Source organism: Mesorhizobium sp. CA4 (genome assembly GCF_020165075.1).
Taxonomy (GTDB): Bacteria; Pseudomonadota; Alphaproteobacteria; order Rhizobiales; family Rhizobiaceae; genus Mesorhizobium.
Genome location: NZ_JAIUHK010000027.1, coordinates 1 through 54219, shown reverse-complemented (window position 1 = coordinate 54219; position 54219 = coordinate 1). Strand labels below are relative to the sequence as shown.

The following is a 54219-nucleotide window of genomic DNA, read 5'->3' as shown; positions in this document are numbered from 1 at the left end:
CTGGCAATGCTCGCCGGGGATCGAAAGGTCGACGGAGGGTTGGTCGACGGTCGCGGTCTTGTAGTTTAGGGCCCGCGCGAGGATGCGTGCTGTCGTCGTCTTGCCGACACCGCGCACGCCGGTCAGCATCCAGGCCTGGGCGATGCGGCCGGTGGCGAACGCGTTGGTCAACGTGCGGACCATCGGCTCCTGGCCGATCAGCTCGGAGAAATTCGAAGGGCGGTATTTGCGCGCCAGGACGCGATAGGCGCCGGCCTTGCCGGTCTCCAGGCTTTCCGTCCCCAAGTTTCCGACTTCGCTCATTCGCCGTCAAAAGCTCCCAGACCGCGACGGAAGGCGGCCGATTCCTGCGCATAGTCTCGCCCGCACGGCTTGGCGCCGTCAATGTCGCGGGAGAAAGGCGAAGAGGTGGGAGGCTGGAACAATGACCCGTTCCGGGCTCGTTAGGGCTGCTTCCTTCCGGACCTGACCCGGTTGGCGAGTGGATCGTCCACCACCAACCTCCCGGGCTCCATATCGGCAATTCGGCAGCGAAATGCAAGGGCCGAGCCGGAACCCGCAACCGCATCGAGGCGGAAAGTCCTTCAAATCGATAATAGCGGTCAATGAATCGCTTGCAGCCACCTTGCCGCCGCTCTAGCGTTCCGGGTTTGGAAAATGCTTACAACAAAAGTGAAGGAAATGCCCATGCTGCCTGGCCTTGAGGCCGGATTCACGCTGGACGCCCGGCTGGAGGCGGACAGCGAGCAGCTTATGTGGCTTGGCCTTTGCGAGCTCAGGCTGATGAACGACCGCCGCTGGCCATGGCTGATGCTGGTGCCGCAGCGGCCCGGCGTGGAAGAAATCCACGAAATGACGCCGCTCGACCAGACGATGCTGACCTTCGAGACCAATATGGTGGCGCAGGCGCTGAAGCGGGTGACCGGCTGCACCAAGATCAACACCGGCGCGCTCGGCAACGTCGTGCGCCAGCTGCATGTCCACGTTGTCGCCCGCTCAGAGGGCGACCCCGGCTGGCCGGGACCGGTCTGGGGCCACGGCATACGCGAGCCCTACCAGCGCTCCGACATCAGGCGGTTTGCCGAAACGATCAAGGCGGCGCTATAAGCTGAGCATTGTCCATTCAGCGCCCCTTGTGTCCCTCACCTGCCCGAGTCCCCATGAGCTTTCGCCTGTTTGACGCGCCCTTGCGCGAGCCGAGCCAATTCGTCGGTTTCGCCGGCAACCGGATCGACCGTCAGTCCGAGAACCGGGCCGACGATGCGGTCGAGAAGGCGCTGGCCGACCGGACCGCGCGGCTGATGCTGATGCATGCCGGCCGGCTCTACCTCAAACTCGACGGCGGCAAGTTCGACCCGTGGTTCAAGCCGGATGAAAGCCAGGCCTTCGAGGCTTCGCTCGGCCAAGCAGTGCTGCTCGGCCTTTCAGAGGAAGGCCCTGTGCTTGCGGTGCCCGCCAGCGTCGAGCCGGAAAAGCTGCCCGAAACGATCAAGGCGATCGACTACCGGTCGGTCTATATGCAGGGGCTGATCGACGAGGCCGCCGCCGGCGCGCTGGCGCAAGGGGCGGCGCTTCTTGCCTGGCACGCCAGCCACGCCTTCTGCTCGAAATGCGGCAACCGCTCGGAGATGCGCGCCGGCGGCTACCGGCGCCATTGCCCTTCCTGCAGCACCGACCACTTTCCGCGCACCGATCCGGTGGCGATCATGCTGACGGTGACGCGCGATAAATGCCTGCTGGGGCGCGGCAGGCATTTCGCGCCGGGCATGTATTCGGCGCTTGCCGGGTTTATCGAACCGGGCGAGACGATCGAGGCGGCGGTGCGGCGCGAGACGCTGGAAGAGGCCGGCATCCGGCTCGGCCGCGTCGTCTACCATGCCAGCCAGCCTTGGCCGTTCCCTTACTCGCTGATGATCGGCTGCTTCGGCGAGCCGCTCAACGAGAATATCCAGGCCGACCTCAACGAGCTGGAGGATTGCCGCTGGTTCTTCCGGGACGAGGTGCGCACCATGCTGGACAGGCAGCATGCCGACGGCCTGATTACACCGCCGAAAGGGGCAATCGCCCATCACCTCATCCGCGCCTGGGTCGATAGCGAATAGGAGCAGAAGAATGATCCGCCACACCGTCGTGTTCACCTTGAAACATCCGTTGCAGTCGCTGGAGACAAAGCGCTTCCTGCACGACGCGAAGAAAATCCTGACCGGGATCAAGGGCGTCACGCATTTCGAGCAGCTGCGGCAGGTGAGCCCGAAAAACGACTACCAGTTCGGCTTCTCGATGGAGTTCGCCGACCAGGCGGCCTACACGCGCTACAACGAACATCCCGACCATGTCGCCTTCGTGCGCGACCGCTGGGTGCCCGAGGTCGAGAAGTTTTTGGAGATCGACTACGTGCCGCTGAGCGCGGCAATCTAAGCGCAGTCGTGGTAAACAGGTTGAGCCGCCTGGCACACTCCTAGCACGGGGCACAATCAATCACGCACTTGCGATGGGTTGCCATCCGTTCGTCCAACCTTGCAATTTCTGCTCAAACGCATTAGATGTGGTTACGTAACCACATTTGGTGAAATTGATATGATCACCACGCTTTCGGGTCGCGAACTCAATCAGGATCTTGGCCGCGCAAAACGCGCTGCCAAGAACGGTCCGGTGATCATCACCGACAGAGGGCGGCCAGTGCATGTCCTCATGTCGTTCGATGAATATAAACGGCTCACCGGCAAAACGCGGTCGCTCGGTGACATGCTGGCTGCGCCGGAGGCAGGTGACTTTGACCTGCCGCTGCCGCCTCGCACGGAACGCGCCCAGCCGGTAGACCTTTCCTAATGCTGTTGCTCGATACCAATGTCGTATCCGAATTGCGAAAGGTATCGAGCGGTAGGGCGCATCCCAATGTCGTGCTCTGGAACGAAACCGTCGATCCTGCCGAAACCTTCATTTCGGCCGCCGTTCTGCACGAGCTGGAGATTGGCGTAAGACTGGTGGAACGCCATGATGCCGTTGCTGGCAAAGCATTGCGCAATTGGTTGGAAAATGCGGTTCTCACAACATTCTCCGGTCGAATCCTGCCGCTGGACGAGGCAGCCGCCGTTCAGGCGGCACAATGGCATGTGCCCAATCCCAAACCGATCAATAACGCCTATATCGCGGCCACGGCCTTCACCCGACGGATGACGCTGGTGACGCGCAACATTGGCGATTTCGAGGGAATGGGAGTAACGCTGGTAAATCCATGGGACGACCAAGCGTAGGCCTCAACTCATCGTTTCGTGCATGTCTTTGCCCCGACAGGGCGACACGCCTTAATCCGCTACCTTCCACTGCTCGCGCGAGGCGCTGGCCGGATAGACGCCGAGAATGCGCATTTCGCGCGAGAAGAAGCGCAGCTCGTCCAGCGCCAGCTTGACCAGCGGGTCGTCCGGGTGGCCTTCGATGTCGGCGTAGAACAGCGTCGCGGTGAAGGCGCCAAGCTGGTAGCTCTCCAACTTGGTCATGTTGATGCCGTTGGTGGCGAAGCCGCCCATCGCCTTATAGAGCGCAGCCGGCACGTTGCGGACACGGAAGATGAAGGTGGTCATCATCTTGGCGTCCGGCACGGGGCGCTCCACCCATTGCTTGTTCTTGGTCAGCACGACGAAGCGGGTGACGTTGGAGTCGGTGTCCTCGACATTCTTCTCGATGATGTCGAGCCCATAGAGCTCGGCGGCTAAAGCCGGCGCCAGCGCGGCCATGGTGCGGTCCCTGACCTCCGACACCATCTTGGCCGAACCCGCCGTGTCGCCGGCGACCACAGGCTTCCAGCCGTTCTTGCGGATATATTTGCGGCACTGGCCGAGCGCGTGGATGTGGCTGTGGACGGTCCTGATCTCTTCGCGCTTCACGCCCGGCAGCACCATGAGCTGAAAGTGGATCGGCAGGAAATATTCGCCGACGATGTGCAGCTTCGATTCCGGCAAGAGGTGGTGGATGTCGGCGACGCGGCCGGCGATGGTGTTCTCGATCGGAATCATGGCGAGGTCGGCCTTGCCGGTCTCGACCGCGTTGAAGGCATCCTCGAAGGTCGGGCACGGCAACGGCTCCATCGCGGGAAACATGTTGCGGCAGGCCGTGTCGGAATTGGCGCCGGGATCGCCCTGGAAGGAAATTCTGTTGGTCTTTTCAGGCATGCTCATGTCTCATTTTGAAAGGATTTGCCTGGCGCGTTCGAGATCGTGCGGCGTGTCGACGCCGAGCGGCAGCGATTTGACGATCTCGGCGTCGATGCGCATGCCGGCTTCCAGCGCGCGCAGCTGCTCCAGCCGCTCGCGCCGCTCGAGCGGCGACGGCTTGAGCGCCACGAAGCGTTCGAGCGCCGCACGGCGATAGGCATAGAGGCCGATGTGGTGATAGAGCGGCCCCTCGCCCCAGGGCGCGGTGGCGCGGGTGAAATAAAACGCCCTCAGCCGTGTCGACGATAGCGGCGAGCCGACGATCTTGACGACATTGGGATTGGTCTTCTCCTCGTCGCGCACGATCTCGACGCCGAGCGTGGCGATATCGACCGATTTGTCCTCGAACGGCCGCAGCGACGCGCCGATGATCTCGGGGTCGACGGTCGGCAGATCGCCCTGAACGTTGACGATCGTTTCTACCTGCTTTTCGGGGTCGAGGGCCGTCAGCGCCTCGAAGATGCGGTCGGAGCCCGATTCGTGATCCGCGCGGGTCATGACAGCCTCGAAGCCATGCGCCCGCACGGCCTGCGCGACGGCTTCGGTGTCGGTCGCCACCACCACGCGGCCAAGCCCGGCCTCGGCGGCGCGGCGGGCGACATGGACGATCATCGGCGCGCCCGCAATGTCGGCCAGCGGCTTGCCCGGCAGACGCGTCGAGGCCATGCGGGCGGGGATCAGGATCAACGTCGACATCGGATTTTTGGGCGGCCGAAAAAAGCGGATGGAAAGTGGCAAAAGGTCTCACTGGAAGCGCCCTTATAGGTGTTGCAACGCCAGAGCAAAAGACCTAGTTTCCGCCCGGTTTGACTGGCCTTTCAGGGCAGTTCGCGATACCGACGGACGGAGTGGACGGGACGGTCCGCCGGAAAAGGGAGCAAGGGGCGTATGGATTCCAACGAAGTCAACAAGCTGCTCGGCGGATTTCTGGGAACCTGCTTCATCGTCTTTTCAATAGGCCTCGTCTCGGACGGGCTGTTCGCCTCGCCGGCGCCCGAAAAGCCCGGCTTCGCCATCGAAACCCAGGAGCCGACCGAAGGCGGCCCGGCCGCGCCTGCCGCGGCTGAAAAGCCGATCGCCGACCTGCTTGCCACCGCCAATGCCGAAGCGGGCGCCGCCATCTTCAAGAAGTGCCAGGCCTGCCATTCGGGCGAAAAGGGCGGCCCGAACAAGGTCGGTCCGGATCTTTGGGACATCGTCGACCGCCCCGTCGCCGAGCATGAGGGCTTCGCCTATTCGGCCGGCATGAAGGATTTCTCCAAGGGCGGCCAGGAGCACTGGACCTATGAGAACCTCAACCACTTCATCACCGCGCCCAAGAAGTTCGTGAAGGGCACGGCGATGGGCTTTGCCGGCCTGCCGAAGGAAGAAGACCGCGCCAACGTGATCGCCTATCTGCGCACGCTGTCGGACAATCCGAAGCCGCTGCCGCAGCCGGGCGCTTCGGCCGAAGCCAAGCCCGCCGAAGGCGCCAAGCCGGCGGAAGGTGCCGCACCCGCGAAGCCCGCGGAAGGCGCCGCGCCGGCCAAGCCGGCCGAGGGAACCGCTCCGGCCAAGCCGGCCGAGGGAACCGCTCCGGCCAAGCCGGCCGCGCCCGCCCAATAAACAATTTGTCATAAAGACTTCCTTGGAAAAGCCGGGTTCGTCCCGGCTTTTCTGTTAGAAAGCTGCATGGACGGCGACAAAGGCGGCACTTGCGGTTTTCACCGGCGTCAAATGATCTAGATTGCGGGTGGCAGAGCAATTCCAGGAAAGCGGAACCGGGTTTTCCGTCCGGAATTGCGTCGAAACAAGCGATAGAGCGGCCGTCGTTCCCATGAAACGATGAATGCTCCAGGGCTCGCGACGAGGAGAACGCATGACGGTTGGCCGTTTCCGCACGCTTTTCGCATCGGCATTGGTGTTCGCCTTCGCCGCCAGCCTGCAGGCCGGCTTCGCCGATGAGTGGCGCACGACGTCGTCGCTGATCGGACCTTCAAAATACGGCGATAATTTTCAGCGCTACGACTACGTCAATCCGGATGCGCCGAAGGGCGGCACGCTGAACCGAGTTGTTATCGGTACTTTCGACAGCTTCAATCCTTACATCGTGCAGGGTTCCGTAGCCGCCGGCTTTGCGCAGTTTGGCGGCGGGCTGCTTTATGACACGCTGATGGAACAGGCGACGGACGAAGGCAGCGTCAGCCACCCTTTGGTCGCCGAAGCCTACAAATATCCGTCCGACTATTCCTCGGCGACCTACCGGCTCGATCCGCGCGCCAAATGGCATGACGGCCAGCCGATCACCGCCGACGACGTGGTCTGGTCGTTCCAAGTCCTCAAAGCGAACAGCCCGATGTACAACCGCTATTTCGAGAACGTGACCGACGCCGTCGCGATCTCGGACCGCGAGGTTGAGTTCCATTTCAGCCAGAAGGGCAACCGCGAGCTGCCCAAGATCCTCGGCGATCTCGTCGTCCTGCCGAAGCACTGGTGGGAGGGCACCGACGCCAGCGGCAAGAAGCGCGACATCACCCGGCCGACGCTGGAGCCGCCGCTGGGCTCCGCCGCCTACAAGATTGCGAGCTTCAAGGCCGGCTCTGAGATCGTCTGGCAGCGCGTGCCCGACTATTGGGCGGCCAAGCTGCCGGTGAAGATCGGCCGTGAGAATTTCGACACCCAGCGCTTCAGCTACTTCCTTGATGACAACGCCTCGTGGCAAGCGTTCACCAAGGGCGGCTTTGAGGACTTTCGCGCAGAGGCACGTGCCCAGCGCTGGGCGGTCGAGTACACATTCCCGGCTGTCAAAGCGGCGGATGTCATCAAGAAGGAGTTCCCTCTTACCTCTCCACAGCCGATGCAGGCTTACGTCATAAATACGAGACGGCCGCTTTTTCAAGACGTGCGGGTGCGTCAAGCTTTGACCTATGCCTACGATTTCGAGTCCATGAATCGGACGATCTTTTTCGGTGCCTATACGCGCACCGATAGCTATTTCGAAGGCGGCGACCTGGCTTCGCGCGGATTGCCGCAAGGCAAGGAACTGGAGATCTTACAGCAATACCGGGACAAGCTGCCCCCTGAGCTGTTCACCACTGAGTTCAAACTGCCGGTCTACGACACGCCGCAATCGGCACGTGAGAATTTGCGGAAAGCCTATGATCTCCTGAAGCAGGCAGGGTGGATCAACAAAGGAGGCAAGTTGGTCAATGCGCAGACGGGGACCCAATTCAAGATCGAGTTTCTTGGCAACGATCCTGTCGACGAGCGCGTAGCCGCTCCCTTCATGGACAACCTTCGACGTTTGGGTATCGACGCCACCCTGCGGATCGTCGATGACAGCCAATACACAAATCGCACCCGCGCCTTCGATTTCGACGTGCTGGCGCTGGCAAGCTTCCAGCAGTCGAACTCGCCTGGTAACGAGCAACGGGACTTCTGGAGCTCGAAGGCCGCAGATACCCCGGGGTCACGTAACCTTGCCGGCATCAAGAACCAGGTGGTCGACGCATTGGTCGACCGTGTCATCTTGGCAACCGACCGAGATGATCTTGTTGCCGCCACGCACGCTCTCGATCGAGTGCTGCTCTGGAACTATTATATGGTGCCGCAGTGGCATTTGGGAAAAGTGCGCGCCGCCTATTGGAACAAGTTCGGCTTCCCCGAAAAACAACCCAGCTATATCGGTGTTGATCTCGATTCCTGGTGGATCGATCCTGCGAGAGAAAAGGCGCTGGCCGCCAAATATAAGGGCGTTAATTGATGGGGCGGCGGACTTTGCTTCCTCGCCGCGACTTCCTGGCGCTCGGCGCCGCAGCCACGGCCGCCGCGTTGCTGCCCGGCCGAGCTTTTGCCGAGACCCCGACCGGCGTCAAATTGCATGGCCTGTCGGCCTTCGGCGACCTCAAATACAAGGCCGATTTCACGCATTTCGACTATGTCAATGTCGATGCGCCGCAAGGCGGCAGCTTCAACTTCTCGCCGCCCAATTGGGGTGCGAACCAGAGCCCGCAGACCTTCAACACACTGAATTCATTCGTCCCCAAGGGCGATTCCCCGCAACGCATGGAGATGTGCTTCGATTCCCTGATGGTACGGGCACTCGACGAGCCGGACGCGGTCTATGGATTGATCGCCGACGGTGTTACGATCTCCGACGACCGCAACGGCTTCACCTTCTCGCTGCGCCCGCAGGCGCGCTTCCATAACGGCACCCCGCTCACCGCCGACGATGTCGCCTTCACCTTCAAACTGCTGAAAGACAAAGGGCATCCGGACTACGCGCTGTCGCTGACGCATCTGGATGACGCGGTAGCGAAGGACACCCACACGGTAGAGCTCAAATTCTCCGGCAAGCAGTCGGCCCGCACCATCCTCAACGTGGTCGGATTTCCTATCCTTTCGAAGGCCTTCTTTACGGCCAACCCGTTCGATTCCTCGCAGCTCAACCCGCCGCTCGGCTCAAGCGCCTACAAGGTCGGGCGCCGGTCGGCCGGCGCCTGGATTGAATATGAGCGGGTGGCCGACTATTGGGGCAACGACCTGCCGGTCAATCGCGGCCTGAACAATTTCGGGCGCATCCGCATCGAGTTCTACCAGGATCGCACCGCAGGCTTCGAGGCCTTCAAAAAGGGCGAGATCCTCTACCGCGAGGAGTTCACCTCGCGCGTCTGGGCGACAGCCTACGATTTTCCGGCCTTCACCGCCGGCAAGGTCATCAAGCATGAGTTCCCGGCCGAGACGGTGCCTTCGATGCAGGCCACCGCGGTCAACCAGCGGCGTGAGCAGTTCAAGGATCCGCGCGTGCGGCAGGCGATCGCGCTCTGCTTCGACTTCGAATGGACACGGCGCAACTTTTTCTATGGTTCCTATGAGCGTTCGCAATCCTGCTTCGAGAAATCCGACTTCCGGGCCTCGGGCATGCCGACGCCGCAGGAGTTGGCGCTGCTTGAGCCGCTGCGCGACCAGTTGCCGCCGGAGACCTTCGGCGAGGCCGTGACGCAGCCGGCCTCGGACGGGTCCGGGCGGGACCGCAAGCAACTGAGCGCGGCGCTGAAGCTGCTCGCCGAGGCCGGCTGGAAACGCTCCGGCGATTTCGTGGTCGATGACAAGGGCGGGCGGCTGGCCGTCGAATTTCTGGTCGATGACGAGACCTTCGTGCAGGTCTATTCGCCCTGGGTCGCCAACATGAAGGCCATCGGCATCGACGCCTCGATCCGTCTGGTGGATTCAGCGCAGTATCAGCTCAGGCAATCGACATTCGATTTCGACCTGCTGTCGGCCGCCTTCAATTTCAGCGCCACGCCGACCCGCGACGATCTGGAGATTTTCTTCCATTCGCGCAGCGCCTCAGTATCGGGTTCGCGCAACCTGCCGGGCGTTGCAAGCCCGGCAATCGATGCGTTAATCGATGCCGTGGGCGCCGCCAAGGATCGTGAAAGCCTGACCACCGCCATGCGTGCGTTGGACCGGGCCTTGCGCGCGCGGCGCGATTGGATTCCAAGTTGGTATCTGGCGAATCACCGAAGCGCCTATTGGGACATGTTCGGTTTTCCGGAACAGAAACCCGATTTCGGCTTTCCGGTCGAGGCGCTGTGGTGGTTCGACAAGGGCAAGGCGGCAAAGATTGGCAAAGCCTGACATGATCCTTCGCGCGGGGCCCGTCGCCTGATGGGCGCCTATATCCTGCGCCGCATTCTTCTGATGATCCCGACGCTGTTCGGCATCATGGCGATCTCCTTCGCGGTCATCCAGTTCGCGCCGGGCGGCCCGGTCGAGCAGGTGATCGCCCGGCTGACCAATCAGGGCGGCAACGATCGCCTCGGCAGCGGCGGCGGCGATGCAGGCGCGACCAATTTCGACGTTGCCGGCGACGTCGGCTCGAAATATCGCGGCGCGCAGGGGCTCGATCCCGAATTCATCAAGAAACTAGAAAAGCAGTTCGGCTTCGACAAGCCGCCGCTCGAGCGGTTTGGCATGATGCTGTGGAACTATATCCGCTTCGATTTCGGCGACAGCTATTTCCGCGATATCTCGGTGCTGAACCTGATCCTGGAGAAGATGCCCGTCTCCATCTCCATCGGCCTGTGGATCACGCTTCTGTCCTACCTGATCTCGATCCCGCTCGGCATCCGCAAGGCGGTGAAGGACGGCTCGACCTTCGATGTATGGACGAGCGGCGTGGTCATCGTCGGCTATGCCATTCCCGGCTTCCTGTTCGGCATCCTGCTCATGGTGCTGTTCGCGGGCGGTTCGTTCTGGGACTGGTTTCCGCTGCGCGGCATCGTTTCGGACAATTGGGATCAGCTGTCCTGGCCCGCCAAGATCGCCGATTATTTCTGGCATATGACGCTGCCGCTGACGGCGCTCGTGCTCTCGGCTTTCGCCACGACCACCCTGCTCACCAAGAACTCCTTCCTTGAGGAAATCCGCAAGCAATATGTCGTGACGGCGCGCGCCAAAGGCCTGTCGGAGCGCAAGGTGCTCTACGGCCACGTCTTCCGCAATGCTATGCTGATCGTGATCGCCGGCTTTCCCGGCGCCTTCATCTCGGCCTTCTTCACCGGCTCGCTGCTGATCGAAAACATCTTCTCGCTCGACGGCCTCGGCCTGCTTGGCTTCAAGTCGGTGATCGATCGCGACTATCCGGTGGTGTTCGCCACGCTTTACATCTTCTCGCTGCTTGGCCTGTTCGTCGGCCTTTTGTCCGACCTGATCTACACCTGGGTCGATCCGCGCATCGACTTCGAGCGGAGAGACATCTGATGGGCGAGGCGGCGATCGAACGCGCGCCGACGCGGCCTCGCAGGCCATTTCTGTCGCCGCTCAACCAGCGGCGATTGCAGAATTTCAAGGCCAACCGGCGCGGCTACTGGTCGCTCTGGATCTTCCTGTTGCTGTTCGTGCTGTCGCTGTTCTCAGAGCTGATCGCCAACGACAAGCCGATCATCGCCTCCTACAAGGGCGAGATCCTGTTTCCGGTCCTGGTTGCCTATCCGGAGGAGAAGTTCGGCGGTTTCTATGCCGTCACCGACTATCGCGATCCGGTGATCCAGGACGAGATCAACTCCAATGGCTGGATGATCTGGCCGCCGGTCCGTTACTCCTATCAGACAGTCAACAACGCCATCCCGGAACCGGCACCGGCAAAACCATCATGGCTTTACGACAAGAAGACCCGCTGCAGCCAGTATCCGCAAGGCGAGGCCGATGCCAACTGCACCGTCGGCAACTGGAACTGGCTGGGCACGGACGACCAGGCCCGCGACGTGCTGGCGCGGGTGCTCTACGGCTTCCGCATCTCGGTTCTGTTCGGCCTGATCCTGACGCTTGGCTCCTCGCTGATCGGCGTCGCGGCCGGCGCGGTGCAAGGCTATTTCGGCGGTTGGACCGACCTTCTCTTCCAGCGTTTCATCGAGATCTGGTCGGCGATCCCGGTGCTCTATCTGCTGCTTATCATCTCGGCCATCCTGCCGCCCGGCTTCTTCATCCTGCTCGGCCTGATGCTGCTGTTTTCATGGGTGGCGCTGGTCGGCGTGGTGCGGGCCGAATTCCTGCGCGCCCGCAACTTCGAATATGTCAACGCGGCGCGCGCGCTCGGCGTACCAAACCTCACCATCATGTTCCGCCACCTGTTGCCGAACGCCATGGTGGCGACGCTGACCTTCCTGCCCTTCCTTCTCAGTGGCTCGATTTCGACGCTGACCTCGCTCGACTATCTCGGCTTCGGCCTGCCGCCCGGCTCGGCCTCGCTCGGCGAGTTGCTGAAACAGGCGCAGCGCAACCTCAACGCCCCCTGGCTCGGCATCTCCGGCTTCATCGTGATTTCGCTGATGCTGTCGCTGCTGGTCTTCATCGGCGAGGCGACGCGCGACGCCTTCGATCCGCGCAAGACGTTCAAATGACTACAATGCGGACCGGCACCCGGCATGTTATATTCTCAGTGTGGCGATACGAATTAAAGTGCGCGTAGGTGAATTGGCAAAACTACTGGCGACCATGATTGGTGAATATCTGCACGTTCTCCGCGCCGCGATCCACGAGAAGACGGAATTATGAATAAGGTCATCCTCGAGCATTATCCCGCATCGAAACTTCCGGACGAGTTGCGAGAGGGCATAGCCTTGAATGCCTCGGTCACAGTGACTGTGGAAGAGGAGGCCAAACGGCCCCTTGACCGCAAGCAACTGCTTGAACTTATGCGGAACGCCCAGGCCAGCGCTCCAGGGACAAGCCTCGAAGAGGCCGTGGCGCGTGTTCGTGCCCTCCGTGACGAGTGGGAGGACTGATGGCCGCCTTCCGGCTTTACGTCGATACGAACATTTTCATCTACGCTTTCGAAAATAATGACGCTCTTGCAAGAAAACTGCTTCAGCTCGTCTCTTTGAACGAGGGCAGAAAGCAACCTTTCATCGCGACAAGCGAGATCGTGTTGGCTGAGTTGATGGTGGACCCTCTGAAAAAGGGCAATGAGTCGCTTATCGAGCTTTATGACAATATCTCGACTGGTAATGCCTTTGTTTCGATTGGGATGGTAACTCGTGAAGTCCTGTGGCACGCGGCACAGCTTCGTTCAAAATTCGTTTCTCTCAGGCTACCCGATGCGATTCACCTCTCCACGGCAATGCACTTCGGCTGCGCACAATTCCTGACTGCCGATACCAGATTGAAGGGCGCTTATTCTGTCGCACCGGACAGACTCGTTCCTCCGCAATTGACGGCCGAGATCTCGATTATCCGACCGGAAATTTCCGTTCTCGATAAAATCATTACGGAAATCGAAGGATGACCGCTCCCCTGCTTTCCGTCCAAGATCTGAGCGTCGCCTTCACGCAGGGCGGCAAGCAGGAGATCGCTGTCGACCATATCTCATTCGACATCGCCAAGGGGGAGACGCTTGCCCTGGTCGGCGAATCCGGCTCGGGCAAATCGGTCTCGGCGCTTTCGGTGCTGAAGCTCTTGCCCTATCCCGCCGCCAGCCACCCCTCCGGCAAAATCCTGTTCGGCGGCGCCGACCTGCTCGCCATGAACGAGAAGGCGTTGCGCGGCGTGCGCGGCAACAAGATCACCATGATTTTTCAGGAGCCGATGACCTCGCTCAACCCGCTGCACACGATCGAGCAGCAGATCGTCGAGGTGCTGCAACTGCATCAGGGCCTGCGCGACGCCCCGGCCCGCGCGCGCACGCTGGAGCTGCTGACCGAGGTCGGCATCCGCGATCCGCAGAAACGCCTCGACGCCTATCCGCACCAGCTCTCCGGGGGCCAGCGCCAGCGCGTCATGATCGCCATGGCCTTGGCAAACGAGCCGGAGCTTCTGATCGCCGACGAGCCGACGACCGCGCTCGACGTCACCGTGCAGGCGCAGATCCTGGAGCTGCTGGCCAAGTTGAAAGCCCGCAAGGGCATGTCGCTCCTGTTCATCACGCATGATCTCGGCATCGTGCGCAGGATCGCCGACCGCGTCTGCGTCATGACCAAGGGCAAGATCGTCGAGAGTGGCCCGACCAAGGATATCTTCACCAACCCGCAGCACGACTACACCAAGCATCTGCTCGCCGCCGAGCCGAAGGGCAAGCCGCCCGCAGTCAACCCGGGCGCCAAAGCCGTCATGACGGGCAAGGACATCAAGGTCTGGTTCCCCATCAAGAAGGGCTTCTTCCGCAAGACCGTCGACCATGTGAAGGCCGTGGACGGCATCGACGTCACGGTGCGGGCCGGCCAAACACTGGGCGTGGTCGGCGAGTCCGGTTCGGGCAAGACGACACTGGGCCTGGCGCTCGCCAGGATGATCTCCTCGAGCGGCAGGATCAATTTCAACGGACGTGACATCAACCAGCTCTCCTTCAGCGCCATGCGGCCGCTGCGGCGCGAATTACAGATCGTCTTCCAGGATCCGTTCGGCTCGCTCAGCCCACGCCTCTCGGTCTCCGAGATCATCGAGGAAGGGCTGAAGATCCACGAGCCGAAACTCTCGGCCGACCAGCGCGACGACAAGGTGGTCGCCGTGCTGAAGGAGGTCGGCCTCGATCCCGAAACGCGCCACCGCTACCCGCACGAGTTCTCCGGCGGCCAGCGCCAGCGCGTCGCCATCGCCCGCGCCATGGTGCTCAACCCGCGTTTCGTCATGCTCGACGAGCCGACCTCCGCGCTCGACATGAGCGTGCAGGCGCAGGTGGTCGACCTTTTGCGCAGCCTGCAGGCCAAGCACAATCTCGCCTATCTCTTCATCAGCCACGACCTCAAGGTCGTCCGCGCCCTTGCCAACGACGTCATCGTCATGCGCAATGGCCAGATCGTCGAGGCGGGACCTTCCGAGCAGATTTTCAGCAGCCCGCAAACCGACTATACGCGGGCGCTGATGGCGGCGGCCTTCAAGATCGAGACCGCACCGACCGGTGTGGTCAGCGAGTAACCCGACCCGCACTGGCGAAACAGGGAAGAAAATCCGAGAATGGAAAAAGGGAAAATCCTGCTTGCCCTTACGGGCATCCACCCGCAGCGCTGGCACGAGTTGCTCTCGGCCGAGCGGGAGGTCGTGCTGGAGCCGAACGGCGCCGACGATCCGTCGATCACCTATGCGGTGGTCTGGAAGCAGAAGCCCAACCTTCTCAAGTCGCTGCCCAATCTGCGCGCCATCTTCTCGATCGGCGCCGGCGTCGACCATGTCTTTGCCGATCCCGGTCTGCCCGACGTGCCGATCGTCAAGATCGTCGCCGACAACCTGACCCAGCACATGGTCGAATATGTCGTCTGGCGCGTGCTCGACCACCATCGCCAGGCCTCGCTTTACCGGGCTCAGCAGCAAAAGAAGATCTGGCACGATCCGCCGCAACGGGTGGCCGGCGACATCTCCGTCGGCATCATGGGACTTGGCAGTCTTGGTCGCGCCGCGGCTTCGGCGTTGCTGTCGCTCGGCTTCGCCGTCAATGGCTGGTCGCGCAGCGACCGGCCGATGCAGGGCGTTTCGACCTATTCCGGCGAGGCGGGGCTGATCCCGTTCCTCAACGCCACCGATATCCTCGTCGTGCTCTTGCCGCTGACCCCGCAAACGCAAGGCATCGTCAATTACGGGCTGCTCAAGGAACTGCGCCGGCGCAACGGCCTCGGCGGCGCCGTGCTGATCAATGCCGGGCGCGGCCGCCTGCAGAAGGATGCCGACATTATGCGCGCGCTGGACGACGGCACGCTGAAGGAAGCGAGCCTCGACGTGTTCGAGGTCGAGCCGCTGCCGAAGACCAGCCCGCTATGGAGCCATCCGAAAGTGTTCGTCACGCCTCATGCGGCGGCGACGTCGGATCCGGCGCATCTGGTGCCGATCATGCTGCGCCAGATGGCAGCTTACGAGCGCGGCGAGAAGCTCGAGAACCTGGTCGACAGAGAGGCGGGGTATTAATCGAGCGACAAACTCCAGTCGCGGAAGCATTGCTTGATCGACCGCAGCGAAGACAGCCGCAGCTTCGGCAGCTCGAGCTCTTCGAACATCGCTTGGTATCGCTTGCGGTTTCGCGGCGTCACCACGGCAATGTGGCGGATCATGTCCCACTTGATGCTGTCGCGCCCGCCTTCCAGCGCGCCATGCCGCTTGGTCTCAAACAGCGTTCGCCGAAAATAACGCAACAGACTTGCGGGCGTGGAGATATCCAGCAGGATCAGACCTGTCGCCCGTCGAAAGCGCTGCGTCATGCAAACCGAATAGTTCCCGTCCATCACCCAGTGTTCGCTGGCGATGGCTGCATCGTGCAGGGTGATGAATTCGTCCTTTGGACGCTGCTGCCAATCCGTATTGGGCAGGTGAAAGAGCTGATCGAGGTGAACGGCTTCCAGACCGCGCTTGCGCGCGATCGCGTTGGCAAGGGTGGACTTGCCGCTGTTGGACGGTCCCAGGATGCAGATGCGGTCGCCAAAGTCTGAGAGGTTCATGGAGTGACGGCCTTGGACCCGTTCCGGAGAAAGTGCTCGGCGGCCGGCTTTGACTACTCCGCAACGAACCCCGTCCGCAATCGCGTCAAGGGAAAGCGCGGCGAAGAAGCCCGGCGATCGGTAGATCGCCGGCGGAGCATCGGACGATCAGGAAGGTTTCGAGCCGGGCAGCCCGAGTGTCTCCTTCTTCTTCGGCTTGCCGCAGTCGCGGCGTTCGATCGAGCGGTTCATGGCGTCGATCTCGCCGCTCGCCTTGTTGCTGGCGCGCTGCGCCTTGGAGCGCGTGTCGGGTATGAAGGGGCCGAAGCCCATGGCCGGATTGGAAAAGCTCGGCTTGGCAGTGACGGGCAGATTGTTCTGCCGCGCCAGTTGATTGCGCTGCGCCAGCAATTGGTCGCAAGGCACATCGTCGTATTGCAATGAGGATTGGACATCCTCGTCCTGACGCTCGGCCATCGACGTGCCGCCGACACAGCCAGCGACAGTCAGGCAAGATGCCAATGCAACCATGGTCCAGCGCATGGATATCTCCTCATGGTGTCCGCCCCGCGCAACCCGGACCATGCCATTCAGGCTTTTTCGCAGCAAGGCCGACCTCATGCCGTTGCCGGATTCCCCACCTCGGCGGCTGCCGCGGGGACGCCGGCCAGGATGGCCAGGCCTTCGACCGGATCGTGCCGGTCATGCCTGATAACCATGCTTTCCAGCGACAGGGCTGCAAGCCCGTTGGCGCAAAGCACGCGCCGCGCATAGGCCTCGGAATGGGCGTAACGCCGAGATGGCAAAAGGGCGAAATCATCGCCGCCGGCAAGCGTCTCGAGCGAAAAGGCGAACAGGCCATCCTCGGCAAGCATGCCGGCCACCGCGCCGACGATGCGTTCGAGCGCGCCAAGATAGATGAACACATCGGCCGCGACCACGAGGTCGGCCCTGTCGCCGGTGCGGGAGAAATGCTGCAGGTCGGCCTTGGCGAGCCGGTCATAGATGCCCTTGGCCTTCGCCTTCCTCAGCATGCCGGCCGAGATGTCGTAACCCTCCAGCCGGTCGGCGAGCGGCCGCAGCCTTTCGCCCATCAGGCCGGTGCCGCAGCCGAGGTCGAGGGCTAGCCGGAACCGGCCGGGCCTTGCCTTGCGGATGGCGCGCTCGAGAAAATCCGGCAGCCCATAGCCGAGCTTCTGGACAAGCGAGTCCTCGAAACTGTCGGCATAGTGATCGAACAAGGTCTCGACGAAGGCGCTGGGCGGCGCCGCCGCGGCCGGCGCCTTGCCGATCAGTTGAAGCTTGAGCGCGGCGCCAAGGCGATCCGCGAGGTCCAGCTTCAGCGCCATGGCCCAGGCCTGCGCGGCCTGGTCGAGCAGGCCAGCCGCCTCCTGCATCTCGCCGAGGCGAAACCAGCCGGCAGCCCATTGCGGCGCCAGTTCCATCGCGTCGAGCAGAAGCTCGGCCGCCTGCGCGGGCTTGCCCGAGGCGAGCAGCATCTCGGCGAAATCGGCGCGGCGATCGGCGTTCAAGTCACCCGACGAGGCCTGGAGCGGTTTCATCTTTTGAAGAATCCCACCGGCGAGGCGGGGCCGGCAAGGGGCTGTAGGACGAGTCAGCAGTCTCTTGCAACAGGCTTCCCGCGCGGAATTTAGCCACTATGTTCAAAGCCATGCGCGCCAGCGACCTGCTCAAGCCCCGGCCGGAGGGCCTCTACTGCCCGCCCGGCGATTTCTTCATCGATCCGGTGCGGCCCGTCGGGCGGGCGCTGATCACGCATGGCCATTCCGACCACGCGCGCTCCGGCCACCGCTCGGTGCTGGCCACGCAAGAGACGCTCGACATCATGGGGCTGCGTTATGGCGAGGATTTCGCCGGAACGACGCAGGCGGCTGCGCTCGGCGAAACCCTTGACATCGACGGCGTCGCCGTCACCTTCCGTCCGGCCGGACATGTGCTTGGCTCGGCGCAGATCTGCGTCGAGCATGGAGGCATGCGCATCGTCGCCTCCGGCGACTACAAGCGGCAGAAGGACGCCACCTGCCTGCCGTTCGAGCCTATCCCGTGCGATGTCTACATCACCGAAGCGACCTTCGGCCTGCCGGTGTTCCGCCACCCGCCGGACCATGAGGAGATCGCGCGCGTGCTCAAATCGGCGGCGCAGTTTCCCGAGCGCTCGCATCTGATCGGCGCCTACGCGCTAGGCAAGGCGCAGCGCGTGATGCGGCTTTTGCGCGACGCCGGCTACGACCGGCCGATCTATATCCATGGCGCGCTGGCCAAGCTCAGCGAATATTATCAAAGCCAGGGCATCGATCTTGGGCGGCTCGAGCCGGCGACGGTGGAAAGCCGCGGCAAGGCCGATTTCGCCGGCGCGATCGTCGTCGGCCCGCCATCTGCCTTCGCCGATCGCTGGGCGCGGCGTTTTCCCGACCCGATCTCCTGCTTCGCCTCGGGATGGATGCGCATCCGCCAGCGCGCCAAGCAGGGCGGCGTAGAGCTGCCGCTGATCATTTCCGACCACGCCGATTGGGACGATCTGATCATCACGATCAAGGAAACCGGCGCGGAGGAAATCTGGGTCACCCATGGCCGCGAGGAGGCACTGGTGCGCTGGTGCGAGCTGGAGGGCATCGCGGCGCGGCCGCTGCATCTCGTAGGGTATGAGGACGAGGGCGATTGATGGTGTTTTTTGATCCAGAAATCGCCACCGCCGCGATCCTTCACACCCCCCTCTGGCCTGCCGGCCATCTCCCCCGCAAGGGGGGAGATCGGATGTCGCGACGGCCTTCGCCAATTTCCAACGTCGCGGGAGATGCGACAGCACCGAAGCTGCCAATCTCCCCCCTTGCGGGGGAGATGTCCGGCAGGACAGAGGGGGGTGCCTCGCGCCGGCCTTCGTCATTGGCGTGCCGCCCATGAACCGCTTCGCCGAGCTCCTCGACCGCCTCGTGCTGACGCCGTCGCGCAACGGCAAGCTGACGCTGCTGACCGATTATTTCTGCAGCGTAGAGGATCCCGATCGCGGGCTGGCGCTCGCCGCCATCACCGGCGATCTCAACATCGCGGCGGTGAAGCCGGCGATGCTGCGCGCGCTGGTGGTCGAGCGCATGGACCCGGTGCTGTTCGGCTATTCTTACGACTATGTCGGCGACCTCGCCGAGACCGTGTCGCTGGTCTGGCCGCAACCACAAGGGCACATCCCCAATCATGTGCCGACGCTCGCGGAGGTGGTCGCCAGACTGCAGGCGGCAAGCCGCTCCGACGGGCCCAGGGTGCTGGCGCGGCTGCTCGACGACGCCAGCATCTCGGCGCGCTTCGCCATCATCAAGCTGGTCACCGGGGGCTTGCGCATCGGCGTGTCGGCGCGGCTCGCCAAGCAGGCGCTGGCCGACCTCGGCCAAGTCGACGTCGCCGAGATCGAGGAGCTCTGGCACGGTCTGGCGCCGCCTTACACCGAGCTGTTCGCCTGGCTCGAGGGCCGGGCCGAAAAGCCGAGGAGCGCAGCGCTCGCACTGTTCCGGCCGGTGATGCTTTCCAACGCCGTCGACGACAACGACCTCGAAAAGCTCGATCCGACCGATTATGCGGCGGAATGGAAGTGGGACGGCATCCGCGTGCAGGCGGTGTGCGAAGGCGGTGTGCGCCGGCTCTATTCGCGCACCGGCGACGACGTGTCGGGCGCCTTCCCGGACCTTGCCGCCGCCATGAATTTCGAGGCGGCGCTGGACGGCGAGCTGCTGGTCGGGGACCCGCGCGAGGCGACCGGAACCTTCTCCGACCTGCAGCAGCGACTGAACCGCAAGAGCGTGTCGCCAAAGATCCAGCAGCAATATCCGGCTTTCATGCGCTGCTACGACGCGCTGCAGATCGACGGCGAGGACCTGCGCGCGATGCCTTTCGCCGAACGCCGCAAGCGACTCGAGGCTTTCGTCAAAACCCTCGACCCGAGCCGCTTCGATCTCTCGCCGCTGGTCGCGTTTTCCGATTGGGAGACGCTGGAGCGGCTGCGCCAGGCGCCGCCGCATCCGATCATCGAAGGGGTGATGCTGAAGCGCTGGGATTCGCCCTACCTTGCCGGTAGGCCGAAGGGCCCGTGGTTCAAGTGGAAGCGCGACCCGCACACTATCGACGCGGTGCTGATGTATGCGCAGCGCGGCCACGGCAAGCGCTCGAGCTTTTATTCCGACTACACGTTCGGCGTCTGGTCCGGTCCGGAGGGATCGGAAGAGCTGGTGCCGGTCGGCAAGGCCTATTTCGGCTTCACCGACGAGGAGCTGAGAGAAATCGACAAATATGTGCGCGACAACACCATCGAGCGTTTCGGCCCGGTGCGCTCGGTGCGCGCCGACCGCAGGAACGGCCTAGTGCTGGAGGTGGCGTTCGAAGGCCTCAACCGCTCGACCCGCCACAAATCGGGCGTGGCGATGCGCTTTCCCCGCATCTCGCGGCTGCGCTGGGACAAGCCGGCGGCTGAAGCCGACCGAATAGAGACGCTGCAGGCGCTGCTGGACGGTTAGGAAATCGGCGCCGGCGCTTCACCCGGCGCCTGCGGCGCGACCTCCCCATCAACGGGAGGTAGGGGTTGGCGCCATGTCCTACCTCCCCTCAATGGGGAGGTCGGCGCGAAGCGCCGGATGGGGTGCTGCGCTTGCGTGGACAGGTACAACGACGCGATCACTGCGCGATCGAGACGCGGATCTCGTAAATATCCACCGACTTGCCCTTCTGGTCGAAGTCGGAATTGACGGCGATGGTGCCGGCGGCGCCCGGATGCTTGTTCGGGAACTGCACGTCGAACAGATATTCGTTGCGCTCGTGGCCGACTGCGTAGCGCTTGCGGCCGCAATCGCCGAGATCGCCGAAATTGCAGTCGATCGAGATCTGCGTCTCCTTGCCTTCTTCCGAACGGGCGACGATGTCGAACATGGCATGCTTGCCGGCAAGCTTCTCCAGCACGCCCTGGCCGACATCGAAGGCAATGGCCGAACCGGACGCGCCCGAGCGGATGCGCAGGAACTGGCCGGTGTCGTCCTTCATCACCTCCGCGGCGGCGTCGGACGGCGCGCTGACATGGGTCGGGTCGGCGGGCGAGAAGACGTTGATCCAGTTCTTCGACTGGTCCGCCTCGCCCGGCTTCTGCGGCGAACCTGGCTCAGCCGGCTGCGAGGAATCCTCGTCGTCCAGCGTCGGCGTCGGCTCCGGCGGGCCAGTGTTGAGCTCGGCCGCGGTCTTGAAGACACCCGTCTGCTTGGCGAAATAGAGGCCGATGCCGGCGGCCGCGAGCAATGTCGCGACGACGAAGATCGCGGTCAGCGGCAGGCGCCGGCCCCTGATCCGCCGCTCGTCGCGGTCAGGCGCGACCTGGGCGCCGTTGCCGACCGGGGCGCCCGGCGAATCATCGAGCGAGGGCGCATCGGGAAGCGCTGTCTCATCCGGCATGATGTCGGGGACGCGCGGCAGCACGCGCGAACGCGGCCGGTCCGAAGCATCGGGCTGCACCGGGCCGTCGACGGTGATCGATGGCGACGGCGCGGTTTGCGACGGCGGCAGCGGCGCGTCGACCGCCGGCGCGGCCGATTCGGCCGGCGCTTCGACGTGGGGATCCGGCGCGCCATTGCCGGCGGGCGCGACGTTTTCCGGCGGCAGCGTCACCTCTGGCACGGCCGGCAGGAACTCCGATTCGATCTCAGTGATCTTGGCCTGGACTGCCTTTCGGCGGCTGATGGCGGCCTCGACCGTGACGTTCGGATTGGCCTGCAGGACGCGGTCGAGCGCGGCAAAGGCCGATCGATAGACCTTCTCTCGGAACGCACGGTCCTCGGCATTGCCTTTCTCGAAGGCATTCCGGATCGCTTTCTCGATGGGGTCCAAGCGAGCTCCCTCTGCGCGTTCGCTCCCGGTTGTCTGATCGTTAGCCGCGGACGACCAATCAATCAACGGCGAGCGGCTGCCTTGCCGGCCAAAGCCATTTCGGCATTTTTTGTTGAAGAATCAACATTTTTCGTCACCGCCGGCACGGCCGCGCCGGCCAGCGGGGCACAAAGGACGGCCGGGCCGCGCGCCACCACAGGCCGCGCCTAGCGCCCGTCGCGCGGTAACCGTAGATCGGAATTGCCGCCGCCGAGGCCGGAATTCACCGCTGCCCATCTTGAATTAGCGAGCAGTTGAGTCTATCACCCAGCCCATTCTGGAAGCCTGACGCTTCCCGGGCCGCTTTAGCTCAGTTGGTAGAGCACATCATTCGTAATGATGGGGTCGCGTGTTCGAGTCACGCAAGCGGCACCAAGACTTCCCAAGGCTTTGCAGGTTTTGGCAGCTAGAGCGAAAAAACGCTTGCCAACAGTCTGCCAACAATCGCCGAGCCTCATTTGTTCACCCTTTTCAGCGCCCTCGACAAGCGTCGGCTGAACATCCCGACCGGTCCTAGAGCGTCGGCCTCTCGCTCGCCTCATATGATTTCCGATTCGCCGGAAGGCTCGAATTCATGTCTCAACGATTTGACACGGAAGAGGTGCAGCGAACAAACGTCTGCACTACCTAGGTCAAAAAGGGCCAGGTTCCGACCGCCAGAGGTGCACAGGCTCTTATACATGATCCCATCGAACCCCTGGCCATTCAGGGACTCGGCAATAAATTGGGTCACTCTGTATTGCTGTTCTTCACCACTCTGAACCGGCCTGGAAAATGCATCGCTGGCGAACCCCCATGCTGCCTCTGATCGATAGTCAGGAGTGTCGTCTCCGCCCATATACAGCGGAAACCCGCCGCCGGTTTTGACGCAATTTGCGATGCGCAATGGCTTTGTGACCTTGAATTCAGCCACCGAAAAGTCAACACCAAACCACGGTCGTAATTCAGACATCGCGGTTTCGGCATCGGTGGCAAGATACAGGATAGGGACGCCGGCCGGACTAGCGCGATTGACCTTAGCAAATTGAGCGCTGGGTTTCATCCGCTCTGGACGAAACGCATAAACGTTGATCCGGCCATCCTCCGTCTCAACCACATCGTTTCCTATCTGCGCGCGCCAAAACCGTTCGCCCGGTTTCAATGCGACTGCTCTGTGATCGGCGCCCGAATGTAGTGCGGACAGGAATTCCTCGGCCTCCTGTGAGAGCGCGCGGGATTCCGGATAAATTATCTCATTGCGAAAGCGGTTGTACCGAGTCAGTTGTGTCAGGTTGATGTTCAACTCGGTCTCCCAGAATCCTACCGTTGCAAGCAATGATACACAATCCGGACCAATCCAGACTCAACCGACGGGACGAGCGCGTCAAAATCCAAGGAAAATGCACACATCACGCCTCTCAACGGCCGTCCGGGCGCCTGGAATGGCGCCGGCGGTCGACACCGCGCCCCGCTATTGCGGAAAAGCCAGAAAAACGCGAACATACACACCAAGTCGGGGTTCATCTGGGAATCCCGGTTTACTGGAGTTCCAAACAAGAACGGATCTCAAATATAGAGGCGCCTCCGATGACCGAAGATGATGACTTCCAGTTTTTCGACCGCGTTATTAAGCTCAAGAACGAAGAGGTAAAGAGTTTTTTTTCGGACCCTGAAGGATACCTAAGGAGACATGGAGCGCTTGACGGACTTCCGGAGTTTAACGGTGTAATGGTCGCGGGCAATAAAACACTCGAAAGCCTTGCCGCCGCGGGCCCAATAGAAATAGATATCGTTCACCACCCCGCTCCATGGAGAGATCGATGCTCATGGTGGATACAACCTTAAATGAAAAGGGATGGACCGACACCCATCCCTCGATTGTTGATAGATTACTCTCAGGAGCCTAGGCTCGCTTGGATGTTAGGGAACTCTCATCCGTTTTAGACTGCACAAGTTCCAGCACATGACGGTGTCCGGCGTCAGCGCTGATGGGACCAAAGTGGCTTAACTGAGAGCAGGACAGGGAAAGCGCCGGTCGCTTCCTTTTCTGGCGAGTGCACAAACTTCGGCCTGCGGCACGGAGCCCTGCGCGATTCTTCAAGCGTGCGGCAGTGCGATTTCTTTTTTTGGCGAGGCCTTGCAGGAGCAACTTGAGCTTCCCAACTGATCATACGACTCGGAAAGAGCCGCGACGTTTTTTTGGGTTTTCTAAAGCCGGCAAGCGATTAGAGAAAAACCCAGGCGTTGGCCCATGCGCGAGGCGGCTACAATTGGAGGCCCCGCGCTAGATGAGGGAGGTGGCCATGGTCACTTTCGTCGTTGAGGCCAGCCATTCAGCTGATAGCAGTTGCTATCGGCTTGTGCTGCGTTTCAGTTTGACGTCAGTCATGCTGATTTTTGCACGAATGGCCTGAACTAGAAGGGCATCCCGGCAACGGGGTGCCCTTTTGCTGTAGGCAGGCGAAGCAAAGGGGGGTCGGCTTGTCTGAGGACGTACAGCGGATGACGCACTGCCTTCAGTGTCGTCTATCCATTCCTGAAGGCGCTCAGGTTTGCACACACTGCCATTCCTATCAGGATTGGCGACGCTGGTTTGCCGTTTCAAGCACAGTGCTGGCATTGCTCACAGCTTTGATATCGGTTCTCAGTTTCGCCGTGCCAAGCTTCGTAAGCCTCCAGCACACGCCTCATTCGGTGCTAGCTCCTCCGATTATCTCGCTTGACGGAACGACGATTCGTTTGATGATCGTCAACAAAGGTGATGCGCCAGGGGTATTCGTCCGTGCAACTACCAGGAGCGACTATCTCGCTCCCGCCACCAAAATACGGCTGCGGGACGATCAAAAGGCAATCATCGCTCCTGGAAGCAATCTTTTAATGTTTGATGTGGTTCCGCTTCTCAGCCAAGATCAATCATATAAAAACTCTTTGGAGATGATGAAGATGGTTCTCAAGGGTGAAAAAGCACCCGAAACTGCCATCGTATTCGTGTTTGGCGACTCAGATGGGAAGCAACGTGCCACGAGCCTTTCGTTGGATGTGGATGATCTTTTTGAACTAATGCGCGCGAATTCCGACCGATGCTCAGCGGTTAAGGAGCCCGATTTTTATAACGGTTGTATTGGCCCCGGCGATATTGAGATGGCCACCCCCGATTCAAATTGACCACTACTCCGGTCATTCGCTTTGCCTATCTCTGCAAAAAGTTCGGCGTAGGTGTCGGCGAGGGCTCGGGCGATTTTCGCCTGCAGCTTCGCCCGGTGAAGGGGTTGCCAGTAGCCGGCACCCATCGCTTGCTTGTGCTCGCGTGCGAAGGTTAGGTCGGCCTCTAGCGCCGCCTGTTCTTTGGCAACGATGGCCTCGGCCGCCGCCGCCTTACGCTCGGCGGCGGCGTGCAGTTCTGAAAGCGTTGTCACGATTTTTTCCGGCGCCTCATGATGATGTCAAAGCCGAGCGTTTGCGCCACGGCGACCAGGCAACCAAGGGTCGGTTCCCTCAAGCCGCCGTGCCAGGCGTAAAAGGAATTCATGCAAACGCCCGACTTCAATTCCATCACCGCCACCGGCATGGCGATGCGCTGGCGCTCGGCCTGCAAAGCAGACATCGCGCGGCGTTGCTGACTAAGATCAAACTCGTCAATCAACGATAGGTCTTCGGCCGCGTTCATTGGGGTTCCCCGCATCAGTTTGGAAGCAAGCCCGCATCGCGGGCCACCTCGACCGACACCGTCAACACGTGAAGCGGGCCGGCGGGTGACAGGTCCGCGTGAGCTAGAGAAATCCAGCCCTCGCGGCCCGTATCGTTGTCGCGGACCAGGGCGGCCCGTTCGTAAGCGTCAAGCACCTTGACGGTGCGCGTATAGACCTCGGCGCCCGCGCTCATGGCCTGCCCTCGTCGCGCGTCTTGGTGCGCTCTTTGGAGGTCACGAACTTTTCCACCGTCTCGGCGCGGTACAGGATACGTCCCTGTTTCTTGACGTAGCCGGGACCGGTGCCGAGCACGCGCCAGCGGGCAAGCGTGGCTTTGCTCACCCGAAGGATGCCGGCGACGTCATCGGCGGTGAGAAGGGCGTCGCCATTGCTGGCGATGGCCGGCGAGGCCTCGCCAGGCTGGCCGAAGGCGAGGGCGAATGCCTCGGCCTTCGCGTTGAGGTCCGCAACCGCCCTCTCAGCCACCGCCAGCGCCCGGCGGGCGCCGGTCGCTGCGATCTGAAATTCGCGAACCAATTCAATTCCGGTCATTGTGGCGCCCCTCAAGCCGGATTGAATTCGTCGTCGTCTTCGTCAACGCCGAAGACATCGTCGGCACCGGCGCCGCGCTCGGCGTCGCCGTCCGGGTCGTCTTCCAGAATGACGCCATCTTCATCGTGCGGGATCTCTTCCGCCTCGGCTTCGATGACGGGACCGGCCGGCTTCTTTTCCTTCGCCTTCTCGGCTTCCTTCGCCGCCGTCATCGCGGCGTGGACACCCCGAGGCCTGCCCGCCGGCTTCGGCTTCGCTGCAGGCGTTTCCGCCACCGTCTCGGGCTCGGAAGCCGCCGGGGTGATGTCCCGAAGGTCCATAAGGTCCGCCACCTCGTCGGCGCTCGGCATGCCGTTGAGAATGTGCGGGGCATAGAGGCGGCCGAAGAACGCGGCGGCGCGGTACATCAGCATGAGGTCCGGCATCGTCACCCACTTCGAACCGGGGCGGAAATACCAGCCTTCCGCCACCGCCATGGCGATGGACACGGTCGGGCCTTCCAACACCTCGCCGGTTGCTTTCTCGACCGCGTAGGCAGTGACCTCGATATTGTGGACCTTGGCCTTGACGGTTTCTTTGGAGCGATTGCCCTTCGGGCCGGTCCAGCGCTCATAAGCGACCTCTTGTTCGCCGAGCACCTTCTTGCGGAACCTGATGGGCGAAAACAGGCCGCACGAATTCAGGGCGCCGATCACGAATTGCGAAGCCCAGGAAGGCCGGCCCTCAATCACGTTGAGGTTCTGCATCACCATGATGGGCGGGATTCCCATCCGGTTCGCCATGTCGAGGGCGACCAGGGCGTTGCCCATGTTTTCCTCGCCCCGGTAGTTCACCGGCACAAGGTTTGAGCTTGTCAGCGCCTTGCAAAGCCGCTGGCCCGAGGTGAAATCGGCCTCGCTAGAAAATACCGATATAGCCCGGTGCGCCTGGGGTTGCGGCACAACAACGGCGTTGTTTACGGTGGTCATAGGTCACTTGCCTTTCTTCGGCTTCGGCTTCGAAAGCCGAAGGTTGCGGTATGAGGTTGCTGGATAGGTGATGGTTGACGCTTCGCGGTGGACGGTGCCGGCGGAAAGCTTCCAGCCGCCGCCGAACACCGTTTCCGTGTCTTTGATGAAATCGAGCAGTTCGGCCGCCGCGCGCTTTTTGTCTTCCTCGGCGGCCTTGAAAACGATGTCGGCGTCGAACTTCGCGGCCATCAGGGCCTTGAGCTTTTCCGGATCAAGTTCCGGTTCCTCACCGGGAATATCGAGGTTGAAGCTCTTCGCCACGGTGGCGTGCCGGTACAGCGTGCGGATGGTTTCGTAGTCCGCCAGGTAGTCGGCGGCCGGCGCTTCGGCGCGCTTCACGCGGCTATGCATGTCTTCGACGCGGACGACAATTTCGGCGATCACCTCGCCGTCACGTTCGCGCCGGAATGCCTTGACGGTGTTGCCGCCGATAAGACCGGCCACGGCACCCCACAGCAAACCAGTAACGGCAAGCTGATGCTGCACTTGAAACTCGATATGCGGGGGCGCCTCTTCGTCTGACCAGTCTTTGCCGGCCACGAAAAAATCAACGTTCTTGATCTCAAGCACGCCGAAGCCGAGTTCCGGGCGGGCGGGGTCTGTGATGATGTAGTCGGGCGAAGCCCCCATGCCGGCCACGGCCTTGGACCTCGCATAGAGGAAGGGGTGTGCATCTACGATCTGCCAACCGTTATCCTCGCATACCCCTTGAGCGATTGCATTTTGCAAACGCTTACCCCAAAGCATGCGCTCGGTTTCTTCAAACTCGACCGTGATGTTCCCTGCCATCCGGTGGAACAGGTCAAAGGGCGTCATGTATGGCGAGCACCCGAACAGCGCTGCCGCGCTTGTCGCGGTGATGTCCGGCTTGCGAAGCTTGTGCCAGGTGCTTTCTTTGCGCGGCCAGAACCATTCGGCCTCGGCGGAGTAAGGGGCCTTGCTCATGCGCGCACCTCGGCCAACGCCGCCGCCGTGATGATGGCGCGGAAGTTGCGCCAGCGGCCGGCGTGGAAGACGCCGAGGGTTTCGATGGTGTGTCCACTAAGCGGCATCGCGCCGCCAAAGCCGGCGGGCTCAAGCCACGCCTTGTCGACCCGGACCTCGTCGCTTTCCGCGACCCGAACCTCGGCGAGCAAGGTTCCGAGGGGAACGGTTACGCCGATGGTGAGGTCGCGGTCGCTGGCGGCGTGCTCGATATGGCCGTCGATGGCGGTGGCACCTTCCCATTCGGCGACAAGGTGGTTCGGGCTTTCAAGCCCGCCGCTAAGCCACTGGCCGAACTTATCGAAGGCACCGATACCCTCGGCCACGAACCAAGCGAGGCGGCCTAAGATATCGCGCGCCGGCCCGTCTTCCCCTTCTCGAAAGGGCCGCAACGGCCCCACCTTTTTACCGCCTTGGGAGCGATAAATTCCGCCTGTCGAAACCAGCATGTGACCCCGAATCCTTCGTTTGCATTTTGCCAACTGTTTGTAATATGCAAACACGCTATCGGGAGCGTCAACCGGGAAAGTGCGACAGATTGATAAAATTTGAGCTTATCAACGAGAAGCGCGTTGTATCAGGTCGTCGCGGGCTTCATCATCAGAACAGGCGCATACCACTCGACCTCGGCTTCGGTCACGTCCGGCGTGCCCATGAGGCCGAAGAGAAGGTGTGTTCCGGGCGTATATCCTCGGCGGACAAGGCGAAGCATCATTTCGCCGCCCTTGAGGCCGACCACGCAACCGCGCCCGAACATGCTTTCGTCTGCCTCGCGCCTCGCGCCAGACACAACTATCCAGCCGTCCAGAACGTCCATTTTGCTCTGCGGCGTCCGCCACTGAAACGCACCGGCGCCGGCCTCCATGTTCACGCCGACGTCAAGCATTCGCTTGCGGCGGCTTGTGCTCTCAGGGTGGACATAGGCGCTTTCATCGATCCAACCTTCGAAGGGAAGCATTTGCGGGGTGGCCTCGTCGCCTCCCCGGATGCCGTCGACCCGGACGCCAAAGCGCTCCATGACCTCGGTCGCGGTAACGCCCAGGATGCGCGCCATATCGGCGGCAGCGGTAAGGGTCAGTTTGCGCTTGCCTCCCAAAAGCAAACTCATGGTCGATTTGTCGATACCAAGCATGCGCCCAAGGCCGGACTGCGAAAGCCGGTGCTCTTCCAGTTTGCGGCGGAACCAATCGACGTCGGGCTTCGTCATAAACGCTAAACTCCCCTCATGCACTTACGAATCAAGTCCGTATCAGACTTGTTAACAAATAGCAAACGGTAGCACCAATGAAAGTTAACACCCCTTTGCAATATGTCACGCTTTTGTTTGCAAACGGAAAACGTGCCGAATTGGCACGGCTTCTCGATTTGGACCCCTCCACAATCGCCGGATGGGACAACGTGAAGCGAAGACCGCCAGGAATGGCGGGCACCGTTCCGGCCGCATATGTGCCCAAACTGCTTAAGATAGCGGTAAAACGAGGGCTAACGGTGGACCTGGCGAAACTGTTGCCGAGTTGATCTTTTCAATAGGGCCATTTTGGGGCCTTGCCTTCCGGTGGCGAACATGGTTTGCATTTTGTCAACGCTTATCGGATTATATCAATCGTGACACGAGTCGCCGGCCCTGGGGATTTTGTTTGCGAAGTGTGCGGCGGCGCCGCGAGCTTCGGTTACAACGTCAAGCTTTTGGCTGGACGGCTCGGGAATTGGCGGTGCTTCGCGCATCGCGTTGACGAATTGCAAACGGTGCGGAAGGCCGAGCCGGTGGAAGCACCGGCGCCGAAGCTACCGCCCCCGGAACCTCAACAAGGGGACTTGTTCTAGCATGAAGAACCAAACGGAATTCTTAGACGGCCGAGTCGTCCTACTCGGCGGCGATTGCTTCACCCGCCTTGACGAAATCCCCGAGGCCTCCGTCGACGCGGTGTGCTGCGATCCGCCCTATCACCTCACCTCGATTGTGGCCCGCTTCGGCGGCGAAGACGCGGCGCCATCCGAACCGAAGGAAGGCAGCGCAGGCGTGTTCGCCAGGTCAAGCGCCGGCTTCATGGGTAAGACATGGGACGGCGGCGACATCGCCTTCCGTTCGGACCTTTGGGCAAAGGTGCTTCGCGTGCTGAAACCCGGCGGCTACTTGGTGGCATTCTCGGGCACCCGGACTTATCACGACATGGCGTCCGCTATCGCCCGTGCGGGCTTCGAAGTCCGCGACAACATTCTCAACATGCTTGCCAGTGACACCGCCGTTGTGCGGTTCCTTGAAACACTTTCGCCGACTCAGGTTGAAGCGTTCTTCCGCTGCATCGAAGACAGCCAATTCGGTGGCATGCTGGCATGGTGCTACGGCACCGGATTCCCCAAGAACCATAGCGTTTCGAAGGGCATTGACGACGCCTTATTCCGCATTTGGCTTAGCGAAAACCCAAAGATCCAAGAGCGTTACCACCGCCTGACAAAATGGGCGAAGGAGCGAGACAAGCGCAAACTGTCCAAGGGATTGCGCGGCCGGATTGACAGGGCTTTCCGCCGAAGAGGCGGTTTCCTTGGTGAATTCCTCGGGGCGGAAACGCTTGTGAACGACATGCGCAACAGCGCGCTCCTAAACGTTGGCAAGGGCGAGGAACGCCCCGCCTATGATCGCGATATCTATTCGCACGGCACGCCCGAGGCCGCCGAATGGGACGGATGGGGCACCGCTCTTAAACCGGCATGGGAACCTATATGCCTGGCCCGCAAGCCGTTGATTGGCACCGTGGCGGAAAACACCCTGGCTCACGGAACCGGCGGCATCAATGTGGACGCCTGCCGCATCGACGCCGAGAAGCCCACGGGATGGGGCGGGAAGGCCGGCGGCGGAAACACATGGAATGAGGCGAATTCCGGCCTCGGCAAAGACGGCGACGCCCGGCCGGTCGACGGCCGCTACCCGGCAAACATCTTGCACGATGGCAGCGCCGAGGTTGTGGCGGCGTTCCCCGATGCAACCGGCCAGAAGGGCGCCGTAGGCCCCGAGCACGGCGAGCGTAAGCGGAACAACGTCTATAACCCGATTGGCCCGCGTGACCCGTTCCCGCCTCGGGCCGGTGCCGGCAGCGCGGCCAGGTTCTTCTATTCGGCGAAGGCGGACGGCGACGACCGCCTCGGCTCAAAACACCCCACGGTGAAGCCGGTCGACCTGATGCGCTGGCTTGTCCGTCTCATCTGCCGCAAGGGCGGAACCGTGCTCGACCCATTCGCCGGCACCGGCACCACGGGCGAGGCCGCCTTTTGGGAAGGGTGCAACGCCATCCTGATAGAGCGCGAGGAAGAATACCAAGCCGATATTGCGAAGCGCATGTCGCTTGTGCTCGCCGGCCCGGAAACAAAGAAACGGGCGCGAACAGAGATAGAGCCCGCCGAGGGCCTTCCTCTCTTCGGCGACGACACCGTCGCCCACGTCTCGGAAATCAACGCCCGCAAGGCTGTCGCCGCGTAACAAGCGTTTGCAAAACGCAAACGATTCGGAGAATGCCCGCATGAAATGGAATGTCGATAACAAGGCCGAGGCGGCACGCCTTTGGGCCACCGGAATGAACGGTGCCGAAATCGCCGAGCTTTGCCAGTGCACGCCGGAAGAGCTTTACGGCCTGGCCCGGCGCAACCCCGACAAGTTCCGGCCTCGCGGCCACGGGCGGAAGCGGGTCCGCAAGACGGCGACAGCGCGAACGCATATCGAGGGGCCGGCGCCAAAACCATTCAAGGCCAGGTTTCCCGAGAAGGCGCCGGGCTTTGACGGCGTGCCGCGTGGCCGCCTCACCTCATGCGGTTGCGAGTTCCCCCTTTGGGGCCATCACGAAGAGTATGACCGCGAAAATTCGCTGTTCTGCGGGGCACCGCGGATTCTGAATAGCCGGCGGCCATATTGCGGATTCCACGCCGCGCTGACCAGTGGCCGGGGCACCCCTTCAGAGCGCCGCGCGGTTCGCGACGCCATCGCTACGGAAGAGCGCGAGGCGGTGGCGGCGTAAGATGGCCTTCGTTCTTCGCCCCTACCAGCAAGAACTAATTGTCGAGGCGCGGGACGCGCTTCGCGAGGTCAACGCCGTGCTTGTCCAGATGGCAACCGGCGGCGGCAAAACTGGCCTCGCCGCCTACATGGCGAAGTCAGCGGCGGCCCGTGGCAAGCGGGTCGTGTTCGGTGTCCACCGGCGCGAGCTTATCAAGCAAACCGCCCTCACCTTCGACAAGGTCGGTATCCCTTACGGCATCATCGCTTCAGGCATGTCCGGCGACCGACGCCAGCCCGTCCAGATTGCTAGCATTGCAACGCTCGGCAAGCGGATGGACCGATACGGCGCCCCCGACCTCTATGTGCCGGACGAAGCGCACCACGCCGGGGCCAAGACGTGGGCCGATATCATCGAAGAGTACGCGAGCAAAAAGGCCAAGATTGTCGGCCTTTCCGCCACGCCAGAACGCCTTGACGGCACCGGGCTAGGGAAATGGTTCGGCCGGATGGTGACAGGCCCAAGCGTGGCTTGGCTGATGGAACAGGGCTACCTGTCCACCTATCGCATGTACGCCCCTTCCTCGCCGGATCTAGGCGGGGTCAAGCGTTCCGGCACGGACTTCAATAAGGCCGAGCTTGAGAAGCGCATGGGCGCTTCCTCGATCACTGGCAACGCGGTCGAGCATTATCGGCGCCTAGCCCATGGCCGAAAGGCGATGGTGTTTTGCGTCTCGATCAAACACAGCTTGAGCGTTGTCGAGCAATTCCAAGCTGCAGGCTACCGCGCCGCCCACATTGATGGCGATTCCCCGAACCGCGACGAACTTCTCCGGGCCTATGAACGCGGCGAAATTCAGGTGCTTTCCTCGGTCGACCTCGTGTCCGAGGGCTTCGATTTGCCGGCCATCGAGGTCGCCATTCTCTTGCGGCCGACGCACTCGCTGGCGCTGTTCCTACAGCAAGTCGGCCGCGTGCTTCGCCCCGTCTACGCGCCAGGGTTTGACCTCGAAACCCAGGCCGGTCGGCTCATGGCGATTGCAGCGGGTCCGAAGCCGTTCGCGCTCATCCTCGACCACGCCGGCAACAGCATTCCGAAGGATCAAGGCGGGCGCGGCCACGGCCTGCCGGACGACGATCGCGAATGGACCCTTGAGGGCCATAAGAAAAAGAAACGGGCGAAGGATGACGACGACGACGAGCCGGCGGTGACAACCCGCCAGTGCCCGAACTGTTACCGCGTTCATCAGCCCGCGCCGACCTGTCCGCAATGCGATCACGTTTATCCGACCATGGGCCGGACCGTGCAGGAACTTGCCGGCGAATTGGCCGAAATCGACCGCACCAAGCGGGTCGAGGCGAGGCGCGAGCAAAGCCAGGCCAAGACGTTCGAAGACCTCGTCGCGCTCGGAAAGATGCGCGGCATGAAGAACCCCCACGGATGGGCGAAGCACGTTCACGCCGCCCGCATGGCGAAATCCCAAACCCGATACGTTCGATGAAAGGTGAAGCAATGACCCGCTCTTATTCCGACTACATCAAATCCGGCCAGATGACGCAGCTTGAGGCGATCAAGCATAATACCGTGCGCAACGGTGGCCGCGTCGCCATGGCCGGCGTGCTCGCCGCTCACGTTCGGGACGGCCTTCCGGCGGATGCCGCCGCCTTCGGCGTGCTGGACACCCTGGCGGTTCGGCTTGTCGAGTGGTACGGCCCCGCCGGTGCCGGCGAGGTGTTGCGCCATTACGCCGAGGTGTGCGAGCGGCAAAAGCCGGTGGCCGCCAATGGCTAAGATCAAATCCGTTTTTGAGAATGAGGCCGCGCTTTGCGCCGCCTTCATCGCCGGATTGCCGGATGGCTGGACCGCATACGCGGAAACCGCTGGTTTCGACATCCTCTTGGTGCGCCAGGCCGATGGCGCACAAATCGGCGTTGAGGCCAAAATGACCCTCAACGCCAAGGTTCTGTTGCAGGCCGCCGAAGGCCTCTACGCGGGCCGTGGAAACGGGGAGCGGGCCGCGCCGGACTTCCGGGCCGCCTTGGTGCCCTACGGCGCCGCCGGTGTGGAAATGAAGGCGATTGCGCGATACCTCGGCATCACCGTGGTTGAGGTGCAAAGCCAGGCCTCGCGGGACGAAGAGGCGCGGACCCTTGCCGAACGTTTCGGCCTCAACCGCTGGCGTGAGAATGACAAGCCGGTGTTCACCCCGGAACTGCCGAAACCCGGCAACTTTGAGTGGCGCGAAGAGTGGGTTGACCATTGCCCCACAGAACGGTGCAAGGTGCCGGACTATGTGCCGGACGTCGCGGCCGGCGCCTCGGGGCCTTCGCAGCTTTCCGAGTGGAAGATCAAGGCGATCAAGATTTGCATAGTTTTGGAGCGCCGGGGCTTCGTTACCCCTGGCGACTTCAAGCACCTCAAGATTGATCGCAAGCGGTGGCTTGATATGCGCTGGCTCGCTCCGGCCGAGGAACGGGGGCGCTACATTCCTGGCCGCTCGCCGCTCAACCTTCGCGCCGCTCACCCAGTCAACTACGGCCAGGTCGAGGCGGACTTTGACAAGTGGAAGCCGGCGGAACCTGGCGAGGCGTTCAAGCCCATGGCGGCGCTGCTATGAGTACCGGCACCAACCTGATGAACCGTTGCCTGCTAGCACTGTCCAAGGCCGGCGCTACGGTGTGGAGAAACACCACGGCGAAGGGATGGGCGGGCAAATCGTTTTCTTTGTCGCCCGGCGAGGTCTACCGTGCTCGAGGTGGCGAGCGAGTCGTGCTCGACGCCTACCCCATCGCCGCCGGCCTTTGCAAAGGGTCCGGCGACATCATCGGACTCCACACAATCGAGATAACCCCGGACATGGTCGGCAAGCGTGTCGCCGTGTTCGGGTCATGGGAAGTGAAAGACGGGACGGGACGGCCCACGCCGGAACAAGCCCATTTCGCCGGTTTCGTGGCCGCCGCTGGCGGCATCGGAACAATCATCAGAAGTGAAGCGGACGCGCTAGAAAGTCTCAAGGCATACCGTGGCGGACAGTGAACAGAAGATCCTTGAATTCCTCGACGCGATGCGCTCGGCGGGCGTCCACATGGACACCGCCAACGCGCGCGGCGCCTCACACCCGATAGCCGATGGCAAGGTGCACCGTGCCAATGCCCAGGGCAAGAAAAAGGCCAGGAACCAACACGTTTGGTATGTGCTGCATCTGGACACCCCGGCCTCGGGCGCCTTCGGCGACCTGCAAACCGGAATTCAGGATACATGGACGGAAAAGCGCCCGTCCACCATGACCGCCGCCGAGCGGGCCGAACTGAAAAAGCGCATGGCGGAAACGCAACGCCAGCGCGAGGAAGAGCGAGCCGCCCTTAATGCCGCCGCTGCCGCCGCTGCGGGTCTCATCATGGCCGCTACAGAGAAGGCGCCGGCCTCACACCCCTACCTCGCCAAAAAGGGCCTGCCGCCCTTCCCTGGCCTTCGGCGCCTCAAACAAAACGTCAAATACACCATTGAGCCGGACGAAGACCCCCGCACCGCCCGCGCCGGTTCCCTTGTCGTGCCGCTGTACACGCCTGGCGCCGAACTGGCGAGCGTCCAGCTTATCGCCGATGACGGCACGAAACGCTTTCTCAAAGGCACCGCCAAAGAGGGGAATTACCATCCCATCGGAAAGCGGCCCGAAGATCCTGGCGCCGAGTTCACCATTGCCATAGCCGAGGGCTACAGCACCGCCGCCCGCGTCCACCAAGCGACCGGCTATCTCACTATTACCGCGTTCGACGCCGGCAACCTCGGCCCCGTTTCCAAGGCGATACGGGCGAAGTACCCGAAAGCCCGCTTGCTCTTCGCTGCGGATAATGACCGCCTTGTGAAGATGCCGGACGGGCGTTTCAATCCTGGGGTCACAAAGGCGAAGGAAGCGGCGGAAGCCGTGGGCGGCCTCGTCGCTTATCCCGAGTTTGACGACGCCGAAATTGACTTTACCGACTTCGATGACCTCGCCCGCAAAAGCGGGATTGATCGCGTTCGGGAAGTCATCGACACCGTGCTCAACCCGAAGCCTGTAGCGGACGAAAGCAACCCGCCGCTGCCCCAGGATACCAGCGACTACTATCAGGGGGCCGAAGGTCCCGGCGAGCACTTTGACGAAGCCCCACGGGGCAAGCTAGGCGAGATCGAGCACCCGCTAGCCAGCTTCGGCGACCCTCATTTCCGGTGCCTCGGCGTGGATGAAACAACCCTGTTCTTTCAGCCCTCCAACGTGGCGCAAGTCATCGCTCTCAACGCCTCGCAACTGTCTGCCTCAAACATGATGCGGCTTGCCCCCCTTCAATGGTGGGAATCTGAATTCCCCGGCTCGAAAGAGGGCGTCGATTGGAAAGCCGCGATCAACGCTTGCATGCAGGCTTGCATGTACCGGCGCAAGTTCGTGCCGCACAATTCGGTGCGCGGCCGAGGCGCATGGTTCGAAGCAGAAACCGCCGTCTACCATGCCGGCGATCGGCTCATCGTGGACGGGGAAGAGAAGTCGTTTCATGAGCACCGGAGTCGGTTCGTCTATGACGAAGGCGAAGCCCTGGCCGTGGACGTCGCGGAGCCCGTTTCCACCAATGAGGCGCGGCGCCTGTTAGAGCTTTGCAAAAGCCTTCGGTGGGTGTCGCCGCTGTCCGGCTACTTGCTGGCGGGATGGTGTGTTGTAGCCCCGGTGTGCGGCTTCCTGAAATGGCGCCCGCATATATGGGTGAACGGCCCGGCAGGCTCGGGCAAGTCGACTGTCATGGATCAAATTATCAAGCGATGCCTCGGCGAGACGGCGTTGAGCGTGGTCGGCAACACGACCGAAGCCGGCGTGCGCGGCGCTCTCTCCATGGATGCGTTGCCCATCATCTTTGACGAAATCGAGCCGAAGGATCAGAACAACCAAAACCGTATCCGGGCGATTATGGACCTGGCCCGCGTCGCCGCCTCGGAAGGTGACGGCATGATTTTGAAGGGCACCGCCGGCCAGAAAACGAAGGGCTTCCGAGCCCGATCAATGTTCGTGTTCGCGTCCATCTTCACTCAGATTGAAGGCTACGCGGACGAAACCCGCATCACGCAATTGTCGCTTGCGGACCCTTCACGGGATTCGGACGAAGAGAAGGCGGCCAATAAAAAGCACTACGAAAAGCTTCTGTCCGATATCGTAGGCCTGCTAACGCCGACCTTTTCAAAGCGCCTTCTCGCGCGCACCATCGCTCATCTGCCGACGCTGCGGTCCTACGTGGACGTGTTCACCGTGGCGGCGACGCAGCACCTCGGCACTCAACGTCTCGGCGACCAGCTCGGGCCGATGCTGGCCGGTGCCTACCTTCTCAACACGACCAAGCCGGTCACGGTGGAAGAGGCATTGAAATGGCTTCGCGCCAACGACTGGACGGATCACACCGCGAAGGGCGCCACTAAGGACTCCGAGCGGTTCTTGCAACACGTCACCGGCTACTTGGTGCGGCACAACACGCCCGAGGGCGGGCAATGGGAACGAACCATTGGGGAGCTTTTGGAACTGGCCGCCTTCGCCGCCGATTTGACGCCGCTTAATGACGGCTACGGCACCCAGGAACCGAACAAGAAAAAGGGGTCCGCCGTGTCCGCCCTGGCGCGCCTCGGCATCCGGGTATGGCGGGGGCCGGCTGGCATGGTCGCGGACATCACCACCTCGCACGAAAGCTTCAAACGGTTGATCCTGAAAAATACGGAATGGGGCGCAACGAAGTATCGAGACATCTTGAAAGCGATACCTGGGGCGATCCCTGGCAAGGGGAACCGCTACTTTTCCAGCGGGATCAATACGCCGTTCGTGACTGTTCCGCTTAACGCCTTGCTCGGCGAGCGTGAACCCGGCGAAGACGCGGATTGACCGTTGACAAAATGCAAACGATTCGTTGATTATCGTGATGTTGCGGCCCGCTCTATAGACCTCCAAGGGCGGGCCGCTTTTTTGACTGATGAAACCAGGGAACCAAGATGCTCAAGAGAAGCTTTCTCGTGTCTGCTATCTTCGCGGTTTGCTGCCTCGCCTTTCCGGCGTGTGCTGCACCGGCCGCCGAGTTCGACACCGTCACGGTCGCCACCATGAAGCATGGAGTACCGGCCCCGCCCATTCTGGCGGTTCCGGGCGACTTCGCGATCATGCGGGCCTCGGACATGATGCGAAAACCCGTCACGCTCGGCGCCAAGCGAACCGTCGCCGCTACCTTTGCTGTCTACCGCTCCACCCATCGCAGCGCCGCGTTCCATCGAACTTTCGCGGTGCCGTGGGCGACCTGATAGCGCGGATGACACTATGTCTCGAAACCCGGCAGCGATGTCGGGTTTTTTCGTCACGCAACTTCCAACGGTGAAGGCACGCTGCTCGCCTACGGCATGGCTGGTTTGGAAGACTTGGGTAACCTCGCCGCAACGGCAGCTCGGGTCGGCCACACCATGATCTTCGGCCCGGGTGGAGCGAAAAAAAAGCCCCGGCCAATCTGCCGGGGCTTTCTGCTAGGTCCGCCAATAAATCAGAACTTGTAGTTCAGACCGACGCGAACGGTGTGGAAGGGCACTTTGACGTCGGCACCCACTGGCCCTCCGATATCGAACGTCTGCTTACCCAGATCCGTGTAAAGATATTCAGACTTGAACGACCAATTGTTGGTGATTGCGTATTCAGCGCCCGCACCAACGGTCCAGCCGACCCTGGTCTTCGAAAAGCTAGGCCCGCCCCCGAGCCCGGATGTGTCGAGCTTTTCGTGACCGTAAGCCAAGCCGCCAGTGCCATAGACCAGGAAGCGGTCGACGGGCGTATAGCCAATGCGAGCACGCACCGTGCCGAACCAATCAACCTTTGCTTCCAGAGAGGGGCCGCCGAGCGATATCTCGGCCTTAACGTCGGAGCCCTGGAAGTCGGCTTCAACGCCGTAGACGAATTGGCCAACCTGCCAGTTGTAACCGGCCTGAATGCCTCCCAGGAAGCCGCTCGCGCTGAGGTCGAAACCACCAGGGCCGCCGCCGGCAGGATCGATACTGAACGTGCCGAAACCGCCGCCGGCGTTCACACCGATATATGCGCCGGTCCAGTCATAGGAAGCAGCAACCGGTGCCTCCTGCAATGCATCAGCCGCATAGGCGGTGCCGGTAGCCAACACGAGAGCGGTCGCAAGAAGAATCTGTTTCACGGGAATAACCCTTTGTTGCCTGCTTAGGTCGGATGAATGCCCCAAGGTCACCACCCGAGTGAGATAGCGATGTCGCGGAACACCTTCCGTTGTCAACGCCCCCGCATCCAAAGACGGGACTATTCCCTCGGGTGATGCATAGAAGCCACAGCTTTAGCGTGTGCCATACAAGCCAATTCGCCCGAATAGGCCGAAGGGCACGCCGTTCGCCGACTTCACATAGCGGCGGTGGACCGCGCCAGGCTCACCCGTGCATGTTGGGGCGGGCTCGGTAGTCACAAAGGACGTGCCGCCCTACGGAATTGTTGCGGGCGCTGCCATTGGAGGGTAAGGCCTGCCGCCATGATCAGATTGCGAGAGTACAAATTGCAGGATTGGGGCCGCCTTCGGCCCATCACCCATGCATATAAATCTATTCGCTATAGAGCTACTGACGCACGGTTTCTGTGGCAACGAGCGAGGAAAGGCGACATCCAGACTATCCGCGCCGCCGCTCGGGGCCGCCGTGTGCTGCTGACCATAGCATTCAGCGATGCTCAATGCTTAGATTTGCAGTTGCGACTGACGAGGGGATTGGTTCGCCACGATCTGCACATCGTTGCCGACAACAGCGCCGGCGAAGCGGCCGCCAATGAGAACGAGCAAGTATGCGCGAGACATGGCGCCGTCTATGTCAGGCTGCCTGTCAATCCATGGACAGGAAGAAATGCCAGCCGGTCTCACGGCGCTGCAATGAATTGGATGTGGCATAACATTCTGAAGCCGGCCGTGCCGGCCGCATTCGGATTCCTTGACCAGGATCTTTTCCCGACACAGCCATGCGACCCCTTTGAACCCCTTGAAGACGCGGCCTTTTACGGCGATCTGCGTTGGGCAGGCGCGCGGTGGTTTCTCTGGGCTGGCTATTGTTTCTTTCGATTTGATGCGGTCGGCCGCGAGCCTCTGGATTTCGGACTAGACTGGTTCGGCAACCACTTAGATACCGGCGGTGCAAATTGGAACGTGCTCTATCGCCACGCGGATCCAAACACGGTGCCGCAACGGCCGATCACTTCATTCGCAGCTTTGCCGGAGGCCGAACTCAGACAGGCATATTGCGAATGGCGGGGAACTTGGCTCCATGAGGTCGGCCTGGACGGAGACTTGTCTTTAAAGGCGAAAAAGCGCGACGCGGTCTTGCGGCTGCTAGAACCGGCTCTAGAGCGCGCCGGGGTTGCGGACCTAGCCGAAACGACGCTAGACCTCGCGGTATGAAAAAGATGCTCGCCGTCGCCGCTCTCGGCTCACTCATATCTACGCCCGCCCTCGCGGTGCAGATCGAGCTAACGCCGGTCATGGTCAAGGACACGACCGCCTTGCTCAAGGCAAAGGGCTTCAATTGCCCTATCGTCAAGATGGTCTCAGCGAAGCCGGCGAGCGCTCGCGGCAACGTTGTAAAGGTTTGGTGTGGGCCGGATGACGGCACAGACAACGTTTTCGGCGACTTCCAATACCGCTTGACCTTCCGGCCGGATGGCGGCGTCGAAGTCGCCGAGTGGTGACTTACCTTGTAATACCGTTTTCCCTCATCCACCACATGGCGACCCCGACAGCGATAAAGCCGAACAGATACAGGTTCATTGTCCGCCACCGCCGGAAACCTTCGGCGTAGGTAAGTTCGGCCTTCCGTTCTTTGCGTTTCCAAATGGTGAGGGCGGAAGCCATGCCATAGATAACTATCAACGGCAGAAGGGTCAAAAACAGATCTGGCCCTTCACTAGGCTGCATTTGGATTCCCTCTAAGCTGCCTGGATGGTCGGAATTGCCGATACGTCAACCTCGCGCGCCGCGTGCCAGGCGTCAAAGTTCGCCTGCATGCGTAGCCAGAGGCCGGGGCCATTGCCGAAGAGCTTTCCGAGACGCGCCGCCATGTCCGGCGTTACCGGCTTCCGGCCGGCTAGTACGGAATGGAACTGCTGGCGAGAAATCCCGAGCATTTCGGCCACCGCCATCTTGCTATGCCTGGTATCTTCCAACAGGTCCGCGATAAGCTCGCCGGGGTGAGAGGGGCAGCGGTCCGGGTCCGCCTTGGCCGGGATGTCGGCGCGGGGCTTAGGATCAAGCTTTTCAAAATTCATCATGGTCGTATTCTCCTAGTGGTATTGCTCGAAGTCAACGCGGTAGGCGTTGCCGCCTTCGAACTCGAATGTGATGCACCACGGCCCGTTAACGTGCACGGTATAGCGGGTCGGGTTGAAGCCGTGCAGCGCGTGGAAATCGAAGCCCGGAAGGTTGAGGTCGGCAACCGTTGCCGCCGCATCAATGGCGTTGAGCCGGATCAAGATGCGGCGGTGCATCCGCGCATCAATGGTCGACCGGCTGGTTTGCCAGAGGTTCGCGAGGGCTTTGTTTTTGAAGGTCATAATCATGAAATTGACTGTAATCAATTTGATTACAGTGTCAACTGATAGATTACAGTCGCGCGCACTTTTTTGATCGCCACTCTTGACCGGCCTGCGGCTAGTTTCCACAATAGGAATAAATTCCAGAGGCCGAAACGGTGCGACGACGGTGGACGAATGAGGCGGATTTAGCGGCGTCGCTGATCGCGCGGGCGAACGCGCACCGGCGGGCCGTGCTGTCACCCGACACCGCGCTATTCGTGGGGCTCAAGCTCTTGACCGCCTCGGCGAAGCCTACCGCCGCCGAGGTCGCGCTTATGATCTGCGATAGCAAATGCGAGCGGCCTTGTTATCCATGCCAGGGCAAGGCCAACGCGATAGTGCGCGCCTACGGCCAGCGGTGTGCCCTAGACCGGAAGGATAGCGGCCCGGATGGCGTCTAGCCTCTCCGACAGTGCGGGCCCCGCCCCTCGACAAGGCGGCCCGTTCGCATTTTTCCGCGCGCGCTATCGAGCTAACCTTGCGTAAGTCGAAGCGGCACATATATGGGGGTCATTGGGCGACCCGCTCAAATTTCAGTAAGAAGGATTGCTAATGACCTATACGTTTTACAAGCATGTTTCCGGCAAGAACGGGTATCAGCTAGTGCTTCCGACCGGCGCCGACTTCCCCAGCGAGACAACCGCCGCTGAGTGGGTGCAGACGGCGGTTAAGGAAGAAAAAGAGGTGGCTAAGATCGTCAAGGACGAGATTGCCCAAAGGGGGTACAGGCTTACTAAGGTGACAGTAAGCTTCACTGAGAGCGAGGGAGCAATCCCCCCGGCTCAGCGCTAGACTCATCTCTCATCCGACCGCAAACGGCTCGTCGTCAACGGCGAGCCGTTTTCTTTTGTCTGTGAAAAGCGGGCACGGAAGCGCTCCCTCCATTAGGAATCGCTTTGGTTGTGTTACGAACGCCATCCGGTCACGGGTGAAGCCTGGCGCCGGGCGCCAGCACACGGCTCTATTGTCTCAAAGCCGCATCGATCAAGCGAGGCCATAGCGCCGCTATGGTGGGCATCATGGCTTTTTGTTCGCATTCGTTGAGGTAGCCGATAAAGGCGGTGTCCATCGCCAATTCCGGTCGCTTCGGCACCAGCACCCCGGGGCCGTTGCGGCGCCGATCATAGGCGTAGGCGTTGACGGCGGCCAGGATGAAAGCCCACACCTCAGAGTTGCCACTAAGTCCCTCGTCGTCCGAGGTAATGACGGGCTCGCCATTGGCGTCTACCAAATCGGTGACGCCCGCGCTTTCTCTGATCGCCCACGGCAACGGGGCGGTTTGCGGTAGCTGGATCATGATTTTCCTCGCTGTTAGTGAGAATATCGCAAAGGCGCTTCGACAGAGAGTTGATCGAAAACAATGATTTGGCCTGGCTTCCAATCCGCCACGCAGTCAAGCGGGCTTTCCCCGGCTTGGCCGGATAGGAAATGGCCGAAGCGGTCAAAGGGGCCGATACCTTCGGCGTAGAACCAAGCGGATCGGCCGACCCGGTCCTTATGGGGACCGTCTTCCTCGTCGCGGAAGGGGCGAAGCGGGCCAATCCTGGCGCCGTTCCTGGCGCGATAGGTCCGCCCCGTGGCGATGTATAGCGGAGGCGCCGAAGGCCGAGGCCTCACCTCGACGGGTGCCGACTTGGCAAAGGCGAGGTGCGGCTTTGTGAAGGCGGACAGGGCAAGCTTTAGGCGGCGTTTCATGCGAATTGATTCCCAAACCCGAGGTACGATAGTGAGAACAAAATTAGAACGTACAAATCGCACGAACGCAATACATTTTGTACGATAGGAACACGCAGGGCCGCGTTATTCGGGCGGCGAGCCCGGGGTTAGCAACTTATCAAGACGACAAGCCGACGCGCGTATAGCCGGAGGCTTGGACATACGCACGCCGCCCCCGGCCGAATAGCCAGGGTTTTGCGGCGGACGCTAAGCGTGCGACTCTCGGGCGTTGTCGCGCCCACGGTCTCGTCGGGTACTAAGCCCGGAAGGCTTCTATCACTGATTTTTTACCCTGCAACATGGATCGAGAGCCGACCAAAAGTTTTTAACAATTCGTGATGCAACTACTTCTCTATATTAAGGCTGGCTAATACAAACGAACTTGTGGGCGGCGCTGTTTCTTCCGGTAACCGCCCTGAAGTAGAGAAAAGCAACCGGCGATAGGCCCGCCTTATACTATTTGCTGGCTGCGACCCTTTGCAGCGCTTCAATAATCGCCTCGGCGTAGTCATGGAACTCGGGGCCTATCGTATCTTCACTTTGCATCGACGCTTCCGGGCCGAACAGTTCGCCCACTGCCTCCCCGATCATTCGAAGCGCGGCCCAAGCGGCGCGGCGCTCTTCATCGTTCATAGTTCGTATCCTGCCCATGTCAGCAGGCCGTCGAATGCCCGTGCGGAGTGATGCGCCAGCCATTCCGAGGCCGAGTTGATGCCGAGAAAGATCATCGCCGGCAAAACGACAAGTATGGCGCGGCCAGGGTGTTTCAACTTCGGTTCCATGTCAGGCCCCGAGGATGGCGCGGCGCATCCGCAAAATCTGATCGTAGGTAAGGGCGCGGACCGCCTTCGCCAGGATGCCGGCGGTTTCGATGTCGCCGTCGTCGCCGATCCGCATGCACTCCCGTATCATCACGTTACGGACCTTTGCGGCGAGCATGGCTTGCTCGGCCTGTAGCACCTCGGAATCGGTCATGCCTTTCGGCGTCGTCTTGCCCATTGCAGTTGATCCTTACGGGGGTAGGCGTGGGGCTCAAAGGCCCCACTTCGTCGCGCAAATCGGGCCGATGCCGGCCTTGACTGAATCCGGGTCGGTAAGCTCGCGGCCACAGCACCCGCAGACACCGGTGGACCGGCCGTAATCGGTGGCGGCCTTGAGCGGGTCCGCTGCGATGGCGCAAAGCAGGGCCAAGGTGTCCGTGGCGGCCTCGCGCCTCGCGGTGAACTGGCCGTTGACGATCTTGCCCACGTACTCGCCGCCGGCCGCCTTGTCGGTCACGTACAGCGTGCCGGGGTGAAGCTTTGCCGGCTTGATCGTAAGGCGTTCGGTGCGGAACATCGGCTTTTTCAGGCCGGACTCCATGGCCGTGGCGAACAGAGCGTTGATGCGGTCGACGCCGACCTCGCCGGACCTGTCAGCGGTTTCCGTGGCCCGAACCGCCGCCTTTTCCTCACGCTTCCGCTTCACCTCGGCGAGGCTGTTCAACGCGGCGCCGACCTGGCCGGCGGTAAGCTCGCCGTATACCTCGAACTTGCCGAGTAATTCCCCGGCGAAACGATGCCAGCCCGCGATTTCCCGAAGGCCCTTCATCAGGTCCGGGTTAGCTGCCTCAAACTCGGCCTTGGCGGCGGCGAGGTTCGCGGCTTTAGTCACCTTGCCCTTGGCGGCGGCGACAACACCCTTGGACACCTTGCCCTTGCCCTGACAGGTGAAGCAACGGCGGATTCCGCGCCACAAACCGGACCCCAGGCACTTCGGGCACGGGAACACCGCGTCGCCACCGTTGTGCATGTGAGCGGCGGCGCGGATCTCTTCCGGGGCGCCGATGGGCGCCACCGGGGTCGAGGTCATCGGGTCCGTATCGAGGTCGTTGAAATCGATCATGGCCATTTGCCTTGGTTTGCGTTTCGATGACATTCAATATACATGGCGCATATTGGTTTGCAATACGCAAACGGCAGTTTTCTTGAGGTGCAGCAGAGGCGGGAGTTATCGCCCTTTTCTTCGCTTGGGTTCGCGCGTACAAAGATCAAGTTGTTTGGGGGAAGAGCATGGCTAGACCAAGTAAGGCGCCCGCATCGGAAGAGGCGGTGGTGGTCTCAAGAGTTGACGCGGAGTTAAAAAAGCGGAGGTCTCAACGCTCCTTTCCGGCTTCATCATTCGAAGAGCCGCTGGATTTCGCAAAGGCAGTATTTCGCATCGGAGGCGGACAGCCGGTCAAGCGTTTGACGTTATTCGATCAGCTAGGAAAGTCTCCGGAGAGCGGAGGGTCGCGGCAACTGATTATCAATTCAGGGCGCTACGGCCTCACTAGAGGCGGAGTGCAGGCGGACAGCATAGAACTGACGGAGTCGGGCTTAAAAGCAGTCGACGAACAGGTCTCGGCCCGCGAGCGCGCGCGGGTAATGGCCGAGTTGGCCATTTTGAAAATTGACCCATTTGCTAAGCTGTATGAAAAGTTCACCGGAAACAAACTGCCCGCCCACGCTGTTCTGATCGATGCAGTCAAAGAATTTGGCGTAGAAGCTGGACATGCTCCCGAAGCGGTCGACACCTTCATTGTTAACTTGCGTTTCGTTGGTCTACTCAAAACGTTGTCCGGCGCGGAGCGAATAATATCCGTCGACATGCTCTTGGGCAGCTTGCCTGCCGCCGGTCCAACTACGGGCGCTACGACGGCCACGCCAATTGTCCGAAGCCAAACGAGCATGATCACGGCAGATCACGCTCAATTTGAGAGCACGTGCTTTTATATTGCCCCTATTGGTGACGAAGGGTCTGAGGCTAGGAAACATTCCGACCTGTTTTTGGGTTCTATTGTCGAACCCGCAATGGAGCCCTTCAAACTGGCCGTAGTGAGGGCTGATGCCATAGACAAGCCAGGCGTAATCACCCGCCAGATTATAGAATACATCATGAGATCCAGGTTGGTAATTGCTGACCTATCTTTCCACAATCCGAATGTATTCTATGAGCTTGCCTTGCGTCATGCAGTTAAGCTCCCCATAGTCCAAGTTATTAGGCAATCTGATCGGATACCGTTTGACGTTAATCAGATGCGGACTATCCCCATCGATACCACGGATATTTACTCTCTTGTTCCTCGACTCGATTCCTACAGGGCCGAAGTCGCCAACCAAGTTCGAAGAGCGCTAGAACCAGACCACATCGTTGATACGCCGATATCCACCTACTTTCCCAACATGTCTGTCACTTTTTCTTAATTGGCCCGCGAGGCGAAGGCGCCGCGACCCGCGCTGGCGGGCAATGGGGCAGTTTGCAAAATGACAACTTTTAGCCCTCGGGCGCGGGCCTCGCCCGCATACATCGCGGAAAATACAAGGGAATACAGGCCCGAAAATACACCTAAGCCGCTGATTTCACATCGCTTATTTTGGCGTATAGAAAGTCGGCCCAAAACAAATAGCTATTCAGCGTGTACAGGCATGCACCCAGGCGCGTAGCGCATAGGCATAAGCGCGTAGAGGTCTTTTTCTATATATATTTCTATACAGATAAATTTATATATATAGAAACAAGGGGTTAGCTGTATTTTTCGGGTGTATGGGCGATTCCAGGAAAAATACATGCTGCCCCGCGAAGCGTGACCGTTGACGAACCGCAAACGAATCCGGCTTTATGCGCCCATTCCCGAGAACCCCGAGAAGGATTCCCGCAATGGACCTCATACGCAACATGGTAGTGGCAGACCGTGGTTCGCCTCGGCAGTTCGTCAAAGGCCCGGTTCCCGATGACATCGGCCCCGGTACGCTGGACCGCTTGCGTCGTGCCGGTGCGCTCGCCCCCGAGGTGAAGGAACCCGAGGCCGAGGTCGTCACCCGCAAGGGCAAGAACAAGTAAGGCCGATGTCTGGCCTTGAGATACGCGCGGACTGGAATACAGCCGAGGTCCGCGCGTTGATGCGCAAGCTGCAGGGCGCCCGCCTGCACCAAGCGCTTTCCGTGGCAGTGAACACCACGGCTAAACAGGTCCGCACCTATGCGGCTCGCATCGTAGCGAAGCAAGGCGGATTAAAGCGGGGCGACGTTGATCCTTCCATCCGTGTCTATCCGTGGTCACAGCCTACAACGCTAACCGCTGTTGTCAGGGGCTCGGGCCGCCCGATAGCGCTTATCAAGTTCGCGGCGAGGCAAACGAAAGCGGGTGTCACCGCAAACGCCTGGGGCGTCCGAAAGCTGTATAAGCACACCTTCATTGCGACGATGCGGTCAGGGCATGAGGGGGTATTTGCCCGCACCACGAAAAAGCGATTCCCGATCAAAGAACTATGGGGGTCCGGTGTCACCCAGGTGATGACGCAGGCGATTGAGCAAGGTGAGATCATCGCCGATGCACAAGACCGCCTCACCGCGAACGTGGTCAGACAGTTGAAGCGTTACGCCTTCAAGGGTTGATCCCCGATACATCACAACCGTTGATGCATTACGCGACGCCCTACGCCGCTGCACCCCTCGGCGTCAAGATCAAGAGGCGATGCCTCAATAGCCGAAAGCTCAATGATATCAATGGTTTATGATTTCGCGGGTCCTTCCCCCGCCGTGCCAGGGGTGAGGGGGACGCTGCGGCGCACATTCTCGCTAGCGTCTGACCAGGCCAAAAGTATACCTTCACTACACGCCACGAATAGAAACCATCGCTTTCGTTGATGGTTATGGAATTCCGCGGTTCGGTGCCCGGTTGGAATTTCTTAAGGATAATGAAAGGGTTATCGCTAGCGGCGGGAACCCAGGGAAGGGAGTAGCGGATATGACTCTTTAATTTCGCCGCTTCGACCCCACATGAGGCGGTTCGTTTCGAGGAGTCGTTGAAATGCCGCTCCGGGGCTATCGCGGGAAGCTTGATGCGACCGAGATGGAGTTGTTGCAGAGGGTATTCGACCGCCTATGCACCCTGCGCAAGGTGGACGAACACGACCGCGAGAAGAGGGAAGCGTTAGCTTCGGAATTGATCGACGTCTTCCTAAAAGGGGGTGAAGGCGAGCTTTTGCGCCTACTCTTGCGGGGTTAGCTATCGCCTTCCAGTAGTTCCTTGACGGATCCGTGCCGCAAGAACTCTTCGCCTCGCAAGTGCTGCACCCTGGCCCGCAGACCTGGCTTCACCCATTCCGTCGACGGGTGCCGCTTCCGCATCACCTCATTGGGCGGGGCTCCGCCGGCCCTCGCCTTGACCTTTGCCCATAACCGTTCACGGGCTTCTCGGCCGAGTGCGATGACAGCGGCCCCGACATACCGCCCGGTTCCCGGCTCGGCGAACCTGGCAACGGCGGGTTTGCCGGGCTCGCGCTCATACCCGATTAGATCAAGATCAGTGTGCATATAGCTTTTCGTCTTCAACCAATTCGTCGTAGGGCCGCTGCGATAAACGGAATGCTCCCGCTTCGAAACCAGGCCCTCAATCCCTGCTTGATCGATCAAGTAGAAGATGGACGCGGCGTCGCCTGGTAAAGCCTCGCTGAATTGAATTCGCGTGCCAGGTTTCACGATGCTGTAGAGCATTTCCCGGCGGGCTTTACAGCCGATGTCGCGGAGGTCATGGCCGTCGAGGTGCAGGATATCGAAGGCGCCGAGGATGGCGGCATAAGGGTCTTTCTGAATAACCCGTTGCATCTTGTGGAAGTCAGGCCGGCCATCATCGCCGGGCACTACGGCTTCACCGTCAATGATCGCGGACTCAACACCTAGCTCGCGGGCGGCTTCCACAATGCCAAGGTATCGCTTCGTCCAGTCCGCGCCACTTCTCGAATAGGCGCGGATATCATCGGGGCCGTTGATGATGACTTGCGTTCGATAGCCGTCCAGCTTGATCTCATGTATCCAGCCATCACCGAGCGGCGGGCGGTCTACAAGCTTGGGCTTCATTGGCGGGATGAACGCTAAACGCATGACTGACTCGCGAGAACGCGATTCAATCAGCATTAACTAAAATAGTTCCGATTTCCTTCGGTTAGGGCTTGCGGCGGGTGGGGTGCGGATCCTGGGTGAGGTTCCTCGTCTTTTCCTTCTTCGGCTTCCTCAAGAGCCTTAAGCAGCGAGACGAAGTTTTGAGGCAACACCGGATTTACTTCCAACCCTAACAGCTTCTGCAGGGCGCGGCGGGTTTGCTCGCTTCGGATCATCGTGCGAATGGCTTTCGCGCCAGCTTGTGAATCTCGAACCATTGGAGCTTGTCCACCCGATCCGAGCCAACTCGCTACGTCTTGAATGGTTCCATTCGCCGGCTCACCTGTAGGCCACCAGTTCGGCGGTGAGCCAAAAGCCGACCGCCATGAACAACAGCACCACGAAGGCGAACGCTAGGAGCTTCATTCCGCCGCCTTCCTTTCCGTCCAGCACGGGCAAGCAGCGCAATCGTCCCGAGTGACCCAGGCCCGGCGCGGCGGCCAGGTGAAGCCATACGCGCCGGTTATGGACGCCGGCAGCACCGGCAACTCGGGTTGCGGGGCGAGGCACCGCCACGCCTTGTCGACGCGCATGACGACGCGGCCCCGCTTGTCCGCCGCGATGTCGGCATGGGCGCACGGCCCACGCTTCGGTTGATCGCTCATGCCGCCTCGCCCGCCGCCGGCCTTGCCTTCCATGATGCCAGGCCGATAGCGGCGCGGCCCGCCGAGGTCCGGCGGCGTTGCCAGCCCGGCGCCTGTCTCATATCAGCGAGGCCCGCGTCGACCAAGCCCGTGAAGATCTTATCGAGCCCATCGGGCGGCGCGTCCGTCCATTCATCGGAGAGCCGCCGAAGGGTGCGCGCTTGTGCCGGCGTCAGCATGGCCGCACCGCCCGGTAAAGGTGGGTCGCGTAGGCGCCGACCGCTTTCCAGTAAGCGGCCATCGGCCCCTTGTTCTTGCGCCAGGAAACTTGCGCCCTGGCGCGGGCGTCCACCGACAGGTCGCGCAACACCTCGGCTACGACCTGGCGGACCTCGGGCGGCAACGCCTGAAGCTTCGCCGCCGCCGGCAGCGCAAGCACCGGGTTGCGGACCTCGGCACGGTTCGACCGATCAACCATCACCGCCACCCCGCGAGCGTGCGCCATTCAACCGGGCGGCCCTCGGCGAACGCGCGTTTGACGCCCTCGCCCATTCCGCCGGAAATGCCGAGGTCGGTATAGACAACGGTCGCCTCGGCAACCCTACCCCACGCCAGCCCGGCGTCGATGCCCCGCGCCCGTTCCTCGGGGTTGCCATCGTCCAGCACGCCGGGTTGCGTGTAAAGCAGATGGCTTGCCGCCGGGGCGTCACCTCGGACTAGGCAATCCCGCATCGCGGCCCGAGCATAGGCCACGTTGCGGTCGACGTCGCCGGCATAAGGCGACTCCAGAATGACCAGCCGCCAGGGGCCAGGAAATGGCGTGGTGCGGGCCATCGCCGCCGTGATGACGCAGTCGCCTTCGGTCCGGTCCGGCTGATAGCCGCCCAGGCCTCGGCAGTTGTGGGCGGCGCCTCGGTCAAAGGCCTCGCCGCACGTCTTGCAAATCAGAGCCGCCGTCGCGCTCATGCCACCACCTCGGCCGCCGGGATCAAGTAGCGCGTTTCTTCGCCCTTGATCTTCCGGCAAACGATGTTGTGGCCTTTCTTGCGAAGGGTGCCGGCGATGTAGCCGCGCAAGGTGTGGGCCTGCCATTCCGTGCCTTCCATAAGCTCGGCGAAGGTGGCGCCGTTCTCGCGGGAAACAAGCTCAATGATCTTAGCCGCCTTCGTTTGCTTCGGCGCCTTCGCGGGCTTCGGCCCCTCGGTCGCGATGCGCTGGCGCCTGGCGGCACGGCGGGCCTCGATTTCCTCGGGCGTGGATTTCGTAGGCGGGAGGTCCGCAACAGCGGCCTTCATATCGGCCGGCGTCATCTTCCGGGCCTCGCGCACCTTCGCCTTGTTCGTCTTGCTGGCGTCCGCGACCTCGGCCGGCGTCATGTCGGCAACCCTGGCAACCTCGGCCTCGATATCCACGGTTGCCGGGGCCGCCGGTGCGGACACCGCCGCCTCGGCAGTGTAGGGCCGGCCGTTGACGAAAGCGGCGGCGCTGATCTCGGCGGGGATACCCTCGGCCAGCACCTTGGACGGCGCGGCGACATGGGGATACCATTCGCGTGCGCCAGGGCTCACCGCCACGGGCTCATCAACGATGTAGCCGGGGAACTTGCCGGCCAGTTGCTTGGCAAAGCGCTTCGCATTCGACTTCACATTGAAGGACTTCATTGTCGTTTCCAATTCAGCTAGAGTGTTTGCAATTCGCAAACGGTTCATAGCGTCGAATATGCGCCATGTATATAGCTAGGATCAAAAAAAGTGGGCGGCCGGAAAAATCTTGAGGGCATCAGCCTAGCCGCTTTCGCCCGAGAAATGGGCGTTACCCCTAATGCGGTGAGGCAAAGAGTGCAGCGCGGAAGCATGGCCGGGGCCATCCTGGCGGACGGATCCGTCGATGCGGTCAAAGCACGGGTCCAATGGTTTGCAAATAGCAACCCTAACCAGCAACGGCGGAAGCCGGCGGCGAAGACCTCGAAGCTTCGCGAAGCCGCCGAGGGCGCCGAGGAAACCAGCGAATACGACCTTAAGGTCGAGCGGATGCAAGTCGACCTTGAGGCCGCTAAGATCAACCTTGAGCGGCTTAAGGAAGCCACAGTCGACCGCGAGGAAGCGCGCCGCGCGATCCGCTCGCTTATGCTGGTCTTCCGCGCCGCCATGCTGAATTTCGCGAACCGCCACGCCTCGGATATCGCCGCCGAAGTTGAGGCGGACCCGGTGCGCCTTGCCGGTGCGCTTGAAGGGTATATGCGAGTCGCCCTGGCCGAGCTGGCGAAGACGCGGGCGCCGCTGGACGCTGGAACCTTCGGGGACTCCGCGTGCTAGCCGAGGGCGCCTTTGAATACCTGTTTGAGGAAGGGATTGCGGCCATTGAGCCCGACCCGCCCTTCACCGTTTCGGAGTGGGCGGACGAACACCGTTTCCTAAGCTCGAAAGCTTCGTCGGAACCCGGCAAGTGGCGGACCGCGCGAACCCCGTACCTCCGCGAGATCATGGACTCGCTGTCCACGTATTCAGCGGTCGAAACCGTGGCGCTCATGAAGGGCGTGCAAATCGGCGCCTCGGAAGCTGGCTTCAATTTCGTCGGCTACACAATCCACCATTCGCCCGGCCCGATTATGTACGTCCTGCCGACTATCGCCATGGCGAAAAAGTTCAGCAAGACGCGCATCGATCCGATGATTTCGGAAAGCCCCGCGCTCGCTGAAAAGATCCAGCCGGCGAGGGCTCGCGATAGCGGAAACACAATCGAGCAAAAGGACTTTGACGGCGGCGCCCTGTTTATGGCGGGCGCTAACTCGGGTTCCGGCCTTCGCGGCTCGCCGGTGTCCCGCTTGGTGCTGGACGAAGTCGACGCCTACCCGGCATCAGCGGACGACGAAGGCGACCCCGCTATGCTGGCGATCAAGCGAACGGCGAACTTCCCGCGCCGCAAAATCTTTATCACGTCTTCGCCAAAGCTCAAGATCAATAGCCGTATCGAGAAAGCCTTTAAGGACGGCGATCAGCGCTATTACAACGTGAAGTGTGAGCGGTGCGGCACCCTGCAGCCCATCGTGTGGAGCGCGATCAAATGGGAAGCGGGGCGGCCGGAAACGGCGGCCTTCGTTTGCCAGGCGGCGGACCCGGACACCGGCGAGCTTTGCGAGCACCGGCACACCGAAGCCCGCAAAAAATTCTTGCTGTCCGAAGAGCATGGCGCCGAGTGGGTTCCTACTGCGACGCCGATCCGGCCGAACGTGCGCAGCTATCACCTTTCCGCGCTCTACTCACCTTGGTTCAAATGGTCGGAATGCGTCTCGGAATTCCTGGCGGCCAAAGACGACCCCGCGCTGCTACAGATTTTCGTCAACACCGTTCTAGGCGATTCTTGGGAAGACCTGAGCGGCGAGAAGGCGGACCCCGAGGCCTTACTTTCGAAGCGCGAAGACTTCTCGGGTTGCCCCGCCCGCGTCGCCGTCATTTCGGCCGGCGTGGACGTGCAGCCCGACCGCCTGGAATGCGAAGCCGTTGGGTGGGGCCGAGACGAGGAGTCGTGGTCGCTTGATTACAAGGTTTTCCACGGCGACCCATCACAACAAGAGGTTTGGGATCAGTTAGACGATTACTTGCGCGAGCGGTTCCCGCATCCCGCGTTCCCGAACGGCATGGCGATTTCTGCCACCGCCGTCGATACCGGCGGCTCAAACACGCAAGACGTTTACCGCTTCGTCAAGCCGCGCGAGGGCCGGCGAATTTGGGGTATCAAAGGTTACGCCGGCAGGCGACCGGTTTGGCCGAAAAAGCCGACCCGAAACAATAAGGGCAGGATCAACCTTTTCCCCATTGGCGTGGACAGCGCGAAGGAAACCATTACCAAACGGCTCGAGAAGACGGGGCCGGATGTAAGGGGTGCCGGCGCCTGTCACTTCCCGATGGAACGCGATAAGGAATACTTCGATCAATTGACTGTCGAGGTAAAGAAAACCCGATACGTCAAAGGTTTCAAAGACGTGTATTGGTGGAAACCCGACGCCGCCCGAAACGAGGCGTTGGACTGCCGCGTCTACGCCTACGCCGCGTTGCAAGGCTTGATCGCTGCCGGCATCGTCTTGAACCGTGAGGCCACCAAGGTCGAGGGAAAGCTAGCCCCCGCCTTGCCCGAACCGGC

64 protein-coding genes, 1 tRNA gene and 1 other RNA gene (1 of these 66 only partly in view) are annotated in these 54219 nt (G+C 61.4%); 36 read left to right on the top strand and 30 right to left on the bottom strand.

The window, feature by feature from the left end; translation table 11 throughout:
• Positions 1–303 carry the start of a DNA polymerase III subunit gamma/tau gene (locus tag LB528_RS21210; protein WP_224716189.1) on the bottom strand. 1509 nt of this gene lie to the left of the window's left edge, so the window shows 303 of its 1812 coding nt (coding positions 1–303); the start codon lies at positions 301–303; the stop codon falls past the left edge of the window.
• A 105-nt stretch (positions 304–408) separates the two neighbouring features.
• An RNA gene (ffs, locus tag LB528_RS21205) (signal recognition particle sRNA small type) lies at positions 409–505 on the bottom strand.
• A gap of 182 nt (positions 506–687) precedes the next feature.
• Between ffs and LB528_RS21200 the strand changes: the two genes are divergently transcribed.
• From LB528_RS21200 to LB528_RS21180, 5 genes are all read left to right on the top strand, one after another.
• Positions 688–1107 (top strand): HIT family protein, encoded by a 420-nt coding sequence (locus LB528_RS21200; protein WP_224716188.1) that lies wholly within the window; start codon positions 688–690, stop codon positions 1105–1107.
• Between the two features lie 53 nt (positions 1108–1160).
• Positions 1161–2102, top strand: a complete 942-nt coding sequence (gene nudC / locus LB528_RS21195) for an NAD(+) diphosphatase (RefSeq protein WP_224716187.1) — start codon at positions 1161–1163, stop codon at positions 2100–2102.
• Positions 2103–2112: 10 nt separating this feature from the next.
• Complete coding sequence (locus tag LB528_RS21190; protein WP_224514136.1) at positions 2113–2418, top strand: Dabb family protein; 306 nt, start codon at positions 2113–2115, stop codon at positions 2416–2418.
• A 159-nt stretch (positions 2419–2577) separates the two neighbouring features.
• A complete protein-coding gene (locus LB528_RS21185; protein WP_224716186.1) occupies positions 2578–2829 on the top strand; it encodes a type II toxin-antitoxin system Phd/YefM family antitoxin in 252 nt (83 codons plus the stop codon).
• Positions 2829–3254, top strand: coding sequence for a type II toxin-antitoxin system VapC family toxin (locus tag LB528_RS21180; protein WP_224716185.1), 426 nt, complete (start codon positions 2829–2831; stop codon positions 3252–3254). Before LB528_RS21185 ends, LB528_RS21180 begins: the two co-directional genes overlap by 1 nt.
• Before the next feature lie 51 nt (positions 3255–3305).
• Here LB528_RS21180 and LB528_RS21175 read toward each other — a convergent pair whose 3' ends face one another.
• Positions 3306–4169 carry a prephenate dehydratase gene (locus LB528_RS21175; RefSeq protein WP_224716184.1) on the bottom strand — a complete coding sequence of 288 codons (864 nt, stop codon included), beginning with the start codon at positions 4167–4169 and terminating at the stop codon, positions 3306–3308.
• A gap of 9 nt (positions 4170–4178) precedes the next feature.
• On the bottom strand, positions 4179–4907 hold the full coding sequence (locus tag LB528_RS21170) for a 3-deoxy-manno-octulosonate cytidylyltransferase (protein WP_224716183.1): 729 nt from the start codon (positions 4905–4907) through the stop codon (positions 4179–4181).
• A 192-nt stretch (positions 4908–5099) separates the two neighbouring features.
• Here LB528_RS21170 and LB528_RS21165 point away from each other — a divergent pair, with 192 nt between their 5' ends.
• The 9 genes from LB528_RS21165 (at position 5100) to LB528_RS21125 (ending at position 15584) form a co-directional block, all read left to right on the top strand.
• Complete coding sequence (locus LB528_RS21165) at positions 5100–5816, top strand: c-type cytochrome (RefSeq protein WP_224716182.1); 717 nt, start codon at positions 5100–5102, stop codon at positions 5814–5816.
• Positions 5817–6069: 253 nt separating this feature from the next.
• Positions 6070–7953 carry an extracellular solute-binding protein gene (locus LB528_RS21160; RefSeq protein WP_224716181.1) on the top strand — a complete coding sequence of 628 codons (1884 nt, stop codon included), beginning with the start codon at positions 6070–6072 and terminating at the stop codon, positions 7951–7953.
• Positions 7953–9830 carry an extracellular solute-binding protein gene (locus LB528_RS21155; protein ID WP_224716180.1) on the top strand — a complete coding sequence of 626 codons (1878 nt, stop codon included), beginning with the start codon at positions 7953–7955 and terminating at the stop codon, positions 9828–9830. The genes LB528_RS21160 and LB528_RS21155 overlap by 1 nt, the downstream gene beginning before the upstream one ends.
• Positions 9831–9860: 30 nt before the next feature.
• Positions 9861–10955 (top strand): microcin C ABC transporter permease YejB, encoded by a 1095-nt coding sequence (locus LB528_RS21150; RefSeq protein ID WP_224716179.1) that lies wholly within the window; start codon positions 9861–9863, stop codon positions 10953–10955.
• Positions 10955–12094, top strand: a complete 1140-nt coding sequence (locus tag LB528_RS21145) for an ABC transporter permease (RefSeq protein ID WP_224716178.1) — start codon at positions 10955–10957, stop codon at positions 12092–12094. Before LB528_RS21150 ends, LB528_RS21145 begins: the two co-directional genes overlap by 1 nt.
• Positions 12095–12244: 150 nt before the next feature.
• On the top strand, positions 12245–12478 hold the full coding sequence (locus LB528_RS21140; RefSeq protein WP_224514159.1) for a hypothetical protein: 234 nt from the start codon (positions 12245–12247) through the stop codon (positions 12476–12478).
• Positions 12478–12978 carry a type II toxin-antitoxin system VapC family toxin gene (locus LB528_RS21135; protein WP_224514161.1) on the top strand — a complete coding sequence of 167 codons (501 nt, stop codon included), beginning with the start codon at positions 12478–12480 and terminating at the stop codon, positions 12976–12978. Before LB528_RS21140 ends, LB528_RS21135 begins: the two co-directional genes overlap by 1 nt.
• Positions 12975–14603 (top strand): ABC transporter ATP-binding protein, encoded by a 1629-nt coding sequence (locus tag LB528_RS21130; protein WP_224716177.1) that lies wholly within the window; start codon positions 12975–12977, stop codon positions 14601–14603. Before LB528_RS21135 ends, LB528_RS21130 begins: the two co-directional genes overlap by 4 nt.
• A gap of 39 nt (positions 14604–14642) precedes the next feature.
• On the top strand, positions 14643–15584 hold the full coding sequence (locus LB528_RS21125; protein WP_224514166.1) for a 2-hydroxyacid dehydrogenase: 942 nt from the start codon (positions 14643–14645) through the stop codon (positions 15582–15584).
• Here the strand turns inward: LB528_RS21125 and LB528_RS21120 are convergent.
• The 3 genes from LB528_RS21120 to LB528_RS21110 all read right to left on the bottom strand — a co-directional run bounded on the left by LB528_RS21120 (position 15581) and on the right by LB528_RS21110 (position 17652).
• Entirely contained in the window at positions 15581–16111 is a 531-nt protein-coding gene (locus tag LB528_RS21120) for an AAA family ATPase (RefSeq protein ID WP_224514167.1), read from the bottom strand. The genes LB528_RS21125 and LB528_RS21120 overlap by 4 nt on opposite strands.
• A 147-nt stretch (positions 16112–16258) precedes the next feature.
• Positions 16259–16633, bottom strand: coding sequence for a hypothetical protein (locus LB528_RS21115; RefSeq protein WP_224514169.1), 375 nt, complete (start codon positions 16631–16633; stop codon positions 16259–16261).
• Between the two features lie 74 nt (positions 16634–16707).
• Complete coding sequence (locus tag LB528_RS21110; RefSeq protein ID WP_224716176.1) at positions 16708–17652, bottom strand: class I SAM-dependent DNA methyltransferase; 945 nt, start codon at positions 17650–17652, stop codon at positions 16708–16710.
• 110 nt (positions 17653–17762) lie between these two features.
• On the opposite strand from LB528_RS21110, the gene LB528_RS21105 reads away from it, so the two are divergent.
• A complete protein-coding gene (locus LB528_RS21105; RefSeq protein ID WP_224716210.1) occupies positions 17763–18773 on the top strand; it encodes a ligase-associated DNA damage response exonuclease in 1011 nt (336 codons plus the stop codon).
• Between the two features lie 235 nt (positions 18774–19008).
• The gene (locus tag LB528_RS21100) at positions 19009–20610 is read left to right on the top strand and encodes a cisplatin damage response ATP-dependent DNA ligase (protein ID WP_224716175.1); all 1602 of its coding nucleotides are present in this window, start codon (positions 19009–19011) and stop codon (positions 20608–20610) included.
• A gap of 157 nt (positions 20611–20767) precedes the next feature.
• Here the strand turns inward: LB528_RS21100 and LB528_RS21095 are convergent, their stop codons facing one another.
• The gene (locus LB528_RS21095; RefSeq protein WP_224514176.1) at positions 20768–21964 is read right to left on the bottom strand and encodes a hypothetical protein; all 1197 of its coding nucleotides are present in this window, start codon (positions 21962–21964) and stop codon (positions 20768–20770) included.
• 338 nt (positions 21965–22302) lie between these two features.
• On the opposite strand from LB528_RS21095, the gene LB528_RS21090 reads away from it, so the two are divergent.
• Positions 22303–22378, top strand: a tRNA-Thr gene (locus LB528_RS21090).
• A 163-nt stretch (positions 22379–22541) separates the two neighbouring features.
• Here LB528_RS21090 and LB528_RS21085 read toward each other — a convergent pair.
• Positions 22542–23285 (bottom strand): RES family NAD+ phosphorylase, encoded by a 744-nt coding sequence (locus LB528_RS21085; RefSeq protein WP_224716174.1) that lies wholly within the window; start codon positions 23283–23285, stop codon positions 22542–22544.
• 284 nt (positions 23286–23569) lie between these two features.
• Between LB528_RS21085 and LB528_RS21080 the strand changes: the two genes are divergently transcribed.
• Positions 23570–23827 (top strand): hypothetical protein, encoded by a 258-nt coding sequence (locus tag LB528_RS21080; protein ID WP_224716173.1) that lies wholly within the window; start codon positions 23570–23572, stop codon positions 23825–23827.
• 636 nt (positions 23828–24463) lie between these two features.
• Positions 24464–25147, top strand: a complete 684-nt coding sequence (locus LB528_RS21075; protein WP_224716172.1) for a hypothetical protein — start codon at positions 24464–24466, stop codon at positions 25145–25147.
• Here LB528_RS21075 and LB528_RS21070 read toward each other — a convergent pair.
• The 8 genes from LB528_RS21070 to LB528_RS21035 form a co-directional block, all read right to left on the bottom strand.
• Entirely contained in the window at positions 25090–25398 is a 309-nt protein-coding gene (locus LB528_RS21070) for a hypothetical protein (protein ID WP_224716171.1), read from the bottom strand. The genes LB528_RS21075 and LB528_RS21070 overlap by 58 nt on opposite strands.
• Positions 25395–25649, bottom strand: a complete 255-nt coding sequence (locus tag LB528_RS21065) for a hypothetical protein (RefSeq protein ID WP_224716170.1) — start codon at positions 25647–25649, stop codon at positions 25395–25397. Before LB528_RS21065 ends, LB528_RS21070 begins: the two co-directional genes overlap by 4 nt.
• Before the next feature lie 14 nt (positions 25650–25663).
• On the bottom strand, positions 25664–25864 hold the full coding sequence (locus LB528_RS21060) for a hypothetical protein (RefSeq protein WP_224716169.1): 201 nt from the start codon (positions 25862–25864) through the stop codon (positions 25664–25666).
• The gene (locus tag LB528_RS21055) at positions 25861–26223 is read right to left on the bottom strand and encodes a helix-turn-helix transcriptional regulator (RefSeq protein ID WP_224716168.1); all 363 of its coding nucleotides are present in this window, start codon (positions 26221–26223) and stop codon (positions 25861–25863) included. Before LB528_RS21055 ends, LB528_RS21060 begins: the two co-directional genes overlap by 4 nt.
• An 11-nt stretch (positions 26224–26234) precedes the next feature.
• Positions 26235–27191 (bottom strand): recombinase RecT, encoded by a 957-nt coding sequence (locus tag LB528_RS21050; RefSeq protein ID WP_224716167.1) that lies wholly within the window; start codon positions 27189–27191, stop codon positions 26235–26237.
• Between the two features lie 3 nt (positions 27192–27194).
• Positions 27195–28178, bottom strand: a complete 984-nt coding sequence (locus LB528_RS21045; RefSeq protein ID WP_224716166.1) for a YqaJ viral recombinase family protein — start codon at positions 28176–28178, stop codon at positions 27195–27197.
• The gene (locus LB528_RS21040; RefSeq protein WP_224716165.1) at positions 28175–28666 is read right to left on the bottom strand and encodes a hypothetical protein; all 492 of its coding nucleotides are present in this window, start codon (positions 28664–28666) and stop codon (positions 28175–28177) included. Before LB528_RS21040 ends, LB528_RS21045 begins: the two co-directional genes overlap by 4 nt.
• Positions 28667–28794: 128 nt before the next feature.
• Entirely contained in the window at positions 28795–29424 is a 630-nt protein-coding gene (locus LB528_RS21035; protein WP_224716164.1) for a helix-turn-helix domain-containing protein, read from the bottom strand.
• A 77-nt stretch (positions 29425–29501) separates the two neighbouring features.
• Between LB528_RS21035 and LB528_RS21030 the strand changes: the two genes are divergently transcribed.
• The 9 genes from LB528_RS21030 (at position 29502) to LB528_RS20990 (ending at position 38506) form a co-directional block, all read left to right on the top strand.
• Positions 29502–29735, top strand: a complete 234-nt coding sequence (locus tag LB528_RS21030) for a hypothetical protein (protein WP_224716163.1) — start codon at positions 29502–29504, stop codon at positions 29733–29735.
• Between the two features lie 307 nt (positions 29736–30042).
• Complete coding sequence (locus LB528_RS21025) at positions 30043–31692, top strand: site-specific DNA-methyltransferase (RefSeq protein ID WP_224716162.1); 1650 nt, start codon at positions 30043–30045, stop codon at positions 31690–31692.
• A 40-nt stretch (positions 31693–31732) separates the two neighbouring features.
• The gene (locus LB528_RS21020) at positions 31733–32224 is read left to right on the top strand and encodes a hypothetical protein (RefSeq protein ID WP_224716161.1); all 492 of its coding nucleotides are present in this window, start codon (positions 31733–31735) and stop codon (positions 32222–32224) included.
• Between the two features lies 1 nt (position 32225).
• On the top strand, positions 32226–33704 hold the full coding sequence (locus tag LB528_RS21015; protein WP_224716160.1) for a DEAD/DEAH box helicase: 1479 nt from the start codon (positions 32226–32228) through the stop codon (positions 33702–33704).
• An 11-nt stretch (positions 33705–33715) separates the two neighbouring features.
• Positions 33716–33994: a hypothetical protein gene (locus LB528_RS21010; RefSeq protein ID WP_224716159.1), complete on the top strand. Its 279-nt coding sequence runs from the start codon at positions 33716–33718 to the stop codon at positions 33992–33994.
• A complete protein-coding gene (locus tag LB528_RS21005) occupies positions 33987–34820 on the top strand; it encodes a hypothetical protein (protein ID WP_224716158.1) in 834 nt (277 codons plus the stop codon). The genes LB528_RS21010 and LB528_RS21005 overlap by 8 nt, the downstream gene beginning before the upstream one ends.
• Positions 34817–35239: a hypothetical protein gene (locus LB528_RS21000; protein ID WP_224716157.1), complete on the top strand. Its 423-nt coding sequence runs from the start codon at positions 34817–34819 to the stop codon at positions 35237–35239. Before LB528_RS21005 ends, LB528_RS21000 begins: the two co-directional genes overlap by 4 nt.
• Positions 35226–38096 carry a hypothetical protein gene (locus LB528_RS20995; RefSeq protein ID WP_224716156.1) on the top strand — a complete coding sequence of 957 codons (2871 nt, stop codon included), beginning with the start codon at positions 35226–35228 and terminating at the stop codon, positions 38094–38096. The genes LB528_RS21000 and LB528_RS20995 overlap by 14 nt, the downstream gene beginning before the upstream one ends.
• Positions 38097–38203: 107 nt before the next feature.
• Complete coding sequence (locus tag LB528_RS20990) at positions 38204–38506, top strand: hypothetical protein (protein WP_224716155.1); 303 nt, start codon at positions 38204–38206, stop codon at positions 38504–38506.
• 233 nt (positions 38507–38739) lie between these two features.
• On the opposite strand, the gene LB528_RS20985 is transcribed toward LB528_RS20990, so the two are convergent.
• Positions 38740–39396: an outer membrane protein gene (locus LB528_RS20985; RefSeq protein WP_224716154.1), complete on the bottom strand. Its 657-nt coding sequence runs from the start codon at positions 39394–39396 to the stop codon at positions 38740–38742.
• 507 nt (positions 39397–39903) lie between these two features.
• On the opposite strand from LB528_RS20985, the gene LB528_RS20980 reads away from it, so the two are divergent.
• Both LB528_RS20980 and LB528_RS20975 read left to right on the top strand, forming a co-directional pair.
• Positions 39904–40650 (top strand): hypothetical protein, encoded by a 747-nt coding sequence (locus LB528_RS20980; RefSeq protein ID WP_224716153.1) that lies wholly within the window; start codon positions 39904–39906, stop codon positions 40648–40650.
• 5 nt (positions 40651–40655) lie between these two features.
• Entirely contained in the window at positions 40656–40937 is a 282-nt protein-coding gene (locus LB528_RS20975; RefSeq protein ID WP_224716152.1) for a hypothetical protein, read from the top strand.
• A 237-nt stretch (positions 40938–41174) separates the two neighbouring features.
• Here the strand turns inward: LB528_RS20975 and LB528_RS20970 are convergent, their stop codons facing one another.
• Both LB528_RS20970 and LB528_RS20965 read right to left on the bottom strand, forming a co-directional pair.
• Positions 41175–41513 carry a HigA family addiction module antitoxin gene (locus LB528_RS20970; RefSeq protein WP_224716209.1) on the bottom strand — a complete coding sequence of 113 codons (339 nt, stop codon included), beginning with the start codon at positions 41511–41513 and terminating at the stop codon, positions 41175–41177.
• A gap of 15 nt (positions 41514–41528) precedes the next feature.
• Positions 41529–41804, bottom strand: coding sequence for a type II toxin-antitoxin system RelE/ParE family toxin (locus tag LB528_RS20965; RefSeq protein WP_224716151.1), 276 nt, complete (start codon positions 41802–41804; stop codon positions 41529–41531).
• A 567-nt stretch (positions 41805–42371) separates the two neighbouring features.
• On the opposite strand from LB528_RS20965, the gene LB528_RS20960 reads away from it, so the two are divergent.
• Positions 42372–42611: a hypothetical protein gene (locus tag LB528_RS20960; RefSeq protein WP_224716150.1), complete on the top strand. Its 240-nt coding sequence runs from the start codon at positions 42372–42374 to the stop codon at positions 42609–42611.
• Between the two features lie 169 nt (positions 42612–42780).
• Here LB528_RS20960 and LB528_RS20955 read toward each other — a convergent pair whose 3' ends face one another.
• The 5 genes from LB528_RS20955 to LB528_RS20935 form a co-directional block, all read right to left on the bottom strand.
• On the bottom strand, positions 42781–43116 hold the full coding sequence (locus tag LB528_RS20955) for a hypothetical protein (protein WP_224716149.1): 336 nt from the start codon (positions 43114–43116) through the stop codon (positions 42781–42783).
• 875 nt (positions 43117–43991) lie between these two features.
• The gene (locus tag LB528_RS20950) at positions 43992–44168 is read right to left on the bottom strand and encodes a hypothetical protein (protein ID WP_224716148.1); all 177 of its coding nucleotides are present in this window, start codon (positions 44166–44168) and stop codon (positions 43992–43994) included.
• Entirely contained in the window at positions 44165–44317 is a 153-nt protein-coding gene (locus LB528_RS20945) for a hypothetical protein (protein WP_224716147.1), read from the bottom strand. The genes LB528_RS20950 and LB528_RS20945 overlap by 4 nt, the downstream gene beginning before the upstream one ends.
• Position 44318: 1 nt before the next feature.
• Positions 44319–44534 (bottom strand): hypothetical protein, encoded by a 216-nt coding sequence (locus tag LB528_RS20940; protein ID WP_224716146.1) that lies wholly within the window; start codon positions 44532–44534, stop codon positions 44319–44321.
• A 33-nt stretch (positions 44535–44567) separates the two neighbouring features.
• Positions 44568–45419, bottom strand: a complete 852-nt coding sequence (locus LB528_RS20935) for a DUF6011 domain-containing protein (RefSeq protein ID WP_224716145.1) — start codon at positions 45417–45419, stop codon at positions 44568–44570.
• Between the two features lie 167 nt (positions 45420–45586).
• Between LB528_RS20935 and LB528_RS20930 the strand changes: the two genes are divergently transcribed.
• From LB528_RS20930 to LB528_RS20920, 3 genes are all read left to right on the top strand, one after another.
• Entirely contained in the window at positions 45587–46759 is a 1173-nt protein-coding gene (locus LB528_RS20930; RefSeq protein WP_224716144.1) for a hypothetical protein, read from the top strand.
• A gap of 454 nt (positions 46760–47213) precedes the next feature.
• A complete protein-coding gene (locus LB528_RS20925) occupies positions 47214–47396 on the top strand; it encodes a hypothetical protein (RefSeq protein ID WP_224716143.1) in 183 nt (60 codons plus the stop codon).
• A gap of 59 nt (positions 47397–47455) precedes the next feature.
• Complete coding sequence (locus LB528_RS20920) at positions 47456–47950, top strand: phage tail protein (protein ID WP_224716142.1); 495 nt, start codon at positions 47456–47458, stop codon at positions 47948–47950.
• Between the two features lie 609 nt (positions 47951–48559).
• Here the strand turns inward: LB528_RS20920 and LB528_RS20915 are convergent.
• From LB528_RS20915 to LB528_RS20895, 5 genes are all read right to left on the bottom strand, one after another.
• Positions 48560–49471, bottom strand: a complete 912-nt coding sequence (locus tag LB528_RS20915; protein ID WP_224716141.1) for an RNA ligase family protein — start codon at positions 49469–49471, stop codon at positions 48560–48562.
• Positions 49471–49713 (bottom strand): hypothetical protein, encoded by a 243-nt coding sequence (locus LB528_RS20910; protein ID WP_224716140.1) that lies wholly within the window; start codon positions 49711–49713, stop codon positions 49471–49473. Before LB528_RS20910 ends, LB528_RS20915 begins: the two co-directional genes overlap by 1 nt.
• Before the next feature lie 598 nt (positions 49714–50311).
• The gene (locus LB528_RS20905) at positions 50312–50557 is read right to left on the bottom strand and encodes a hypothetical protein (protein ID WP_224716139.1); all 246 of its coding nucleotides are present in this window, start codon (positions 50555–50557) and stop codon (positions 50312–50314) included.
• Entirely contained in the window at positions 50557–51045 is a 489-nt protein-coding gene (locus tag LB528_RS20900; protein WP_224716138.1) for a hypothetical protein, read from the bottom strand. The genes LB528_RS20905 and LB528_RS20900 overlap by 1 nt, the downstream gene beginning before the upstream one ends.
• Entirely contained in the window at positions 51042–51740 is a 699-nt protein-coding gene (locus tag LB528_RS20895) for a DUF3489 domain-containing protein (protein ID WP_224716137.1), read from the bottom strand. The genes LB528_RS20900 and LB528_RS20895 overlap by 4 nt, the downstream gene beginning before the upstream one ends.
• Before the next feature lie 192 nt (positions 51741–51932).
• Here LB528_RS20895 and LB528_RS20890 point away from each other — a divergent pair, with 192 nt between their 5' ends.
• Together LB528_RS20890 and LB528_RS20885 are read left to right on the top strand one after the other, a co-directional pair.
• A complete protein-coding gene (locus LB528_RS20890; protein ID WP_224716136.1) occupies positions 51933–52394 on the top strand; it encodes a hypothetical protein in 462 nt (153 codons plus the stop codon).
• A partial coding sequence (locus LB528_RS20885; RefSeq protein ID WP_224716135.1) for a phage terminase large subunit family protein occupies positions 52388–54219 on the top strand: 1832 nt, incomplete at its 3' end. The genes LB528_RS20890 and LB528_RS20885, both read left to right, overlap by 7 nt.

Coding starts and splice junctions, on each gene's coding strand:
- LB528_RS20925 (WP_224716143.1), top strand. CDS start 47,214: ATGGACCTCATACGCAACATGGTAGTGGCAGACCGTGGTTCGCCTCGG.
- LB528_RS21145 (WP_224716178.1), top strand. CDS start 10,955: ATGGGCGAGGCGGCGATCGAACGCGCGCCGACGCGGCCTCGCAGGCCA.
- LB528_RS21100 (WP_224716175.1), top strand. CDS start 19,009: ATGAACCGCTTCGCCGAGCTCCTCGACCGCCTCGTGCTGACGCCGTCG.
- LB528_RS20930 (WP_224716144.1), top strand. CDS start 45,587: ATGGCTAGACCAAGTAAGGCGCCCGCATCGGAAGAGGCGGTGGTGGTC.
- LB528_RS21170 (WP_224716183.1), bottom strand. CDS start 4,907: ATGTCGACGTTGATCCTGATCCCCGCCCGCATGGCCTCGACGCGTCTG.
- LB528_RS20950 (WP_224716148.1), bottom strand. CDS start 44,168: ATGAACGATGAAGAGCGCCGCGCCGCTTGGGCCGCGCTTCGAATGATC.
- LB528_RS20955 (WP_224716149.1), bottom strand. CDS start 43,116: ATGATCCAGCTACCGCAAACCGCCCCGTTGCCGTGGGCGATCAGAGAA.
- LB528_RS21040 (WP_224716165.1), bottom strand. CDS start 28,666: ATGCTGGTTTCGACAGGCGGAATTTATCGCTCCCAAGGCGGTAAAAAG.
- LB528_RS21110 (WP_224716176.1), bottom strand. CDS start 17,652: ATGAAACCGCTCCAGGCCTCGTCGGGTGACTTGAACGCCGATCGCCGC.
- LB528_RS21165 (WP_224716182.1), top strand. CDS start 5,100: ATGGATTCCAACGAAGTCAACAAGCTGCTCGGCGGATTTCTGGGAACC.
- LB528_RS21020 (WP_224716161.1), top strand. CDS start 31,733: ATGAAATGGAATGTCGATAACAAGGCCGAGGCGGCACGCCTTTGGGCC.
- LB528_RS21175 (WP_224716184.1), bottom strand. CDS start 4,169: ATGCCTGAAAAGACCAACAGAATTTCCTTCCAGGGCGATCCCGGCGCC.
- LB528_RS21025 (WP_224716162.1), top strand. CDS start 30,043: ATGAAGAACCAAACGGAATTCTTAGACGGCCGAGTCGTCCTACTCGGC.
- LB528_RS21015 (WP_224716160.1), top strand. CDS start 32,226: ATGGCCTTCGTTCTTCGCCCCTACCAGCAAGAACTAATTGTCGAGGCG.
- LB528_RS21180 (WP_224716185.1), top strand. CDS start 2,829: ATGCTGTTGCTCGATACCAATGTCGTATCCGAATTGCGAAAGGTATCG.
- LB528_RS20915 (WP_224716141.1), bottom strand. CDS start 49,471: ATGCTGATTGAATCGCGTTCTCGCGAGTCAGTCATGCGTTTAGCGTTC.
- LB528_RS20910 (WP_224716140.1), bottom strand. CDS start 49,713: ATGGTTCGAGATTCACAAGCTGGCGCGAAAGCCATTCGCACGATGATC.
- LB528_RS20895 (WP_224716137.1), bottom strand. CDS start 51,740: ATGAAGTCCTTCAATGTGAAGTCGAATGCGAAGCGCTTTGCCAAGCAA.
- LB528_RS21105 (WP_224716210.1), top strand. CDS start 17,763: ATGCGCGCCAGCGACCTGCTCAAGCCCCGGCCGGAGGGCCTCTACTGC.
- LB528_RS20935 (WP_224716145.1), bottom strand. CDS start 45,419: ATGATCGATTTCAACGACCTCGATACGGACCCGATGACCTCGACCCCG.
- LB528_RS21190 (WP_224514136.1), top strand. CDS start 2,113: ATGATCCGCCACACCGTCGTGTTCACCTTGAAACATCCGTTGCAGTCG.
- LB528_RS20945 (WP_224716147.1), bottom strand. CDS start 44,317: ATGGAACCGAAGTTGAAACACCCTGGCCGCGCCATACTTGTCGTTTTG.
- LB528_RS20965 (WP_224716151.1), bottom strand. CDS start 41,804: ATGATTATGACCTTCAAAAACAAAGCCCTCGCGAACCTCTGGCAAACC.
- LB528_RS20890 (WP_224716136.1), top strand. CDS start 51,933: ATGGCCGGGGCCATCCTGGCGGACGGATCCGTCGATGCGGTCAAAGCA.
- LB528_RS21115 (WP_224514169.1), bottom strand. CDS start 16,633: ATGCGCTGGACCATGGTTGCATTGGCATCTTGCCTGACTGTCGCTGGC.
- LB528_RS21055 (WP_224716168.1), bottom strand. CDS start 26,223: ATGACCGGAATTGAATTGGTTCGCGAATTTCAGATCGCAGCGACCGGC.
- LB528_RS21200 (WP_224716188.1), top strand. CDS start 688: ATGCTGCCTGGCCTTGAGGCCGGATTCACGCTGGACGCCCGGCTGGAG.
- LB528_RS21000 (WP_224716157.1), top strand. CDS start 34,817: ATGAGTACCGGCACCAACCTGATGAACCGTTGCCTGCTAGCACTGTCC.
- LB528_RS20900 (WP_224716138.1), bottom strand. CDS start 51,045: ATGAGCGCGACGGCGGCTCTGATTTGCAAGACGTGCGGCGAGGCCTTT.
- LB528_RS20905 (WP_224716139.1), bottom strand. CDS start 50,557: ATGGTTGATCGGTCGAACCGTGCCGAGGTCCGCAACCCGGTGCTTGCG.
- LB528_RS21185 (WP_224716186.1), top strand. CDS start 2,578: ATGATCACCACGCTTTCGGGTCGCGAACTCAATCAGGATCTTGGCCGC.
- LB528_RS21035 (WP_224716164.1), bottom strand. CDS start 29,424: ATGACGAAGCCCGACGTCGATTGGTTCCGCCGCAAACTGGAAGAGCAC.
- LB528_RS21130 (WP_224716177.1), top strand. CDS start 12,975: ATGACCGCTCCCCTGCTTTCCGTCCAAGATCTGAGCGTCGCCTTCACG.
- LB528_RS21150 (WP_224716179.1), top strand. CDS start 9,861: ATGGGCGCCTATATCCTGCGCCGCATTCTTCTGATGATCCCGACGCTG.
- LB528_RS21135 (WP_224514161.1), top strand. CDS start 12,478: ATGGCCGCCTTCCGGCTTTACGTCGATACGAACATTTTCATCTACGCT.
- LB528_RS21045 (WP_224716166.1), bottom strand. CDS start 28,178: ATGAGCAAGGCCCCTTACTCCGCCGAGGCCGAATGGTTCTGGCCGCGC.
- LB528_RS20970 (WP_224716209.1), bottom strand. CDS start 41,513: ATGAATTTTGAAAAGCTTGATCCTAAGCCCCGCGCCGACATCCCGGCC.
- LB528_RS21030 (WP_224716163.1), top strand. CDS start 29,502: ATGAAAGTTAACACCCCTTTGCAATATGTCACGCTTTTGTTTGCAAAC.
- nudC (WP_224716187.1), top strand. CDS start 1,161: ATGAGCTTTCGCCTGTTTGACGCGCCCTTGCGCGAGCCGAGCCAATTC.
- LB528_RS21080 (WP_224716173.1), top strand. CDS start 23,570: ATGACCGAAGATGATGACTTCCAGTTTTTCGACCGCGTTATTAAGCTC.
- LB528_RS21140 (WP_224514159.1), top strand. CDS start 12,245: ATGAATAAGGTCATCCTCGAGCATTATCCCGCATCGAAACTTCCGGAC.
- LB528_RS21160 (WP_224716181.1), top strand. CDS start 6,070: ATGACGGTTGGCCGTTTCCGCACGCTTTTCGCATCGGCATTGGTGTTC.
- LB528_RS21120 (WP_224514167.1), bottom strand. CDS start 16,111: ATGAACCTCTCAGACTTTGGCGACCGCATCTGCATCCTGGGACCGTCC.
- LB528_RS21010 (WP_224716159.1), top strand. CDS start 33,716: ATGACCCGCTCTTATTCCGACTACATCAAATCCGGCCAGATGACGCAG.
- LB528_RS20920 (WP_224716142.1), top strand. CDS start 47,456: ATGCGCAAGCTGCAGGGCGCCCGCCTGCACCAAGCGCTTTCCGTGGCA.
- LB528_RS20990 (WP_224716155.1), top strand. CDS start 38,204: ATGCTCAAGAGAAGCTTTCTCGTGTCTGCTATCTTCGCGGTTTGCTGC.
- LB528_RS21125 (WP_224514166.1), top strand. CDS start 14,643: ATGGAAAAAGGGAAAATCCTGCTTGCCCTTACGGGCATCCACCCGCAG.
- LB528_RS21005 (WP_224716158.1), top strand. CDS start 33,987: ATGGCTAAGATCAAATCCGTTTTTGAGAATGAGGCCGCGCTTTGCGCC.
- LB528_RS20975 (WP_224716152.1), top strand. CDS start 40,656: ATGCTCGCCGTCGCCGCTCTCGGCTCACTCATATCTACGCCCGCCCTC.
- LB528_RS21050 (WP_224716167.1), bottom strand. CDS start 27,191: ATGACCACCGTAAACAACGCCGTTGTTGTGCCGCAACCCCAGGCGCAC.
- LB528_RS20960 (WP_224716150.1), top strand. CDS start 42,372: ATGACCTATACGTTTTACAAGCATGTTTCCGGCAAGAACGGGTATCAG.
- LB528_RS21155 (WP_224716180.1), top strand. CDS start 7,953: ATGGGGCGGCGGACTTTGCTTCCTCGCCGCGACTTCCTGGCGCTCGGC.
- LB528_RS20940 (WP_224716146.1), bottom strand. CDS start 44,534: ATGGGCAAGACGACGCCGAAAGGCATGACCGATTCCGAGGTGCTACAG.
- LB528_RS21065 (WP_224716170.1), bottom strand. CDS start 25,649: ATGAACGCGGCCGAAGACCTATCGTTGATTGACGAGTTTGATCTTAGT.
- LB528_RS21060 (WP_224716169.1), bottom strand. CDS start 25,864: ATGAGCGCGGGCGCCGAGGTCTATACGCGCACCGTCAAGGTGCTTGAC.